Source organism: Halobaculum sp. EA56 (assembly GCF_051195075.1).
Classification (GTDB): domain Archaea; phylum Halobacteriota; class Halobacteria; order Halobacteriales; family Haloferacaceae; genus Halobaculum.
The window spans coordinates 55,341-110,583 of the sequence record NZ_JBNTJX010000010.1; the positions used below are offsets into that span (position 1 = coordinate 55,341).

The window sequence follows — 55,243 nt, forward strand, 5'->3', positions numbered from 1 at the left end:
GGGGTCTACCCGAACCAGGACGACGAGCTCGACATCGTCGACATCTACGACCAGTACGAGGCGTTCTCCGAGTACCTCAAGGAGGTCCCCGGCGACATGGAGATCGTCATGATCCCGGGGAACCACGACGCCGTTCGCCTCGCCGAGCCCCAGCCGGGCTTCGACGAGGAGCTCCGGGGGATCATGAGCGCGCACGACCCCCAGATCGTGTCCAACCCGGCGGTGGTCGACGTGGCGGGCGTCTCCGTGCTCATGTACCACGGCGTCTCGCTCGACGAGGTGATCGCCGAGCTCCCCGAGGAGAAGGCCAGCTACGACGAGCCCCACAGGGCGATGTACCAGCTCCTGAAGAAGCGCCACGTCGCCCCACAGTTCGGGGGGAAGACCCGCGTGGCCCCCGAGGAGCGCGACTTCCTCGTCATCGACGAGGTGCCCGACGTGTTCCACACCGGCCACGTCCACAAGCTCGGGTGGGGCAAGTACCACAACGTCCTCGCGGTCAACTCCGGCTGCTGGCAGGCCCAGACCGACTTCCAGAAGTCCGTCAACATCGACCCCGACGCCGGCTACGCCCCGATCCTCGACCTCGACACGCTCGACATGACGGTCCGGAAGTTCGTCTGAGCGCCGGCGGTTCCGGCGCCGGACTCGTTCGCACGACGACGGGTCCCTCATCGCTCCGTCCCCGACGGACGGTAGCACACGTGCCTCGACGGACGGTAGCACACGTGCCTCGACGGACGGTAGCACACGTGCCTCGACGGACGGTAGCACACGTGTTGTGTACGGGAGCGCGCACTCCCGCCGTCACCTTATCGGTCGGACCGCGGTACACCACGACGATGCGCGACGACCCGCTCTTCGAGTCCTTCGAGTTGAACGGCCTGCCGCTCGACAACCGCGTCGGCCTCGCCCCCATGACCCGCACGAGCGCCACCGACGAGGGCCACGCGACCGAGCGGATGGCCCGCTACTACGCCTCCTTCGCCCGCGGCGGCTTCTCGTTCCTCCTCACCGAGGGTGTCCACCCGGACGCGACCCACAGCCAGGGCTACCCCAACCAGCCCGGCCTCGCGACCGACGACCAGGCCGACTCTTGGGCGCAGGTCGTCGACGCCGTCCACGCGGAGGGCAGCCCGATCTTCGCACAGCTCATGCACGCCGGCGCGCAGGCCCAGGGCAACCGGTACGGCCGCGGCCCGGTCTCGCCGTCAGCGTACCGCCCGCCGGGGGAGATGTCGGAGCTGTACGGCGGCTCAGGCGAGTTCCCCGAGGCCGAGGCGCTCGACGCCGACGGCCTCGCCGAGGTGAAGGCGGGCTTCGTCGCGGCCGCCGAGCGGGCCGTCGACGCCGGCTTCGACGGCGTCGAGGTCCACGCCGCCAACGGCTACCTCCTCCACGAGTTCGTCGACCCGCTGGTCAACGACCGCGACGACGAGTACGGCGGCTCGCCCGAGAACCGCGCGCGGTTCCCGGCGGAGGTCACGGCGGCCATCGACGAGGCGACGCCCGACGGCTTCGTCGTCGGCGTCCGCGCCTCCCAGGGGGCCGTCACCGACGAGGAGCGCGTGTGGCCCGACGGCGAGGCGACCGCCGCCGCGCTGTTCGGCGCGCTCTCGGACGCCGGCGCCGACTACGTCCACGTCACCGGCGGCGACGCGACCGTCCCGGAGGTACCCGACACCGACCGCACGCTCGCGGAACTGGCCCTAGAACACGCCGTCGAGGACGTCGCCGTGATCGCCAACGGAAGCCTCGGCGACCCCGAGAACGCGCGCGCGGCGCTGGCGGACGGCGCGGACCTGATCACCCTCGGAACGGGCGCGCTCGCCAACCACGACTGGCCCGACCGCGTCCGCGCGGACGAGCCCCTCGACGACCTCGACCCGAGCGTCGTCTTCGAGCCCGACGCCTCGCTCAGCGACGCCGAGGTGCCCGCCCCGGGCGACGACTGAGCGCGGGCGCGACCCGTCGCCGGCTCACGCCTCCTCGACCCGGTAGCGGGTCGTCGCCTTCCCCTCGAAGCGCGGGCCCGGCCCGGACTCGACGAAGCCGGCGGACTCGGCGGCCTCCCGCAGTTCCGTCTCGTCCTCGACGACGAGCAGTTCGACGCCCATGCCCTCGCCCGCGGCGAACCGGAGCGGCTCCTCCAGCAGGCGCTCGGCGGCGCCGCGCGTCCCGCCGAACTGCGTGACGTGGACGGTGTCGCCGCGGACGTCGAAACTGACGAACCCCAGCAGGTCCGCGGGGTCGGCGTCGACGTCCTCGTTGGGGTCGGTCGCCGCCTCCGCCTCGACGGCGACGCGGACGGTCCGGTCGTGGACCAGCCCCCGCATCGCGTCCGACGGGGCGTCGGCGATGGCCGCCAGCGCCTCGGCGTCCGCCTCCACCGCGTCCCGGACGTGCATACCCCCGCTATGCCCGCGTCCATCCTAAAGCCCCGCCCCGCCCCGTCCCCGTCGCCGCCGCGGCGGTCGCGGGGGTAGCGGTCGAGGATCGACGGCCGTCACCGCCGGTCGAGGACGGCCGTCCGTCCGACACCGGCGGAACCTTAGGTCGTCGCCGACGACCGCACCGACATGAGCGTTCGCGAGGAGTTCGACGCGTGGGCCGCCGACGGCCGCGACCGGGGGATGGAGGAGCGACACTGGCACACCGCCAAGCACGTGCTCGCCCGGATGCCCGTCGAGGACGGCGACCGCGTGCTCGACCTGGGGACGGGCAGCGGCTACGCGCTGCGCGCGCTCGCAGACTCCACCGGCATGACGCGCGGCTACGGTCTCGACGGCGCGCCCGAGATGGCCCGCAACGCCCGCGAGTACACGCTGGAGGCCGACCCGGACGCGGACCTGGGGTTCGTCGTCGGCGACTTCGGCCACCTCCCGTTCGCCGACGACTCGCTGGACCACGCCTTCACGATGGAGGCGTTCTACTACAGCGACGATCCGCACGAGACCCTGCGGGAGGTGCGCCGGGTCCTCCGCCCCGGCGGCACCTTCTACTGCGCGGTGAACTACTACGAGGAGAACGTCCACAGCCACGGCTGGCAGGAGAACATCTCCGTCGACATGACCCGCTGGGACGCCGCCGAGTACCGCGACGCCTTCCGCGGGGCCGGCCTCCACGTCGCCGAGCAGGACAACGTCCCGGACCTGGAGGTGGACATCCCGCCGGCCGAGGCGTTCCCCACGGACGACTGGGAGACGCGCGAGGACATGGTCGAGCGCTACCGCGAACTCGGGACGCTGCTCACGGTCGGCGTCGCGCCGTGACCGCGGACGGGAAGCCGGCCGTGGCCGACTCGGGGAACACCGTTTTGACGGTCGCGACAGTGTCATCCGATGACCGGACGGCACGCGCCCGCCGGGGTCCCCGAACATGACCGGAGAGGAAACGCGACGGTTCCGAGGAGCCGAGGCGGAGGACACGCGGACCGCCGCCGACCTCCGTCGGGAGTTCGACCGCCGGGACCTCGTTCGGCACCTCGCGTTCTTTTACCGGTCGCCCGAAACGCAGTTGACCGTCGCGGCGGCGTTCCTGGCGAGCGGCCTCTCGGACGGTCGTCGGTGCCTGTACCTCGCCGACGTGAACGAGCCGACCGAGATCCGGTCCGCGCTGCGGGCGGCCGGCGTGGACGCCGCCGCCCGGGTCGAGGCCGGCGACCTCGCGATCCGCGACGCCTCGGAGGTGTACCTCGACGCGGGATTCGACCCGGACCGGATGATCCGGACGTTGGAGGAGACGGCCGCCGAAAGCGTCGAGGACGGCTACGAAGGCGTCTTCGTCGCCGGGGAGAACTCGTGGTGTTTCCACACCGAGGCGTCGTTCGACCACGTGCTCGACTTCGAGGCCGACTTCGACGCCGTCTGCCCGGACCTCCCGGTCACGGCCCTGTGTCAGTACGACCTCTCGCGGTTCTCCGAGGAGTCGATCGCGAAGGCGCTGTGGACCCACAAGCAGGTCGTCTACCGGAACGCGGTGTGTGAGAACCCCTTCTACGTCCCGCCGGAGCGATACCGCGCGACGGACGATCCCGCGACGAACGCCCGGCTCATGCTGGAACAGACGTACTCGCTGTCGGCGGCCCGACAGCAGGTCCGCCGGCGCGAGCAGCGCCTGAGCGTCGTCAACCGGATCCTCCGGCACAACATCCGCAACGACCTCAACGTCGTCGCAGGGCTGCTCGACGCGCTCGCGGAGACCGACGCGCTCGACGCCGCCGAGCGCGACCACGTCGACACCGCCGCCCGCCACGTCGACGCGGTGCTCGACATGGCCGAGAAGGCCCGCTTCGCCCAGCGGACGATCGGCGAGTCGGGCTCGGAGCGCGTTCCGCTGGCCGTCGTACTCGACCGCGCGCTCGACCGGCTCGCCGACGGCGGGGAACGCGGACCGGCCGACAGGTCCACGCTCGAGTCGGCGGTCGCGGTCTCCGGCGATTACGACCGGGAGGTGATCGCCAGCGAGTACCTGGACCGCGCGTTCGCGGAACTGTTCCGGGACGCGCTCGCCCGCACCGCCGAGACGGACGCCGGCGATCCGACGGTCGCCGTCGAGGCGACGACGGCCTCGCTCGACGCCGTCGCGGTCGAGGTCCGCAGTCCGGCCCCGCCGCTGTCCCCGACGGAGCGGCGCGTGTTCCGCCGGGGTCACGAGACCGACCTGGAGCACGCGAACGACCTCTCGCTGTGGCTCGCCACGTGGATCTTCGAGAGCGGCCACGGGCGGATCGCCTTCCCCGAGGGCGACAGCTACCGCGTGCGGGTGGAACTCGGACTCGCCGGCGACTAGCCAGCTCCGCCCGGCCGTTCACGCCCGCTCGACCACGCGTACGTCCGCCGGGTCGACCCCGAGCTGAACGGCCTCGCCCGTCTCGAACGACCGCCGGCCGTCGGTTCTGGCGGTCACGCCGACGCCGTTCCACGCGCAGTGCAGGCGGGTGGCGTCGCCGAGGAACTCCGTGCTCTCGACGGTCGCCGACAGCCACGCGTCGACCGCGGGGGTCTCGCCGGGCGACCGTGCGGCGCCGCCGGCGCGGTCGCCGCCGGCGGTGTCGTCGCGGTCGCCGCCGTCACCGCCGTCGCCCCCGGCGTCGCGCCGAACCCGGATCCGTTCGGGACGCACGCAGACGACGAGGCGGTCGCCCGGGCGGGCGTCGACCGTCTCCTCCGTCGGGAGCGGGAGCGTCTCCGCCCCGCCGCCCTCGACCCGGAGCGAGGGGGGGTCGACGGCGGTTCCCCCGTCGGCGTCGAGCCGACCGCGGTCGGCGACCGCGCCCGCGAACACGTTGTTGTCCCCGAGGAACTCCGCGACGAACCGCGTCGCCGGCGCGTCGTACAGCTCCCGCGGCGCGCCGACCTGCTCGATGCGGCCGTCGTCGATCACGGCGACGCGGTCCGAGACCGCGAGCGCCTCCTCCTGGTCGTGCGTGACGTACACCGTCGTCAGGCCCAACTCGCGCTGGATGTCGCGCACCTGCACCCGGAGGCGCTCGCGGAGTCGGGCGTCCAGCGCGGACATCGGCTCGTCGAGCAGGAGCAGTCGCGGCTCCGGCGCGAGCGCCCGCGCCAGCGCCACCCGCTGCTGTTGCCCGCCCGAGAGCGTGTCCGGGTCGCGGTCCTCGAACCCCGAGAGGTCCACGAGTTCGAGCAGGTCCGCCACGCGCTCCGACTTCGTCGTCCCCTCGGGCGGGCCCGAGAACCGGAGGCCGTAGGCGACGTTCTCGCCGACGGTCATGTGCGGGAACAGCGCGTAGCTCTGGAACACGACGCCGACCCCCCTCGCTTCGGGTGGAACTCCGGCCATCGGCTCGCCGCCGATCGCGACCGAGCCCCCGGTCGGCTCCTCGAACCCGGCGAGACACCGAAGCGTGGTGGTCTTCCCGCATCCCGATGGTCCCACGAGCGTGAAGAACTCACCCTCCTCGACGGTCAGATCGACCCCGTCGAGCGCCGTCGTGGCGCCGTACTCGACGCGGAGGTTCTCCACCCGAACCGCGGGTTCCTCACCCACGGAACTCACCCCCGACGCGCTCGATGACGACGAACGAGGCGGCCGTCACCGCCAGCAGCACGGTGCCCATCGCGGTGGCGGGGCCGAGCCTGCGGCCGATGAACCGCTCGACGGCGACCGGCATGGTGTAGCTCCCGCCGCCCTCCGCGAGGATGACCGTCGCGTCGAACTCGCCGATGGAGATGGCGAAGGCGAACGCCGCGCCCGCGACGACGCCGGGCCACACCAGCGGCAGTTCCACGTCGACGAGCGCCCGGGCGCGGGAGGCGCCGAGCGCACGCGCGGACTCCACGAGCGCCCGGTCGAGGCGGTCCAGCGGCGGCGCGACCGTCCGCACGACGAACGGGTAGGCGGCGACGGCGTGGGCGGCGACGATGGCGACCGCGCCGGCGACGGTGAAGCGGTAGCCGAACGCCTCGACCCCGAAGACCAGTCCCCTGAGCAGGCCGAGGCCGACGACGATGCCCGACACCACCAGCGGCGCCATCGACAGCGCGTCCACCAGCCAGCGCCCGCGGAACCGGCGGGTGGTTAGCACGCCCATCGCGGTCCCGAGCGGGAGCGCGACCGCCAGCGTCGCCGCGCCGAACAGCAGGGAGTTGACGATTGCGGGGAACGGTTTCACCTGGAACGCCGCCCCGGCGGTCTGCCGTTCGAGGAGGAACCGGTAGGCGTCGAGCGTGAACCGTCCCTCGACGGTGACGCTGGCGTAGAGCATGCTCGCGAGCGGCGCGAGGAACACGAGCGCGACGACGGCGGCGTACCCCGCGACGGCGAGCCTGCTCGCGACCCGCTCGCGCGTCCACGAGTCGGGCACCAGCGGCCGCCGCGGGAGCGTCCGCGCCCCCCGCCGCTCGGTCGCCCGCGCGCGCTCGTAGCGGAGGTACAGCGCCATCAGCGACAGCGACACGCCCGTCTCCAGCACGGCAAGCGAGGCGGCCCGGCCGTACTCCAGTTGCCGCCGGGCCGAGTAGATGAACACCTCGATGGTGGCGTACTGCGAGCCGCCCAGCGCCAGCGGGATGGCGAAGGAGGCGAACGTGAACACGAACGTCAGCGCCGCGCCCATGAGCACCGCCGGCATGAGCTGCGGGAGCACCACGTCGCGGACGGCCCGCCGGGGCGACGCGCCCAGCGAGCGGGCCGTCTCGACGGCGCCGGCGTCGACGGACTCCCACGCCGCGGCGACGACGCGGGTCACGAGCGGGGCGTTGTAGAAGGCGTGCGCGACGAGGATCGCCGAAAGCGACGGCAGGAGGTCGACCGTCGGGAGGCCGGCGGCCGACAGCGCCGCGTTGAGCGTCCCGCTCGCGCCGAAGGTGGCGTAGAACGCCGCGGCGACGAGCACGGAGGGGACGACGAACGGCACCATCGTCACCGACCGGAGCGTGGCGCGCCCGCGGAACTCGAAGCGCGCGAGCACCCACGCCCCCGGGAGGCCGAGGACGACGCTGAGCAGCGTCGACAGCACGGCCTGATACGCGGTGAACCCGAGGACGCGCCCGACGTAGAAGTCGTCGGTGAGGACCTCCAGCAGCGGGCCGAACGTGAGCCGGCCGTCCACGACCACCGCGTCGACGAACACGGTGGCGACCGGGTAGTAGAACAGCACCCCCAGCAGGAGCGCCGCGACGGCCGCAAGCAGGGGGAGGGCGTACCCCCGCCCGTTCACCCGCTCGCGTACATCCGCTGCCACTCGTCCTTCCATGTGCCGAGGTTCCCTTTCAGCTCCTCGTACGTGAAGCTCACCGGTTCCGGGGGCACCTTGGCGTACTGCTCGTAGTCGTCCGGGAGGGGGGCGTCGTCGATCGCGGGGAGCGCCACGTTGCGCTTGGCGATGCCGGCCTGGATCTCCGGGCGGAGCACGAACTCCATGAACCGCTCCGCGAGCCGGGGGGCGTTCGACGCCCGGAAGCGTGCCATCCCGCCGGGACGGGCGTACCCCTGGTCGTCGAGGAACCGGATCTGGTGCTTCGAGAGGTCCTGTCCGGACCGGTGGGCGTACACCTGGTCGGTCGAGTACGAGACGACCATCGGTGCCTCGCCGCTCTGGTACGCCGAGTAGGCGTCCGACCAGGTGCCCAGCACAGTCACGTCGTTCGCCTTGAGCGACCGCCAGTAGTCGAGGTAGCCGTCCTCGCCCTTCGCGGCGATCGTGTGCAGGAGGAACTGGGTCCCGGTCGTCGAGGAGGTCGGGTTCTGCGTGATGAGGTCGCCCCGGTACGCCTCCTTCACCAGCCCGTCGAACGTCTCGGGGGCGACGAACTCGCCGCCCTCCATCGTGGCGTTCCAGACGACGGCGACGTAGCTGGTGTTGAACGGGATCGCCCGGTCCCGCGGGTCGAACAGCAGCGACTCCTTCACCCGGTCGATCCCCTCGACGTTCGAGGCGTCCGCGAACATCGGCTCGGTGAACTGTCCGGACCCCCGCTCGGAGTCGAGCCGGATGAGCCCGTTCACGTCGAGCCCGAGGTACACGTCCGCCTCGAAGTCGACGCCCTGCACGGCGCGCTCGATGTAGTAGTTCAGCTCGCTGTCGGGCGTCTGGTACACGAGCGTCGCGTCGTACTCGGACTCGAACTCCTCCTTCAGCCACGCGCCGGGGCTGGTGGAGGGGGCGTCCACGAACGGCGGGTACGTCGCCACGACGAGCGTGTCCGCCATCGACTCGGTCGGCTCCCCGGTCGTCGTCCCCGAGGTGGTGACGACGTCGTCGTCGGTCCCGACCGTGGGTTCGGTCGTCCCCTCGCCCGTCGGCTCGGCGGAACAGCCGGCCAGGCCCGCGGCACCCGCGGCGCCGACGGCCCGCAGGAATCGCCGCCTCGAACGCGCGTTCTCGTCGGTCATTACCGGGTGGTCACACTCGGAGGTACATAACCCCGGTGGTCCGCCGTCGGGGAACGGTTTTGTACCGGCGGGTTCCGGGTTCCCCCATGCATCCGACCCGCCGGACCGCGCTGGCGGCCCTTCTCGCGGGACTGCTCGTGCTCACGGCGGTCGTCCTGCGCAGCGTCCTCGCGACGGTCGTGTTCGCCGTGACGGTGGCGTACGTGCTGTACCCGCTGCGCGAGTTCGTCCGCGGTCACGGCTACTCCAACCGCATCGCCGCCGGGGCGGCAACCGCGGCCGGATTCCTCGGCGTCGTCGCGCTCGCGGTCCCGCTGGCGTACGTGCTCTACCGCCGGCGGCGCGACCTCCTCGGGTTCTTCGAGACGCTCCCGACCAGACTCGTCGTCGACCTGGGCGTGTTCACGTACGTCGTGGAGTTCGCCGACTGGTTCGCGCTCGCGCGGTCGTCGCTGCGGGGGCTCGCGTTCGCGCTGGCGGGCGCGGCGCCCGTCATCGTGCTGAAACTGGTCGTGTTCGTCATCCTCGTGTACGGGCTGTTGCTCAAGCCGCAGGCGGCCCGGGTGGCGACGCTCCGGCTGTGTCCGGGCGAGTACCACGACGTGCTGTTCGCGCTCCACCGCCGGACGGCCTCGACGCTGCGGGCCATCTACGTCCTCCAGGGGGCGACCGCCGTGGCGACGTTCGCCCTCGCGCTGGTCACCTTCGCGGCGCTGGGGTACGACTCGCCGTTCGCGCTGGCGGTCGTCGCGGGCGTGCTACAGTTCGTCCCGGTGCTCGGGCCGAGCATCGTCGTCGTCGCCCTCGCGGTCGTCGACCTCGTCGCGGGCAACGCGTTCCGGGCGCTGATCGTCCTCGTCGTCGGGCTGATCCTCGTCGGGTTCGTTCCGGACGCGGTGATCCGCCCGCGGCTGGCCGGCGGCGCGACGGACCTCCCCGTCTCGGTGTACTTCGTCGGCTTCGTCGGCGGCCTGCTCACCCTCGGGGCCATCGGGTTCGTGGTCGGGCCGCTCGTCGTCGCGCTGCTGGCGGAGACGGTCGCGCTCCTCTCGGAGAACGGCGGCGGCGTCACGAGCCAGCAACAGCTCCCCGGTCCCGAACGGCCCGCCGCCGGCGACACGGAGGACCCTGACGCCGGCTCGGGGTGAGGGCGACCGGGCCGTCTCCGCCTCCTCTCCGGCGACCCGCCCGGTCAACGGCCCGTCCGGCTCGCCACCACCCCGGCCCGCGAGCTACCCCTCCACCGTCTCGCCGCCGCGCTCCTCCCACTCGGTGAGGCTCCCCTCGTAGAACAGCACGTCCTCGTAGCCGAGGTGGCGCAGGACGAGGTACGTGTGGCTGATCCGGCGGGCCGTGTTGCAGTACAGCAGCACCTCGCGGTCGCGGGTGATCCCGTGGTCGGTCAGGATCGATTCCAGCTCCTCGCGGGGCTTCAGCCCGCGCGTGTCGGGGTCGACCAGCTCCAGCCAGTCGAGCTGTACCGCGCCGGGGAGGCGTCCCTCCTCGTGCTCCCACGCCTCGCGGGTGTCGACGATCACGGTGTCGCCGCCGAGCCGGGCCTCGACCTCCTCGAAGCCCACGAGCGGCGACCGAACGGGCTCGCCCGGCTCGTAGTCGGTCGGATCGGGGTCGGGCGCCTCCCCCGTCGTCTCGTGCTCCCGGCTCCAGGCGCTGTAGTCGCCGTCGAGGAGGTGCAGCCGCTCCGGGTCGTGGCCGTACAGCTCGGCAGTCACGAGGAAGCGCGCGGCGAAGACGCCGTGCTCGTCGTCGTAGGCGACGACGTCGTCGCCCTCGGCGATCCCGGCCCCCGAGAGCAGGTCCGCCCAGCGGTCGGCGCCGGGGAGCATCCCCTCGTCGCCGGCGCTGCTGCGGAACTCGTCGAACGGGACCGAGACGGCGCCCGGCAGGTGGCCGATACCGTCGTACTCCCAGGCGTCGCGCACGTCGACGACGCGCACGTCGGGGTCGTCGAGCCGGTCCGCGAGCCACGCCGCGGACACGAAGGTGTCGCTCATACCCGCCGTTCGCGAGGGGGAGGGAAAAGCCCCGCCGAGGCGGCGACGACGGCGCCCCGTCCGAGGAAGCGGCAACATTTTCTCGGACCCCCGGTCCCGTCGTGTCGCCGGCGACAGAGCGGGTCGCGGGCGAGCGGGGGCCCCGGAGAGCGTCCCGAAACACCGGCAACAAGTTCCGGTTGGCCGGACGGATGGCCGCCTCTGCCGGGGATGCGGGTATTAAACCCCGGGGAGCCGTAGGATCGGCCGCAATGTCAGATTACGCGAACGACGTGCTCGTCGACGCCGACTGGGTGGAGGAGCGGCTCGACGAGTTCCAGTCCGACGACTCGGCGCACCGGCTCGTGGAGGTGGACGTCGACACCGAGGCGTACGACGCCGAACACGCCCCCGGCGCCATCGGCTTCAACTGGGAGACGGACCTCCAGGACCAGACCCAGCGCGACATCCTCTCGAAGGAGGACTTCGAGGCGCTGAACGCCGAACACGGCATCAGCGACGACTCCACGGTCGTCCTCTACGGCGACAACTCGAACTGGTTCGCCGCCTACACCTACTGGCAGTACAAGTACTACGGCCACGACGACGTGAAGCTGCTCGACGGCGGCCGCGAGTACTGGCTGGAGCACGACTACCCGACCACCGACGAGGTGCCGTCGTTCCCCGAGACGACCTACACCGCCGACGAGCCCGACGAGTCCATCCGCGCGTACCGTGACGACGTCGAGGACGCCATCGGCGCGGGCGTTCCCCTCGTCGACGTGCGCTCGCCCGAGGAGTACAGCGGCGAGATCCTCGCCCCGCCGGGCCTGCAGGAGACCGCCCAGCGCGGCGGCCACATCCCCGGCGCGCGCAACATCTCGTGGGCCTCCGTCACCAACGACGACGGGACGTTCAAGACGCGCGAGGAACTCGAGGAACTGTACGAGGACGTGCTTGACGAGGGCGACGACGAGATCGTGGCGTACTGCCGCATCGGCGAGCGCTCGTCGGTCGCGTGGTTCGCGCTCCACGAGCTCGTGGGCGCCGACCAGACCGTCAACTACGACGGCTCCTGGACCGAGTGGGGCAACCTCGTGCGCGCCCCGATCGTGAAGGGCAGCGAGCCCGGCGGCGACTGAGGCGAGGCCGACCGCGGGGAGGTTCGGCGGACGCGAACCGCCCGCACCCGACTCCCGGTTTTATCGAGCCGTCACCCGCCCAGCACCGCCGCCGCGACGCGCGGGGTGAGGAACGCCTCGATCGCCGCCGCGACCACGAGCAGGATCGCGACCCCGACGAGCACGTACGCCGCCCGCTCCAGTTCGCCGGCGACCTCGGCGGCGTCCGTCCGACCGCGGAGCCACCGCCAGCCGACGCCCCCGAGGTGGAGGCCGAGCGCCCCGGCGACGGCGATGACCGGCAGTTCGAGCACGCCGTGGGGGCCGACGAGCGCGAGGAACGCCGTCCGGTCGAACACGCCCGCGAGCGCGCCGACGAGGGCGCCGTTGAACGCCAGCCCGGTGACCGCGGGGAGGCCGAACGCGACGCCGCCGAAGGCGAGGCCGGCGCTCACGAGCCAGTTGTTCGCGGCGATCGTGAGGAACGGGCCGACCGCGACCGCCCCGAACACGCCGGACACGTCCGCCGGCGGCGGCACCCGGACGCCGTAGGGCGCGGTGACGGCGTACCCGCCGGCGGCGGCGCCCGCGAGCGTCGCGACGGCCGCGAACACCGCCAGCGGGTGGCCGACGACGAAGCCGACCAGTTCGCGCCACCCCGACGCGAGGCCGGCCCGGAGTCGCGCGCGGGCGGACGGCCGTTCCGCCCGGGCCGCCGCGGGCCCGTCGACGCCGGCGTACAGCGCGGTCGCGCCCGCCTCCAGCACCGGGACGACCACCAGCGGGAGGACGATCCCTCCGAGGCGGCCCGCGCCGGCGGCGTTCGCGGCGGCGACGCCGACGGCGGCGCCGACGTAGCCGCCGACGGCGACGAGGGCGAACCCGAGCGCCCGCGCCGGGTGCGCGCGGACGAACCCGAGGCTGGCGCGGACGGCGCGGACGGCGCCCCGGCGGTCGACGACCGCCGCCGGCTCCGCGAACGCGAGCAGGAACCACGTGATGGCGACGCCGACGGCGCCGAGGCCGGCGACCGCGACCGCGAGAAGCACCCCGAGCGCGCCGATGCCGGACGGGCTCACGACTACCCCGGGCCGGGTCGCGAGCCCCGCGGCGACGGCGAGCGGGACGCCGATGGCGACGGCGACGACGGCGATCCGGACGAGCGAGATGCCGAGGAAGGTGCGCCACCGGCCCGCGGTCCGGACCCCGTCGACGAGGGGCGGCCGGCCGTCGAGGCCCGCCCAGACGGTCCCGTACGTCACCGCGGACGCGACCGCCCGCGCGAGGACCCCGACCACGACCGCTCCCGCGACGCCGAGCGCGAGCGCCGCGACCACCGTCGGCGTGACGGCGTCGGTGACCGCGGTCTCGACGCCCGGCGGGATCGTCCCCGGGACGCCGCCGGTGCCCGGGCCGCCCCCGCCGCCGGACCCGCCCTCGCGGGCGGCCTCCTGCAGGTCGGCGGCGGCGCGGACGAGCGGCTCCAGCCGACCGGTGAGCGCGAGCGACGCGGCGGCGGCGACGAGCGCGAGCGTCAGCGGGACGCGCGCGGCGGCGGTGAGGCCGATCGCGAGGAGGTACGCCGGGAGGACCGCGGCCGGGCGGTCGCGGAGCAGTCGCCCGGCGGCGCCGAGGGCGCCCGCGATCGACCGCGACCCGTCGGGGGGACGTGACATGGTCGCGACTCCCTCGCGTGCGGTGTAAGCGTGTCGCCGGGAACCGGCCGGGCGGTCCCGCGCCGCCCCCCGCCCGGCCTTTGTTGCGGGAGTTTCAAGCGTCCGAACGCCGTACTCCGTCGCATGGACGCAGACGCCTTCTCCGACGGGTTCCGCGACGACAACGAGACGGCCCTCTCGCGGCTCGGCTCCTCGAAGTCGCTGTACGCGCTCACCGGGGGCGAGATGGACGCGGACGCCGTCCGCGCCGCCGTCGCCGCGGAGTTCGCGCTGGCGGGGCGCACCTTCGAGTCGTGGAGCGCCGGCGAGGCCAACGGCGACGCCGCGGCGCTGTTCGGCGACGTCGCCGAGGACGCCCGGGGCCACCGCGACGTCGCCGACGCCGACGTCGACCCCGACGCCGACGACGTCCACGACTACCCCGAGTACGACGTGCTCGCGGACCTGGACGACACCGTCGCCCGCGCGGGCGGGCTCTACGGCCGGCTCGTGCTCGCGCACACCCGGACCGAACAGACGGTCGGCTTCTTCGTCGGCGACGCCGACCCCGCCTCCTCGAACGAGTTCCGGGGGATCCGCGACGACCTCGACGGCCGGCTGGCCGACGCGCTCGACCTCCTCTCGACGGTGTGCGACGGCGACGACGACTGGGCGGCCGCCCGCGACGCCGCGGACGCGGTCGTCGAGGCGGCCTACGACGACTACGTCGCGACGCTGGAGGGGATGGGCGTGAAACCGAAAAACGTCTGCTGAGGCGGGTCGGGACGGACGCTCCGCTTCGCCCCGGTCCCCTCAGAACAGCGGGTCCAGCCCCTCCGCGTCCCAGATACCGGCTGAGAGGTCCGAGCGCTCGGCGATGGCGGCGACGTTGCGCTGGGCCTCGACGGCGCCCGCGCGCAGCTCCGCCAGCCGCGGCGCCTCGGCGACCCCGCCCAGCAGCACCGCGGCCGCGAGGTGGTCGGTGTCGCGGAGGGGGTAGTCGCCGCCGCGGACCTCCGGCGTGCCGGTCGCCTCCTCCAGCCACCGGCGCGCGTCCTCGACGCCCTCGCGCGAGAGCGTCTCCGGCGGGCCGCTGACGACGACCAGCGCCCGCTCCACGTCGCGGAGTTCACACGGGAGCGTCAGCCCGCCCAGCGCCGCCCGGCGCACCGTCGCGGTCACGCGCGTCGTCGCCGCCAGCGAGTCCTCCTCGATCGGCTTGCGGCCGCCGAACAGCCCCCGCTTGCGTTCCAGCGGCGCGGACGCGTAGCCCAGCGAGGCCACCCCGCCCGAGCGCCCGAGGGTGTTGATGATCTCGCTGGCGTCGACGACCTTCTCGGGGGTCGGGTCGCGCGCCTCGCCGGCCGAGAGCAGGACGCCGAGCCGGCGGGCCACCTCCTCGTTCACCCGGCCGTAGCCGCCCGCGAGGCTCTCGCCCGCCTCGCGGTGGGCGTCGTTGTCGAACAGCAGCGTCGCGTCCGCGTGCTCCACGACGGTCTTGAGCGACCGCGCGGCGTTGAGCGTGTAGATGCCGCCCTCGTCGCGGGCCGGCAACACCCCGAGGGCGTAGACGGGCTCCTCGTAGATCCGGCGGAGCTCCCGGCAGATCACCGGCGCGCCGCCGGAGCCGGTGCCCCCGCCGAGCGCGGCGACCACGAGGAAGGCGTCCACGTCGCTGGTGGGGATCGCGTCGACGGCGTCGCGCACCTCGCCGATGTCCTCGCGGGCCAACTCGGCGCCGAGTTCGTTGTCCGCGCCGGCGCCGTGGCCCTTCACCCGGTCGCCGCCGATGAGCACGCGCCCGCCCGGCTCGACCTCCCGCAGGCCGAGCAGGTCCGCGCGGGCGGTGTTGACCGCGACCGCGTCGGCGACGATCTCGACGCCGCTCTCGCGTTCGTACCGGAGCAGGGCGTCAGCGATCTTGCCGCCCGCCTGTCCGACGGCGACGAGTCCGACCTTCATACCCGGTCGTCGGCCTCGCCGGTGATAAATCGCGGTCCCGTCGGCGGTCGGTTCGCGTCGGTCGTTCCCCCGGCGCCGCTCCCGCCCCCCGCCCGCGCCGGCTCAGACGCCGGGCACGTCCTCGCGGTACTCGTTGATGCACTCGACGGCCGCATCGGCGTGGCCCTGCGCCTCCTCGCCGGCGTCGGCGGCGGCGTCGCGCACGATGTGCGTTCGCCTGTCGAGCCAGCCGTGGTCCGGCCCCTTGTCGCGGTCGGCCGCCGCCGCGAGGTCGTCCGCGACGCCGTCGAGCCGCTCCGCGGCCTCGCCGTCGGCGGCCTCGGCCGCGCGACGGACGTGATCGCTCGCGTCCGAGAGCAGTTTGCGCGTCATGTCCCGACGGTTCTCGGCGGCGGGTGGTAGTCGTTTCGCCGGCCGCAAGAACGTCGCCGCCGGGGTCTGGTCTCGCCGGCCGCGCTCTTCCCGGGCGGCTCGGACCGCGCGGCCTCGTTGCACTCGGCCGCGAGCACCTCGCCGCCGTTGGCCGCGGTCTCGTTCGTTCGCTCCCTTCGCTCGCTCGACCGCGCTCGTTTCGTGGGCGGAGCGGCACAGGACCGCTCCGCCGTCGGCCGCGGTCGCCGCTCCCTCCGGTCGCGGCGACCGCGCTCGTCAAGTGCGTCCCGCCCCACACCCACGCCAATGAGCGAATCCGAGGGACCCCTCTCGCCGGACCGTCCCGAGGCGGAGAAGCCGTTCCGGGTCGACGCCCCGTTCGACCCCGCGGGCGACCAGCCCGACGCGATCCGGCAGCTGGTCGACGGCTTCGAGTCCGGGATGACCGAGCAGACGCTCCTCGGCGTCACCGGCTCCGGGAAGACGAACACGGTCTCGTGGGTCGTCGAGGAGCTGAACACCCCGACGCTCGTCATCGCGCACAACAAGACGCTCGCGGCGCAGCTGTACGAGGAGTTCCGGAACCTTTTCCCCGACAACGCCGTCGAGTACTTCGTCTCCTACTACAACTACTACCAGCCCGAGGCGTACGTCGAGCAGACGGACACCTACATCGACAAGGAGATGTCGATCAACGACGAGATCGACCGCCTCAGGCACTCCGCCACCCGGTCGCTCCTGACGCGGGACGACGTGATCGTCGTCGCCTCCGTCTCGGCCATCTACGGGCTCGGCGACCCCGCGAACTACCGCGGGATGGCGCTGGAGCTGGAGGTCGGACAGGAGATCGGCCGCGACGACCTCCTCGCGGAGCTGGTCGACCTCAACTACGAGCGCAACGACGTGGACTTCCAGCAGGGCACCTTCCGCGTACGCGGCGACACGATCGAGGTGTTCCCGATGTACGACCGCCACGCCGTCCGCATCGAGCTGTGGGGCGACGAGATCGATCGCATGCGCAAGGTCGACGTGGTCGACGGCGAGGTGGTGAGCGAGGAGCCGGCCGTCCTGATCCACCCGGCCGAGCACTACTCGCTCCCCGAGGAGCAGATCGACCGGGCGGTCTCGGAGATCCGGGAGCTGATGGAGGAGCGCGTCTCCTACTTCGAGCGCCAGGGCGACCTCGTGGCCGCCCAGCGCATCGAGGAGCGCACCACCTTCGACATCGAGATGCTCCAGGAGACGGGCTACTGCTCGGGCATCGAGAACTACTCCGTCCACCTCTCGGACCGCGAGTCCGGGGACGCGCCGTACACCCTGCTGGACTACTTCCCCGACGACTTCCTCACGGTGATCGACGAGTCCCACCAGACGCTCCCGCAGATCAAGGGCCAGTTCGAGGGCGACAAGTCGCGCAAGGACTCGCTGGTGGGCAACGGCTTCCGCCTCCCCACCGCCTACGACAACCGCCCGCTCACCTTCGAGGAGTTCATCGAGAAGACGGACCGCCGGCTGTACGTCTCCGCCACCCCGGGCGACTACGAGCGCGAGCACTCCGAGCAGGTCGTCGAACAGATCGTCCGTCCGACCCACCTCGTCGACCCCGAGGTGCGGACCGCCCCCGCGACCGGGCAGGTGGACGACCTGATGGACCGCATCGACGAGCGGATCGAACGCGACGAGCGCGTCCTCGTCACCACCCTGACGAAGCGGATGGCCGAGGACCTCACCGAGTACCTGGAGGAGGCCGGCGTCGACGTGGCGTACATGCACGACGAGACCGACACCCTGGAGCGCCACGAGCTGGTCCGCTCGCTCCGGCTCGGCGAGATCGACGTGCTCGTGGGCATCAACCTCCTGCGGGAGGGGCTCGACATCCCCGAGGTGAGCCTCGTGGCCATCCTCGACGCCGACCAGGAGGGGTTCCTCCGCTCGGAGACCACCCTCGTGCAGACGATGGGCCGGGCCGCCCGCAACGTCGAGGGCGAGGTGGTGCTGTACGCCGACGAGGTCACCGACTCGATGGAGGCGGCCATCGAGGAGACGAACCGCCGCCGCGAGATCCAGCGCGAGTTCAACGAGGAGCACGGCTACGAGCCCCAGACCATCGAGAAGGAGGTCGGCGAGACGAACCTCCCCGGGTCGAAGACGGACACCTCCGACGTCGCCGGCGCGGACGTGGCCGACGAGGAGGAGGCCCAGGCCCGCATCCGGGCGCTGGAGGAGCGCATGGAGGAGGCCGCGGGCAACCTGGAGTTCGAACTCGCGGCCGACATCCGCGACCGGATCCACGACCTGCGCCGGGAGTTCGACGTCGACCCCGAGGAGGTGGGGATCGAGCCGCCCGCCGAGGACCCGGAGGGGATCGCCCCCGGCGACGACGACGCGTTCTGAGGGGCGCGGTCGAGCGGACGAGCGAACGACGTGAGCGAGGGAGCGAGACCGCGGCCGACGGCGGAGCGGTCCCCGTGCCGCTCCGCCCACGAAGGGAGCGAGGGCGACCGCAGGGAGGCCTCGGAGGAACGGCGTTCGCGAGACGCTGCGCGATCTGTGAACGTCGTCCCTCGGGACGCTCGGCTCCGCCTCGCGTCCCGCGTCAGTCGTCCGCGGCGGCGCCCTCGACCGCGTCGCCGCCGGCGTCCTCGGCGGCCCGCTCGTGGAGTCCGCCGGCGGTCGAGTACCGGAAGTAGCCCACGAGGCCGACGGCGGCGACGACGTTCGAGACGGTCACCGCCCAGAACGGCCCGAGCGCGCCCCACCCGAGGACGAACGCCGCCACGGCGGCGAACGGCACCCGGACGGCCCAGTACTGCAGCATCGTCGAGTACATGCTCACGTCGGTGCGGCCGGCGCCGTTGAACCCGGCCTCGACCGTCCAGATGGTGCCGAGCGCCCAGTAGCCGAACGCGAGGATCTGGAGGTACGCGACCGACAGGACGAGCGCCTCGCCCCCGATCCCGGGGACGAACAGCGCCGCGATCAGCTCCGGGACGAGGTACTGGACGATCCCGATCGCGCCGAGGCCGACGGCGCCGACGCCGACGCCGAGCCACGTCGCCCGCGTCGCCCGCGCGGGGCGGTCGGCGCCGAGGTTCTGGCCCACGAGCGTCGTGCCCGCGGAGCCGATCGCGGCGGCGGGGACGAACACGACCGTCGCGATGCGCGCGCCGATCGTGTAGGCGGTGAGCGCCGCCGCGCCGCCGGTCAGCGAGACGATGGCGACGACCGCCAGCCGCGCGACCTGCCGGGCGGTCTCCTGGCCCGCCTTCGGCGCGCCGACCTCGACGAGATCGCGGAACTCCCCGCCGTCGAGCGCGATCGCCTCCGGGTGGAAGGTGAACCCCCGCCGGGCCGACAGCGCCGCGGCGATCATGACGACGGCGCCGACGCCGAACCCGATCGCCGTCGCGTAGGCGGCCCCCGCGATCCCGTAGGCCGGGACCGGTCCCATCCCGAAGATGAGCACCGGGTCGAGCCCGACGCTGATGCCGATGGACAGGAGGTTCACCAGCAGTGGCGTCCGAGAGTCGCCGGCGCCGATGAAGCCGTACTCGAAGACGTCGCTGACGGTGGAGACGGTGTAGGCGACCGCCATCGTGGCGAGGTAGATCGCCCCGAGCCGCGCCACCTCCGGGCCGGGGTCGAACAGCGCCGTGAGCTGTCGGCCGAAGACGGCCGTGACCGCGACCATCGCGAGCATCACGCCCACGCCCGCCACGAGCGCGTGGAACACCGCACGGCTCGCGCCGCGCTCGTCGTCGTCGCCGACGCGCTGTGAGACGAGGACGTGCTCGCCGGTGAAGACGCCCGTCGTGACCGCCATCATCAGCCCGATCAGCGGGGCGACCAGCCCCACGGCCGCGACCGCCTCGCCGCCGAGTCGACCGAGCCAGAACACGTCGATGATGCTCTGGGCGACCACCGCGAGCTGTTGGGCGATGATGGGGATCGAGAGGAGCGCCAGCGCTCGTCCCAGCGGCCCCTCGGTGATCTCCTCCGGCGAGACGTCCAGCATCTCTGGTTCTGTTTCTACCTCCCCACCGCACAATAAATTACTGTCGATCGACTGTATATTCATCCCGACTTTCACGCGAGGCTGACGGCCGTCGGTCGGTGCAGCGACGGGGACCGGGGCGGAACGGCGCCGACGGCGGTCGTCCCACACCGCACGCTTTTGCCCCCGGCGACGAAGGAACGGGCATGAGCAGTCGGCGGCGGAAGCCGGACTGGCTGAAGATGCGCCCCCCGTCCGGCAGACGCTTCACTGAGATCAAGTCCACCCTCCGCGACCACGACCTCCACACGGTGTGTGAGGAGGCGAACTGCCCGAACCTCGGGGAGTGCTGGTCCGGGCGGGACGGCCCCGGCACGGCGACGTTCATGCTGATGGGCGACCGCTGCTCGCGCGGGTGCAACTTCTGCGACGTGGAGACCGGCGGCATGGAGCCGCTGGACCCCGAGGAACCGTCGAACGTCGCCGACGCGGTCGCGGAGATCGGCCTCGACTACGTCGTCCTCACGTCCGTCGACCGCGACGACCTCGCGGACGGCGGCTCCCGCCACTTCGCCGAGACGATCCGCGAGATCAAACGCCGCGACCCCGGGATCCTGGTCGAGGTGCTGATCCCCGACTTCGGCGGCGATCCCGACGCGGTCGACCGGATCGTCGACGCCGGCCCGGACGTGATCGCCCACAACGTCGAGACCGTCGAGCGCCTCCAGTGGCCCGTCCGGGACCGCCGCGCCGGCTACGAGCAGACGCTCGACGTGTTGGAGCGGGTGGACCGCGCGTCCGACATCCACACGAAGACGAGCGTCATGCTCGGCCTCGGCGAGTACGACAACGAGGTGTACCGCACCCTGCGGGACCTCCGGAACGTCGGCGTCGACATCGTGACCCTCGGGCAGTACCTCCAGCCCTCGCGCTCGCACCTCGACGTGTTCGAGTACGTCCACCCGGACGCCTTCGACACGTGGAAGCGGGTCGCCGAGGAGGAACTCGGCTTCCTCTACTGCGCCTCCGGGCCGATGGTCCGGTCGTCGTACAAGGCCGGGGAGTTCTTCGTCGAGGCGCTGGTGCGCGAGGGGGCGAGCGTCGAGGAGGCCCGCGAGGCCGCCCGCGCCGCCGACTGAGGCGGGGTGGGGCGGGGCGGCGACTCGCCGCCCCGGGAGGCCCGGACCCCCCCACGGCCGCCCCCGCCTGCATCATCGATTGTCAAGATCCCCCGCCGCTTTCCACTCCTTCCTGAACTCGCCGACGGCTTCACCCCACCGAACTGGATGTACGTTCTATTTCGACGCGACTTCCCTGACGGCTTGGGAATACGTGGCAGTATTTCTGTCCACAGTAAACTATTTACGAAAACACTATCACGCGGGGACGACAGCGTTACGCGTATGCGAAGGTGGGTACCGTGAGCACGCTCGAGCGCGACCCCCGCGACGGGATGGTACAGGTCCTCGACGAGGAGGGCGGCGTCGTCGGCGACGTGCCGGACCTCTCGGAGGAGGAGTTCGTCGCGATGTACCGCCACATGAAACTCGCCCGCCACTTCGACGAACGGGCGGTGTCGCTCCAGCGGCAGGGGCGGATGGGGACGTACCCGCCGCTGTCGGGTCAGGAGGGAACACAGGTCGGCTCCGCGCTGGCGCTGGCCGAGGACGACTGGATGGTCCCCTCCTACCGCGAACACGGGGCAGCGCTGGTCCACGGCCTCCCGCTGAAGCAGACGCTGCTGTACTGGATGGGCGACGAGCGCGGGAGCCTCGTCCCCGAGGACGCGAACGTCTTCACCCCGGCGGTCCCCATCGCCAGCCAGATCCCCCACGCGACGGGGATGGCGTGGGCGGACAAGCTCAAGAACGACGGCGAGACCGACCGGGCGTTCATCTGCTACTTCGGCGACGGCGCGACCTCGGAGGGCGACTTCCACGAGGGGCTGAACTTCGCGGGCGTCTTCGACACCCCGACCGTCTTCTTCTGTAACAACAACCAGTGGGCCATCTCGGTCCCGCGCGAGCGCCAGACGAAGAGCGAGACGCTGGCACAGAAGGCCCTCGCCTACGGCTTCGAGGGCGTCCAGATCGACGGGATGGACCCGCTGGCGGTGTACAAGGCGACGACCGAGGCGCTGGAGAAGGCGCGGAACCCCGGCGAGGGCGAGCGTCGCCCGACGCTCATCGAGGCGGTCCAGTACCGCTTCGGCGCCCACACGACCGCCGACGACCCGAGCGTCTACCGCGAGGACGAGGAGGTGGAGAAGTGGAAGGCGAAGGACCCGATCCCCCGGCTGGAGCGGTTCCTGCGGAACCAGGGGGTCCTCGACGACGACCGCGTCGCCGAGGTCGAGGAGTCCGTCCGCGAGGAGGTCGCGGACGCCATCGACGCCGCCGAGTCCACGGTGCGGCCCGACCCCGAATCGATGTTCGAACACGTCTTCGCCGAGCAGCCGCCGGCGCTCCGGCGGCAGGCCGAGGAGTTCGCGCGCCTGCGCGAGGAGCACGGCGACGAGGCGTTCCTGGAGGAGTGACATGAGCACGCAAGAGCCAGACCAAGCCACGCAGAACCTGACGCTCGTACAGTCGGTGCGCGACGCGCTCGCCACCGAGATGGACCGCGACGACGACGTCCTCGTGATGGGGGAGGACGTCGGCAAGAACGGCGGCGTCTTCCGCGCCACCGAGGGGCTCTACGACGAGTTCGGCGAGGACCGCGTCATCGACACGCCGCTGGCGGAGTCCGGCATCATCGGCACCGCCGTCGGCATGGCCGCGATGGGGCTGAAGCCGGTCCCGGAGATCCAGTTCTCCGGGTTCATGTACCCCGGCTTCGACCAGATCGTGAGCCACATGGCCCGGCTGCGCACCCGCTCGCGGAGCCGCTACACGCTCCCGATGGTGCTGCGGGCGCCGTACGGCGGCGGCATCCGCGCGCCCGAGCACCACTCGGAGTCGAAGGAGGCGTTCTACGCCCACGAGGCCGGCCTGAAGGTGGTCATCCCGTCGACCCCCTACGACACGAAGGGGCTGCTCATCTCGGCGATCCGCGACCCGGACCCGGTTATCTTCCTGGAGCCGAAGCTCATCTACCGCGCCTTCCGCGGCGACGTGCCGGAGGGCGACTACGAGGTGCCGATCGGCGAGGCGACCGTCCGCCGCGAGGGCTCGGACGTCTCCGTGTTCACCTACGGCGCGATGACCCGGCCCTCGCTGGAGGCGGCCGAGGAGCTCGCCGACGAGGGCATCGACGCGGAGGTCGTCGACCTGCGCACCGTCTCGCCGATGGACCGGGAGGCCATCGTGGAGTCGTTCAAGAAGACCGGGCGCGCGTGCGTCGTCCACGAGGCGCCCCGGACGGGCGGCCTCGCCGGCGAGATCACCGCGACCCTGCAGGAGGAGGCGCTGCTGTACCAGGAAGCGCCGGTCAAACGCGTGACGGGGTACGACGTGCCGTACCCGCTGTACGCGCTGGAGGACTACTACATGCCGAACGCGGCCCGAGTCGCGGACGGTATCAAGGAGGCCGTGGAGTTCTGACCATGGCCCAGAAGGAGTTCAAACTGCCCGACGTGGGCGAGGGCGTCGCCGAGGGCGAACTGGTCAACTGGCTCGTCGCCCCCGGCGACACGGTCACCGAGGACCAGCCCGTCGCCGAGGTCGAGACGGACAAGGCGCTCGTGGAGGTCCCCTCCCCGTACAACGGGACGGTGACGGAACTGCACGCCGAGGAGGGCCAGATGGTCCCCGTCGGCGACGTGATCATCACCTACGAGGTCGCGGACGAGTCGGACGGGCCCGCGGGCGACGAGGCGGAAGCGTCCGCCGGGGCGGAGGACGAGGGCGCCACCGCCGACGCCACGGCCGACGAGCCGACGGAGGCCGACGAGGCACCCGAGCCGTCCTCCGGGCGCGTGTTCGCGCCCCCGTCCGCGCGCCGGCTCGCGCGCGAACTCGGCGTCGACCTCGGCGCGGTTGAGGGGAGCGGCCCCGGCGGCCGGGTCACCGAGGGCGACGTGCGCGCCCACGCCGACTCGGGCGGCGAGGCCGAGCGCAGCGAGGCCTCGGATCGAACGGCGAGCGACGCGAGCCGTGAGACGGGCGGCGCGGCGGCGGACGCCGGCGGCGACGGGGAGTCGTCCGGCCCGAAGCAGGTCGACATCGGCAGCAAGCAGTCCGCGGTCTCCCGGAAGACCGAGAGCGAGGACGAGCGCGAGACCTCCGCCGGCCCGGCCGGCGGCTCCGCGCCCACGTCCGTCGAGGCGGCGGGCCGCGACCGGACGCTGGCGGTGCCGGCGACCCGGAAGGCCGCCGAGGAGGCCGGCGTGGACATCGACGACGTGCCGACCGACGAGACGCGCGACGGCGAGGCGTTCGTGACGACCGAGCAGGTGCGACGGTACGCCGAGGCGGTGACGGAGGCGAAGGCCGCCGAGGCCGGGGCCGCCGCGGGCGACGCGGACGGGACGGGCGCGCCCGCCCCCGCCGAGGCGGCGGGCAACGGCGCGGCCGCCTCCCGCGAGCCGGAGTCGGTGCCCTACCGCGGGGTGCGCCGGACCATCGGCGAGCAGATGGAGACCTCGAAGTACACGGCGCCGCACGTCACCCACCACGACACGGCGGTCGTCGACGACCTCGTGGACGTGCGCGCGGACCTGAAGGAGCGCGCGGCCGAGCGCGACGTGAAGCTCACGTACATGCCGTTCGTGATGAAGGCGCTCGTGGCCGGGCTGAAGGAGTTCCCGTACCTCAACTCCGAGCTCCGCGAGGAGGACGAGGAGATACTCCTCAAGAAGGAGTACAACATCGGCATCGCGGTGGCGACCGACGCCGGGCTGATGGTTCCGGTCGTGAAGGACGTCGACGGGAAGTCGATGCTCGACCTCGCCGCGGAGGTGAACGACCTGGCCGCCCGCGCCCGCGAGCGGAAGGTCACCCGCGAGGAGATGCAGGGCGGCACCTTCACGATCACGAACTTCGGCGCCGTCGGCGGCGAGTACGCCACGCCGATCATCAACTACCCCGAGACGGCGATCATGGGGCTGGGCGCCATCGAGGACCGCCCCGTGGCGGAGGACGGCGAGGTCCGCGCCGCGAAGACGCTCCCGCTGTCGCTGTCGATCGACCACCGCGTCATCGACGGCGCGGAGGCGGGGCAGTTCACGAACTTCGTGATGGAGCGGCTGGAGAACCCCGAGCTGTTGCTGCTGGACTGAGTTCGGGTCCGGCGGACGGGTCCCGCTCTCCCGTCGTCGAACGCGGCGGCTACCGATCCCCGCAACTTTTGCGCCCCCACGGAGACGCCCCGTCCACCGACCATGCCCGACCCCGTCACAGTCACCGACATCAGGCGGGCGCGCGAGCGGTTCGACCCCGACATCGTCCGCGAGACGCCCGTCGAGCGCTCCCGGTCGCTCTCGGAGATGAGCGGCGCGGACGTCCGCCTCAAGATGGAGCACCTCCAGCGCACGGGATCGTTCAAGACCCGCGGCGCCTCGAACAAGCTCGCGGAGATCGACGCCGCCGGCGACGCGGAGCGCGTCGTCGCCGCCAGCGCCGGCAACCACGCCCAGGGCGTCGCGCTCGCGGCGACCAACGCGGGCATCCCCGCGACGGTCGTCATGCCCGAGGACGCCCCGCAGGCGAAGGTCGACGCCACCCGCGGCTACGGCGCCGAGGTGGTCCTCCGCGGCCGGGAGTTCCAGGAGGCGGTCGCCCACGCCCGCGATCTCGCGGATGAGCCCGGATCGGTCTTCGTCCACGCCTACGACGACCCCGCCATCGTCGCCGGCCAGGGCACCCTCGGGCTGGAGGTCGCCGAGCAGGTCCCCGACCTCGACACCGTGATCGTTCCCATCGGCGGCGGCGGGCTCATCGCGGGCGTCGCGACCGCCCTCGCCGCGGTCGCTCCGGAGGTACGCGTCGTCGGCGTGCAGGCCGAGGAGGCCGCGACGGTGCCCGAGAGCCTCGACAAGGGCGAGCCGGTCGACCGCGAGGAGACCCGCACCATCGCCGACGGCATCGCCACCGGGGGCGTCGCCGACCTCACCTTCGAGCTGATCGAGCGCCACGTCGACGAGGTGGTCACCGTCAGCGACGACGAGATAACACACGCCGTCCTCACGCTCCTCCAGCGCGCCAAGCAGCTTGTCGAGGGCGCCGGCGCCGCCTCCGTCGCCGGCCTGCTGTCCGGTCGGGTCGACGTGACCGACGAGACGGTCGTCCCGCTGCTGTGCGGCGGCAACATCGACATGTCGCTGCTCGACACCGTGCTCGAACACGCGATGACCGACCGCGACCAACTCCTCCGCCTGCGCGTCCGCATCGAGGACGAGCCCGGGGAGCTCTCGACGCTGTCGACCGTCCTCGCCGACCGCGGCGCGAACGTCCGTCACGTCCGCCACGACCGCGCGGTCGGGGACCTCCGGGTCGGCGAGGCGTACCTCACCTTCGAGGTGGCCGCCGCGGGCCGGGAACACGCCACCCAGCTCATCGACGCGATCCGCGAGCGCGACTACGAGGTCAGTCGGATCAACTGACATCTCTGTCGCGCCCCGTTCAACGCTTCAACGCTCGGATCGTGGGAGCGATCCACACTCCAGTCGAAACGAAGGGGTCGTTCCGGCCGAGTCGGTCGGTTCCACGAACCACACAACGAGCTACCTGTTTCCGGTTGTCTGACGCACGACGGCTCTAGAACGGACGCTCGGCACCCGCGGAGCCGACTCTCATACTTTCGCTGTTACTTTCTCACACCCGAACGAACGGGCGAGGTCCGTTTCGACTCCGGGTCGATCGGCGGCATCCCTCACCGACCGTGCGGTGAGTGGACTCGCCGGACACGGGGACTCCGCTCGCTGATCGCTCGGCCTCGCCGCTTGTTCACGGTTCGCTCTGCTCACGGCTCATCTCGTTCGCTCGGCCTCGCCCGCTTCCCGGGCGGCGCGCCCGCGAGCGCGCCGCCGTCTCCCGGTGCCTCGTTCGTTCGCTTCGCTCACTCACTCGGCACCGCCGCTCGCGGGTCGGTTCCCTCCCCGCTCGCTTCGAGGCCTCGCTCACTACGTTCGCTCGGCCTCGCCCGCCCGATGCTCGGAGATGATCTCGTCCACCATCGCCTCGGTCTGCTCCAGTTCGCGCTCCTCGGCGCGCCGCTCCCAGTCCTCGATCACCGCCTCCACGTCGCTCTCGCGGGCGACGGCGAGCTCGTCCACCTCCTGGATCGCCACGTCGTCGGCGGGGCCGACCGGGATCTCGTGCTCGAACAGCACCTCCTCGGCGACGTCCGAGAGCCCGCCGGTGCGCAGGATCGCCCGCGGCTCCGTCTCGACGAGTCGCTCGGCGGTCGCGCGGCCGGCGCCGGAGGCGTCCCGGAGGTACACCACGTCGCCGGCGGCGAGCCCGTACTCCTCGTCGGCGCGCCGGATCGCCGCCTTCGTGAACTGCTCGACCGGCTTCACCGGGACGAGGTCGCGCCCCTCCGAGACGTCCGCGAAGTCGTCGTGGTCGAGCTTCCACAGCGTCTTCATCCGCGCGAGCTTCTCCTCGAGCTCCTCGACCGTCTCGCGCGCCTCGTCGCGCTCGCGCTCCAGCCGGTCGTTCTCGCGGCGGATCCGGGTCACCTCGCGGTCCCTGCGGGCCTCCAGGCGCTCCTCGCGGCGGGCGTCCGACAGCTCCGCCTCCAGCTCCTCGATCTCGTCGTCCTTCTCCGCTAACTGCTCCTTCAGGTCGTCGACGTGGCCCGAGAGGCGCTCGACCTGCGCCTCCAGGTCGCGGATGCGCTTCTCCTCGTCGGTGAGCTCGCGCGGCTCGGGCCCGGACTCCTCCTCCTCGTCGCCGTCGTCGTCCCGGAGGTCCGCCAGCGCGCCCTCGACGGACTGCTCGTCGGCGACGACGCGGGCGATCACCTCCGCGCGGTCGATCCCGGCGGGCGTCCGCCGGCCGACGCGCTCGAACTGGTCGGCGTGGTCGTCGACGGCGAACAGCGCGGCCGCGAGCGCGTCGCGCTCGTGGTCGTTGTCGTACGCCTCCTCGCGCGTGCGGTGGAGCTTCTCGTCGACCGGGAGGTCGCTGTCGGGCGTCCAGCCGGCGGCGTCGAAGCTCCGCCGGAACGTCTCGACCGTCTCGGGCATCGGCGTCACGTCGGCGGCGACGATGACGGGCCGCCCGCGCTCGACGAGCCACTCGATCACCTCGGCGGTGTCGGCGGTCCGTGTCGAGTACACGTCGAAGACGGTGCCGTCGAGGCCGACCACCGCGGCCGCGGTCGTCGTCCCCGGGTCGATCCCGACGACCACCCGGTCCCGGCGCTTGACGAGCGGCTCGAACTCGATGCCGTCGCGCCGCTCGCGTTCGATCTCCACCCGGGTGTCGCCCGAGCGGCCGGCGCTCACGGGGATGTCCTGCGGACGCGCCTCGACCGAGAAGACGGCGTTGGCGTAGCCGCCGTACTTCTCGGTGATGTCGACCTCGTAGTCGAGGCCGGCCTCCTCCAGTTCGGACTCGACCTCGCGGGCGCGGCGCTTCACGTTGCCGTGGATCCGGCGGGTGTAGCGGTCCTGGCTCCACCCGCCCTTCCCCGTCGAGCGCCCCCTGGACACCTTCACCGTCGTCGTGTCGGTGAAGGCGGTCACCTCGTAGCCGACGTTGGCGGCCGCCAGCCGGGCGCTCGCCTCCGCCTCCTTCATCGGCTTCTTGCCGTACGGCACCCCGTGACGGGAGGCGACCCGCGAGAGGGGCTCGGGGCGCTCGTCGCCGGTCACCTGCACGAGCGACGTGCCGTGCGGGAGCGCCCGCAGGAAGCGGACCAGGTCGTCCTTGTCCGCGGCGAGCTCGTAGGCGTTGTCGGTGGCGACGACGGCCGGCTCCTCGCTCTCGATGCGTCGCCGGAGCTTCCTGTGCGAGACGACGTCCCGCTCGATCGACTCGCCGTCGAAGACGACGAGGGCGTAGGAGGGGGCGTCACCCCGGATGTCGCCGCTCTGGATGTCGACCCCGAACACGAGGGAGTCGAGCGCGCTCGTCCGGGCGTTCACGCACCCGCCTTGGCGGCAGACGGTGAAAAACTCCGCGCCGGGATCGCGGTGTCACGGACCCGCACGCGTCGCCCGCCGGGTGTCGTCGGGGTCGCCGCCGGCGGCCCGGATCGCCGTCGCGAGCCGACGGAACGTCCCGGCGCGGCCCTTCTCGACGTACGCGTCGGCGACGGTCCACGCCGCGTCGGGGAGCGCCCACGGCGGCGCGCCCGTCGCGAGCACGACCGGGGAACGCAGGCCGAGCCACGCCGCACGACGGATCGCCGCGTCCCCGCCGACGCCGGGGTCGACGACGACGCAGTCGGGCGAGCGAGCGGCCGCGTCCGTCGACACGTCGCCGGCGTCGGCCGCCGCCTCGACGACCATCCCCTCCCGACGCAACAGCGTCGCCGCGGCCGACCGGAAGTCACCGTCGGGATCGACCAACAGGACCCCGATCCGGTCGCCGCAGCGGGTCGATTCCCTCCGCGGGGACCTCACCCGCGTCGCCGCCTCCTCGGACGTGGTTGCGGCCATCGTCCGGGAGTTCGGCCTCGCCCCCTTAACGGGTGCTATGACCCCGGTGTACGGGTGGATACGGCTACGTACCGCTCCGGGTTCCCGCGCTGACAGGTCGGCGGGCGCGGAGGAGTCCGTCGCCGCGGGCCCCGCCGGCTCCTCCGGGCTTCACCTCACTCCCCGTCCGCGTCGGGGTACGGCACCTCGATCCGGGTGCCATCGTCCGGGTACAGCACCTCCCCGTCGAACGCCTCCCCGGCCTCGCGCTCCAGTTCGTGCGCCCGCCCGGCGTACCGCGAGGAGAGGTGCGTGAGCGCGAGCCGCGAGGCGCCCGCCCGCGCGGCGATCTGGCCGGCCTCCCGCGCCGTCGAGTGGGCCGTCTCGCGGGCGCGGTCGCTCGCCTCGTGGAGGAACGTGGCGTCGTGGACGAGCAGATCCGCGTCCTCGGCGGCCTCCACCGTGGCCTCGACCGGCCGGGTGTCGCCCGTGTAGACGACGCGGCGGCCGGGGCGGGGCGGACCGACGACCTGATCGGGGTCGACGACGCGACCGTCGTCCAGTTCCACGGACTCCCCCTCGTGGAGTTTCCCGTACGCCGGTCCGGGCGGGATCTCCAGTTCCTCCTCGGCCTTCTCGCGGTCGAACCGGCCCTTCCGGTCGTCCTCGACCAGCGCGTAGCCGACCGAGGAGGTGCGGTGGGCCGTCTCGAACGTCCGGATCTCGTACTCCGCGCGGTCGAGCGCGACGCCGCCGGGGCGGACCTCGCGGACGGTGACCGGGAAGCCCGGGTCGTGCCCGGCGGCGTGGACCAGGTCCGTGAGGTGGCGCTTCGACCCGGGCGGGCCGTGGATCGCGAGGGGCTCCTCCCGGTCGTTGAAATCGAGGCTCTGGACGAGCCCGGGGATGCCGAGCACGTGGTCGCCGTGGAGGTGCGTGACGAACAGGTGCGAGACCCCGAAGCCGGTGCCGAAGCGCATCATCTGGCGCTGGGTGCCCTCCCCGCAGTCGAACAGGAACTCGTCGCCCTCGCGGTTGACGTGGAGCGCGCTGGGGGCGCGCTCCACCGTCGGCACCGCGCCGCTCGTCCCGAGGAAGGTGACCCGAAGCATACGCGGGAGTGGTGGTGCCGACGGTGAAACGCTGTCGAACCGGAGTCGCCCCCGCCTGCCGGGATCCGGCGGCGCTCCCACGGCTCCGTGTCGGCCGACGCTCCCCGGTCGGATCGGGGGTCGCCGACGCTCCCCGTCGTCTCCCCCCCGCGCCCACGCCGCCGAACGCGACTGAATCCGGTGCCCTCCCGGGATTAATTCGGATGAATTCAGGTTCGTAACCGGCCGAGTATATCCCGTCGCCGCCGGTACGGACGGGTGCAATGGCACGACACACGACCGGCTGGGCCGCCGTCGCCGCGGCCCTGATGCTGGTCCTCGCGGGCTGTGCCGGCGGCGTCTCCTCCGGGCCTTCCGGGGGCGACGCCGGCACGGCCGGCGGGGACGACGGGGGGACCGTCAACTTCTACATCAGCGACCAGCGGAACGCGATCGACCAGTTCGAACACCTGAACGTCACGATCACGGAGGTAACGCTCGTTCGGGCCGACGACGCGGACGACAGCGACGACGCGGACGACGGGAACGAGACGGAGACGACGGAGCCGACCGAGTCCGACGACGCGGACGACGGCGAGCAGGTCACCTACGAGGTCGACAACGTCACCGTCGACCTGACGGAGCTTCAGGGGGCCAACGCCTCACGGCTGGGGTCGATCCCGGTCCCGAACGGCACGTACACGAAGGTGTTCGTCGAGATCGAGTCCGTCGACGGCACCCTCTCGGACGGCTCCTCGGCGGACGTGAAGTTGCCGTCGAACAAGCTCCAGTTGAACGAGGAGTTCACCGTCGGTAACGGCGAGGAGGTGGACTTCGTGTTCGACGTGACCGTGTTCGAGCGCGGCACCCAGGGCTACATCCTCAAGCCCGTCGCCGGCGAGTCCGGCACGGGGGACGAGGTCGAGATCCGCGAGGTCGGCGATAAGCGCGACGAGCGCGGCGAGTCCGGCGACGGCGGAGCCGACGACGCCGAGGACGGCGACGACGCGGACGACCCGGACGACGAGTCCGACCGCGGCGGCAACGCCTCCGACGGCGCGTCGGGCCAGTCCTCGATGGACTTCTACCTCAGCGACGAGCAGAACGCCATGGGCGACTTCGCCCACCTCAACGTCACCGTGACGAAGGTCGGGTTCCAGCGCGGCGGGGAGTCCGGCGACTGGATCGAGAAGGACGTCGACGACCGCACCGTCGACCTGACGACGCTGCAGGGCGCGAACGCCACGAGGCTCGGGACCTTCGGCGTCGAGAACGGCACGTACACGAAGGTGTTCGTCTACGTCGACGGCATCGACGCGACGCTGAAGAACGGCGAGTCGACGAACGTGAAGCTGCCCTCCAGCAAGCTCCAGCTCAACAAGGAGTTCACGATCGGCGACGGCGAGGAGGTCGACTTCGTCTACGACATGTCGGTGTTCAAGGCCGGCAACTCGGGCAAGTACATCCTCAAGCCGGTCGTGAGCGAGTCCGGCACCGGCGACGAGGTCGAGATCCGCGACGTCGACGAGTCCGACGGCGAGGCGGAGGGCGACGCCGACGACGCCGGCGACGACGCGAACGAGAGCGACGCCGACCTCTCGGCCGCCTTCGTCGGCGACGTCGCCCCCGGCGCGAACGCCACCGTCGAGGTGACGCGCGACGGCTCGGCCGTCGAGAACGCGACCGTCACCGTCACCGAGCGGGCCGACGGCGAGCTCTCGGTCACGACGTACGCGACCGACGCGGACGGCAGGGTCACGTTCGCGGTCGACGCGAACGCGACGGAGCTGTCGGTCGAGGTGACCGCCGGCGACGGCGAGGCCGAGCTCGAACGCGAGTTCGAGTCCGAGGAGGGGGGCGACGACGAAGCCGAGGACGGAACCTCCACGACCGCCGCCGGCGACGGGGCCGGCGATGCGGCGCTGCGGTTCGCCCCGCTCTGAGCGGCGCGTCCTTCCCGCTTCCGGACCGGTGCGGTCCGCGATCCGGAGATACGCCGTATCGAGCCGAGTACGCCGACTTTCGCCGGCTTTCACTGACTGGGAACCACCTCCCGTTTATACCCGAATAGGCGTCCAACCCGCACATGTGAGGTGAGACCCATGGCATACGCGGACACAAACCCGTTGGCCGAGGACTTCGGCTTCGACATCGGCGGACCGCTCGCCGCCTACTGGATCGCCCTGCTCCGGGTCGTCACGGGGTGGTGGTTCTTCCACGCCGGCGTGACGAAGCTCATCGAGGACGGCCTGAACTTCACGTACGGGCCGACGTACCTGAAGGGGATGACCGGCACCGCGCTCGGGCCGATCCCGGTGTGGATGGGCGAGAACCTCGCGTGGCTCATCGAGCCGGGCGTCCCGCTGTTCGAGACGCTCATCGGCCTGGCGCTGATGGCCGGCGTGCTCGTCCGGCTGGCGGCCTTCGGCGGGGTCGTGTTCATGACCCTGTTCTGGGTCGGCAACGCGGGCTTCGCCCACGGGCTCGTCAACGGCGACCTGATGGGCCTGCTGCTGTTCGCCACGATGATCGTGTTCGGGGCGGGGCGGTACTACGGCCTCGACGCGGTCATCGAGACGCTCGACGCGGTGCAGGCGCACCCGAAACTCCGGTACCTGCTCGGCTGAGGAGGTGACAACCAATGCAAAACTTCGACATCGTCGACAAGATCGCGACGGCCTTCGGCGCCGGCCTGATGCTTTTGGGCATCGTCGGCCTCGGCGTCGTAGAGATACTCGCGGGCGAGCCGTACGGGGCGGCACCCATCACCAACGAGGCGGGGGAGGTGGTCGCGACCCCCGCCGTCGACCCGGCGCTGCGGACCGGGCTGGTGATCCTCGGCCTGGTCGTGCTGTTCGCGTGGGGGCTCTACCGGGCGGCCACGCCGAACGGCGAGGCCGACCGGACGGCGACGGGAGCGACCGCGGACTGACCGCGTGACGGCCGCGGCGTCCCCGCGGCCGGCCGCCCGTCTGCGCCGCCCGGGCGAACGGCAGGGTTCAAGCCCGGCGGGCCGCTACCCGACGGTGATGGACGGCCCGCTGTGGACTGACACGCACGCCCCCGCGCTCTCGGACCTCCCCCAGGAGGACGTCCGCGAGCGGCTCTCCCGGGCGGTCGACGAGCCGATGAACCTCGTGCTCCAGGGTCCGCCGGGGTCGGGCAAGACCGCCGCCGTGCGCGCGCTCGCGGCGGCGGCCCACGACGACCCCGACAACGACCTCATCGAGATCAACGTCGCGGACTTCTTCGGGCGGACGAAGAAGGAGATCCGCGAGGACCCCCGCTTCGCCTCGTTCCTGGAGGGGCGCAGCCGGATGGCCAAACGCGACATGATCAACCGCGTGCTGAAGGAGTCGGCGGCGAACGCGCCGATGTCGGGGGAGTACAAGACGGTCCTCCTGGACAACGCGGAGGCGATCCGCGAGGACTTCCAGCAGGCGCTGCGCCGCGTGATGGAGCAGTACCACCGCACGACGCAGTTCGTCATCGCGACCCGCCAGCCCGCGAAGCTCATCCCGCCGATCCGCTCGCGGTGCTTCCCCGTCCCGGTTCGCGCGCCGGCGACCGACGAGATCATCGCGGTGCTCCGCGAGATCTGCGAGGGCGAGGGCGTCGACCACGACGACGACGGCCTGGAGTTCGTCGCCAGCGCGGCCGCGGGCGACCTCCGGAGGGCGGTGCTGTCGGCGCAGACGACCGCCGTCGAGCACGGCGAGGTGACGATGTCGGCCGCCTACGAGACGCTCGGCGAGGTCGGCACCGACGACACGGTGCTTTCGGCGCTGGAGGCGGCGCGGGCCGGGGAGTTGAAGGACGCCCGCTCGGCCATCGACGACCTCCTCCACGACGACGGCTACGAGGGCGAGGACCTCCTCCGCGAGGTGCTGCGCGTGGCGCGCTCGAAGTCGGACGCCCCGCCGGAATCGATCGCCCGCCTGCACGCGCTCGCCGGCGAGGTCGATCTGGACCTGGTCGACGGGAGCGACGACCGGATCCACCTCACCCACCTGCTCGCCGCGTGGGGGGCGGGCCGGACCACCGTGGAGACGGGGATCCGCGACGCGGAGGCGTGACGGGCGCGTGAGCTCTCCCTCCACCCCCGGACCCTCGTCCGCTTCGTCCCCATCGTCGGCTCCCTCCGTCTCGCCCCGCGGTCCCGCTCCCTCGCCGGCGTCGCTGCCGGGGCCGCTCCCGGACCTCGCGCCGGGGAGCGAGCGTCGCGTGCTCGCCCCGTTCGCGCTCGCGCTCCCGTTCCTGGTCCTCGTGCCGGCGCTGGGACTGCTCCTGCTGGCGGTCGGGGCCTTCTCGGCGTACTTCTACCGCGACCCCGAGCGCGACCCGGCCGGCGAGGGGGTGCTCGCCCCCGCGGACGGGCACGTCTCTGTGATCCGCGAGGACGGCGACCGCGTCCGCGTCGGCGTGTTCATGAGCCCGTTCGACGTGCACGTCTGCCGCGCGCCCGCCGCCGGCGCGGTGACGCGGCTGGACCACCGCGGCGCCGCCCACCGGCCGGCGTTCGCGAAGGAGTCCGAGCGCAACGAGCGGTTCGAGTACACCCTCCGCGCCGGCGACGAGGGCGACGACGGCGGCGCCCCGGACCACGCGGCCGACGCCCCGGACGACGGACACGAAGCAAGGGAGGACGCTCACGCGGAACGTATCGACGGCGCGCTGATCGCGGGCTGGTTCGCCCGCCGGATCACCCCCTACGTTTCGCCTGGAGACGAGCTCGCCCGCGGCGACCGCCTGGGCTACATCGCGTTCGGCTCGCGCGCCGACGTGGTGCTCCCGCCGGGGTACGACGCCGCGGACGTGCGCGTGCGGCCCGGGGAGCGGGTCCGGGCCGGCGAGTCGGTGATCGCCCGGCGAGAGTAGACGTCGCCGGCGCGGCCGCGGCCGGCCTCCCCGTCACCTCTCCCCGTTCACTTTCACTCCGCACTCCCGGGCGACCGTCCCGCTTATCCGAGCGAGCGGCCCACTCACGTGCATGCCGGGCAACCCGAAGGGCGACCGCCGGGAGCGGGAGCTCGTCAACAGGCTCGACGACGCCGGCTTCGCGGTGATGCGCGCGCCCGCCAGCGGCTCCTCGACGGACCGGGAGCTGCCGGACGTGCTCGCGGGCGACGGCCGCGTCTTCTACGCCGTCGAGGCGAAGTCCTCCTCGGGGGACCCGATCTACCTCCGCGGCGAGGAGGTGGAGGCGCTCGTCTACTTCGCGCGCAACTTCGGTGCCTCCCCGAAGATCGGGGTACGCTTCGACCGCGAGGACTGGTACTTCTTCCACCCCGGCGACCTCCACGTCACCGACGGCGGGAACTACCGGGTGAAGAAGGAGACGGCCCTGGCGGACGGCGAGACCATCGACGACCTGCTGGCCGCCAGCGAGGACACCGAGTCCGACCGCAGCGTGAGCGAGGTGCTCAACGCCGTCGAGCAGGGCGTCCTCTCGGCGGAGGAGGCCGAGGAGATGTTGTAGCGGTCGTCCCACGACCGCGCGGGCGACTACGCGAGGCCGCTCGTCACCTCGACCGTCCGCTCGTACGCGAACGGCCCGCCCAGCTCCGCGAGTCGCGTCCGTAGGTCGGCCTCGAACGCCGGCAGGTCGTCGCCCAGCATCTCCGGCGAACAGAACGACAGCGACAGCACGTAGCCCACGACCCCGTCGGCGTCGAGTTCGTGCCGCTCGATCACCGTCTCCACGCGAACGTCGTCGAAGCCGGCCTCTCGGAGGTGGTCGGCCCACGTCCGGTCGTACTCCACCGGTCCGGTGCGCTCGGGTAAATCGTCGATGTACTCGCCGGCGACCGCGTACACCTCCTCCTGCCACTCCTCGGTCCCCTTCGTCAGCCACTCCCCGTCGGTGACCAGCGCGACGCCCCCGCTCGGCCCCGTCTCCCCGCGGACCCGCTCCAGCGTCGCGGCGCCGTCCATCCGATGGAACGATCGCCCCATCGTCGTCAGCCGGAAGGGGCCGCGAACGGCGTCGACGCTCCCCACGTCGGTGTCGTCGCCCTCGACGGTTCGGACGTTCCCGGCTCGGGCGTCGACGGCGCGCTCGCGGGCGGCCGCGAGCATCGCCGGACTGGGGTCGACCGCGACCACCTCGTCGGCGTGGGCCGCGAGCGGGACGGCGAGTTCGCCGGTGCCGCAGCCCAGATCGAGGACGCGGGCGCCGGAGTCGGCGCCCGTGTCTCCCCCGGCGGCGCCGTCGAGTCCGAACCGGTCGCGGAGGTGCTCGATCACGGCGTCGCCGTAGCCGGGGCGGTGGCGGGTGTAGTGCTCGGCGGTGCTGTCGAAGCGGGACCCGTCGCTCATGAGTTCGCCCGTGCCGCGACCGACGAAAAGCCTGCGGCCTGCTCGCCCGCTCAGATACCGATCACGGGCGTCCCCGGCCGCTCTCCGGGGTCGAGCCGCCGGAGCCGCGAGGCCGGGAAGCCGTAGCGTTTGCGACCGGACACGTCCAGCGGGCCGGGGCTTTCGGGGGCGTTGCCGGCGTACACAGCCTCGATCACCGGCTCGTGGTCGCCGTACTCGGCGTTGGTCTCGTAGTCGGCGATCCGCCTCCCCTCCTCGGTCTCGTAGTCGTCGGCCCGTTCGGTCGTGACGCCGGTGACGACGAGCAGTTTGCCCGTCTCGCGGTCGCGGACGAACGAGCCGACGGCGGGACGGTGGTCGCCACAGAGGAACGCGCCCGTCTCGCAGGTGGGCACGAACACGCCGGCGCCGCAGACGGCGCAGGCGGCGACGCGCTCGCCGGGGGCGGGCACGCGGCCGATCCCGACCTCCAGGTCGACCCGGCGCAGGTGCTTGCACCGGCTCCCGCGGATCTCGTGGTCCGGGCACTCGCAGGTCCCGCTCCCGAGGTCGACGACGTAGCTGCCGCCCTCGGTGTCGACGAGGTACGCGTCGTCGTCGCGCAGGGCGTACACGGTCATCGGCTCGGTCCGGGCGCGGACCGCACGCGGATCCGTGTCCGTGTTCGCGTCCGTATCGCCGTCCGCGTTCGGGTCCGTGTCCGCGTCCGCTCCGTGGTCGACGGCGGCGACGGCGTCGCCACCGTCGGGGCTCGCGGGGTCGTCGCCGACGCCGGCGACGGCGCGCTCGACCTGCCGGCGGGCGGTGCGTGGAGCGTTCATCTGATCGACGGAGCTACGCGCCGAGGGGAGGTAAGCCCTCGGCCGGGGGCGGCGTCCGCGGCCGCGAACGCGCGGGAACGGCCGCGTCGGCGGCGCTTCGAAGCCCTTTTGCCGGGTCCACGGGAACGCCGGAGCATGGAACTCGACGCCGAGATGCGCCGCAAGATCGCCGTCTCCGTCGGCGCGGTCGTCGTCTTCATCGCGCTCCTGGTCGCGATCGGGACGCGCTTCTCGACGAACCACAACCTCTCGGAGATCGGGGCGTACTACGTCGTCGGGATCATCGCGCTGTTCGTCGTGCTGATGGCCGCCGCCGGGATCTTTCTCGACGACAGGTCGTAGGACGGTCGCCGTTCGCGTCCGACCTCGCCCTTCCGCTCGCGCCAGCGGCGGTCAGGCCTCGGCCCCGCCCGCGTCCGACCCCTCGCCCTCCCGCTCGCGCCAGTCGACCACCTCGTCGGCCTCGCGGAGCTGTCTGCTGTAGTACTCTAGCGGGTGCGGAGCGACGCTGCGGTGGTTCTCCTCGTTGTCGCACAGCCCGTACTCGCCGAGCGTCCGGCACGACGGCGGGGGGTACTGCGCGCCGGACTCGTCGCGGAGGTACGCGAAGCGGTCGACGACGAGGTCCGGGTCCAGCCCCGACAGCGCGACGGCCTCCTCGGCGTCGAGGTTGAGGCCCGCGAGGAACGACAGCAGCGCGAAGCGGGCGTGCGGTCCGAGGTCGTCGCCGTCGCGGGCGCGCTCCAGCAGGCGGGCGACGCACGGCGGGAAGTGCTCGGGCGCGACCACGTCGAGGTCCGTGTGGACGCTCCGGTCGGCCAGCAGGTCCCGCAGGTCCGCGATCTCCGCTTCGAGTTCGTCGGCGAGGTCGTCGCTCACGCCCTCGAAGGGGAGGCCCTCCTCGACGCGGTCGCGGACGGCCTCGCGGAGCAGGCGGTACAGCTCCTCGCGCTCGGCGCGCACCTCGCCGTCGGCCAGCTCCCGGTTGACCAGCCGCCAGTCGTCGCCCCAGTCGGGGTCGACGTACGAGAGGTACGCGCTGACGCCGAGCCAGAGCCACTTGCCCTCTGGCTGGCCGGGCTTGGGCTCCTCGACGCGGACGGCGCCGTCGAGGTCGAACTCCCGGAGCAGGGCGTCGCGGTCGACGCGGGCGGGGTCGCGCCGGGCGCCGTCGTCGCGGGCGCGCCCGAGGTCCTCGGTGAACCGCCGGTAGGCGGTGCGCGCCTCCGCGTCGGCGTACTTCTCGACGGCCGCCGGGGAGTCCAGCAGCGAGACGAGGATGCGCGCGACCGGGTACGAGAGCAGCTCGTCGCGGATGTCCCACTCGGCGGGGTCGTCCGCCTCGACGGTGCCCTCGGTGAGCGCGCGCTCGACCCGCTCGCGGCCGCGGTCGACGGCGGGGTCGCCGTCGGCGACGAGCGCCGCCAGGTCGACGCCCGAGGCGCGGACGGCCTCGCGGGCGGCCGCGAAGAACGGGTAGCGGGCGTGGCGCGCCTCCATGATCGCGTGTCCGTGGTGGTGGACGGGGGTTAAGCGCGACGGTCTGGTGCGTGTGCTCGCGATCGTCTCCCGGCGTCGGTTCGGTCGGTGTCGATCCGAACCGCGGCGAGACCGGCCGGACCCGTTTTGATCGGGGCGTGACGGGGACCGCGAAAGCCCCAGTGCCTCCCGACTCGCGCGGCTCGCCGCGCTCCTCGCTCACTTCGTTCGCTCCGGTGCTTACGTCGTCATCAGAACGCGAAGCGTTCTGATTGGCTCACGAGAGCTCCGCTCTCGTGAACGCCGGGATTCGTCGGGAGGCACTGCCCCTTTCAGTCCCACCCACCGCGATCGCACCGCCGGCCTCCCCCTCCCCAGCCGACTGCGTTCCTCGCGCTCACTCCGTTCGCGCTCCGGTACTCGCCCCTCGCGCGTGGCGACCGCGCACGAGGCGCGGCCTGCCGCGCGCCAACCGCCGTGGGGTCGCATGCGCCGTGCGAACGGGGGCGTTCGAACCACCCGTGTCGGTCGCGTCGAGAGAACCGGCGACAAACGACGCCACCCCGACCCGACCTACGCCGCCTCGAAGCCGTCCTCCCACCGGAAGGTCCCGTTCCGCTGCACCACCTCGCCGTCGACCAGCATGCGCGAGTCCTCGGACACGTCCGTGATCATGTCGACGTGGACTGCCGAGTCGTTGCCCGACTCTCCCTCAGGGAGGCAGGCGTCGTAGGCGCGACCCAGCGCGAGGTGGACCGTGTCGCCCATCTTCTCGTCGAACAGGATCGAGTCGGTGAAGCGGTCGATGCCGCGGTTCATCCCGATCCCGAGTTCGCCGAGGCGGCGGGCGCCCTCGTCCGTGTCGAGCACGTCCGCGATCGCGTCCTCGCCCTGTTCGGCGGCGAAGTCGACGACCTCGCCGTCCTCGAAGGTGAGCGAGACGTTCTCGACGCGCGTCGCGTCGATGGTCATCGGCACGTCGAAGAACACCTCGCCCTCCGTGGCGTACGGCGCGGTGAACACCTCGCCGGAGGGGAGGTTGTGGGAGTCGTAGGCGACGCTGGCGGCGGAGTTGACCGCGGTGCGCCCCTCGATGGACATCGCGAGGTCGGTTCGCTCCGTCTCGATCCTGACCTCGCTCCCCTCGTCGAGGACCTCCTTCACCTTCGCCATCTCGCCGGCGAGCGACTCCCAGTCGCGCAGGACCGCGTCGTACACGAAGTCCTGATACTCCTCGTAGGCCATCCCGGCCTGCTGGGCCAGCGAGCGCGTCGGGTGGACCGTCGACACCCAGTCGGTGTCCATCCGGGCCTCGCGGGTCGCCTTGCCGGCCCTCCGCGCGGCCGTCCGCCGGTCGCCGTCCACGTCCGCGAGCGCCGTGGTGTTGCGCCCGCCGCCGATGCGGAGGTACACGTCGGCCGCCTCCAGCATCGCCAGCTTCGGCTCGCTGTGGGCGAACTCGCGGTCGTCGTCGCCGGCGCGGAGGAACGCGCGGCCGACCTCGCTCGACCCGTACGTCGTCACCAGCGTCGCGTCGCGCTTCCCCACCTCCGCGGCCGTCGCGACCGCGAGGTCGTGGGCGCCCTCGGCCACGTCCATCACGACCTGGTCGCCCGCCTCCACGCGGGCGCTCCAGTCGACGAGTACCTCGGCGTGCTCGCGCACTCGGTCGTCCATGGGGGGTGGCTCGGCCGGTTCGCGCGTAAGTGCGGCGCTTCCGGGCGATCCGGCCGCGGTCCCGGCACCCACGACGTCGCACGTCGCGCCGCAGCTCCCGCACACCGCAACGCCTACGCCCCGCCTCGCCGACGCGCCGGTATGAGCATGCAACTCGGCGTGATCGGACTCGGTCGCATGGGGCGGATCGTCGTCGACCGCGTCCTCGACGCCGGCCACGACGTGGTCGCGTTCGACCTCGACGCGGAGGCGACCGCCGCGGCCGCCGAAGCCGGCGCGGAGCCCGCGGACTCGGTGGCGGACCTGTACGACCGACTCGTCTCCGGGTCCACGGAGGCCGCTCGGATCTGGCTGATGGTTCCCGCCGGCGACGCCGTCGACGCCACCCTCGACGAGCTGGAGCCGCACCTCGGTCCCGACGACGTCGTCGTCGACGGCGGGAACTCCTACTTCGAGGACTCCGTCCGCCGCGCGGAGGCGACCGACGCGGCGTACCTCGACTGCGGCACCTCCGGCGGCCCCGCCGGCGCCGACCTCGGCTTCTCGCTGATGGTCGGCGGCCGGGAGTGGGCCTACGAGGAGCTGACGCCGGTGTTCGACGCGGTCGCCACCGGCCCCGACGGCCACGACCGGATGGGGCCCGCGGGGTCGGGCCACTACGTGAAGATGGTCCACAACGGCGTCGAGTACGCGCTGATGCAGGCGTACGGCGAGGGGTTCGAGCTGCTCCACCGCGGCCGCTACGACCTCGACCTGGAGGCCGTCGCGCGCACCTGGAACAACGGCGCGGTCATCCGGTCGTGGCTGCTGGAGCTGTGCGAGGAGGCGTTCCGCGAGGAGGGGAACGACCTCGGCGACGTGGCCGACCGGGTCGAGGGCGGCTCGACGGGCACGTGGACCGTTCGGGAGGCGCTCGAACAGGAGGTCCCGGTTCCGCTCATCTACCAGGCGCTCGCCGAGCGGTTCGACTCGCGCGGGGAGCGGTTCGGCCGCCGCCTCGCCAGCAGGCTCCGGTACGGCTTCGGCCGGCACGAGGTGCCGCGACGGGAGGAGTAGGCGAGCGTCCTCGCCCGCGAACACGTTCGCCGTCGGCGGGTTCGGGCGGTCGCGGCCGCGCTGGATAATCACAACCCTTGTTACCCCCCGCTTCCAACCCGCAACCATGGTAGACCCCGTGGCAGTCGGGTTCGGCGCGGGCCTCGTGTTGGTCTTCGTCGCCCTGCACTTCGCCCGCGGCACGGGCTGGGAGCCCACCGCGGACATCTCCGACGAGGTGCTCGAACACCGCGCCTCCACCGTCGAGGAGACGGAGTTCCCCGAGCCGGGGAGCCGTGCCATCGGGGGCGGCAGCGTCCCCGCCGGCGCGGTCGCCGCCGGCGAGGAGGGCGAACTGGAGGAGGGCGAGGCGGCCGAGGAGTCGTCCGGGCCCGGCGACATCCCGGAGGACGAGATCGAGTACTTCGAGGTCGAGTTCGTCAAGGAGGGCGACACGATCGAGGTCGCGAACAACGAGACCGTCCTGGAGGCCGGCGAGGACGAAGGCTGGGACATGCCCTACGCCTGCCGGCAGGGCCAGTGCGTCTCGTGTGCCGGGCAGATCACCTCCGGCGGCAACGCCGAGGAGTACGTCGAACACGACAACCAGCAGATGCTCGACGACGCCGAACTCGACGAGGGGTACACCCTCACCTGCGTCGCCTACCCCCGCGCCGACTTCACGATCGAGACCGGCGAGGCGCCGTAGCGTCCCCTTCCCTCCCGTCGCGGACCCGACCCGTCGCCGACTCGCTTTTCGCCTTTCGGAACCGTCGTCCGTGCGCCCGCCAGCGGCGCGTCGCCGCCGGCGGGTCGCCGTCGCGTCGGTTCCGAAGGCTTATTCGCGGGGCCGCGGTACGGGGGTGTGAGGGCGGCTAGTTCAGCGGACAGAACGCTTGGTTCCGGACCAAGAGGTCGGGGGTTCAAATCCCTCGCCGCCCGCTTCTGCGCGACGCACGGCGACGACCGAAGGGAGGAGCAGCGGCGCGCGAACGGTTACGCGAGGGATTTGAACTACGGAACGAGCGAGCGGCAGCGAGCGAAGTTCAGGTGGTTCAAATCCCTCGCCGCCCGTGTTCTGCCGGACGTACTGCGACGAGCGATGCGACCGAAGGGAGCGGAGCGAGAAGCCGAGTCCGGTGGGAACCGTTCCGCAAGAGGGATTTGAAGTAGACGAGACGCAGCGCCGAGCGGAGCGAGGCGACCGTCTCGGCGTGGTCAAAATCCCTCGCCGCCCGTGTTCTGCCGGACGTACTGCGACGAAGGTCGCGACCCGAGTCCCCGACTCAGAACGTGTACGCCATCATGACCTCGTCGACGTGTTCGTCGTCGATGGTGTAGTGGTCCCTCCGGATCGCCTCGGTCTCCCAGCCGTGGTCGTCGAGGAACTCCAGCGCGGCGGCGTTGGTGACGGGGACGCTGTTGTACACCTTCCGGAAGCCGTTGGCCTCCGCCCAGTCGAGGCCGCGCCGGAGGAGCTTCCCGCCGATCCCGGACCGGCGGTGCTCGGGGACGACCCCGACGGTCTGCTTGGCTGTCTCGCGCACCCGCGACACCTGCGGGAGGTCGAGGTGGGTCCACCCGACGATGTCGTCGTCGACCGTGGCGACGAAGAACACCCGCGACTCGACCGAGTTGTGCCGCGTCACCGTCTCCTCGTACAGCAACTGCTCGGCGATGCTCTCGGCGACGACGTACGTCTCCTCGTCGGTGACCGCGCGGATCGCCGCCACCAGCCCCTCGAAGTCGTCCTGGCGGGCCGGCCGGATCGTGAACGACGTTCCCCCGCTCTCGTACTCCTCGACGGCCCCGACGTCGAGCGCGACCCGGAGGGTCCCCCCGTCGTCGTCGAGGTACCCCCGCGACTCCAGCCGGCCGAGTTCCCGCTCGAACTCCTCGGCGTCGGCCGACACGGTCTGCTGAACGACGTGGCGGTTCGCGGTCCCGTGCCGCTCGACGTACTCGTAGATGCGCTTGCTCACCTCGGACTCGAACGTGGGCCGCTCGACGACCTCCATACGGACCCCATCGACCGCTCGGGGTTTAGCGTTTGTCACGCGGTACCACGTCACTCGGATCCTGTCGCCGTCGGTTCGTTCCCCGCTTGATGCGCCGGTATGTTTCTATTTCTCAACAGTATCGCCCGGTTAGTTATATGTCGATCTCGTCGAACGCGCAACCGATGGAGCGTTCGAACTATCTCCGCTCGACGACTGTTTCGGACCTGGTGGGGTGGTACCCGCTGGTGTTCCTCGCCCTCGCCGTCGGTCTCCCGCTGGGCTACCTCAACCAGCCCCTCCACTTCGACGAGGCGATCTACCTGGTCGTGGCCGAACAGGTCGCCGGGTCGGGGCGTCTGTACGCCGACGTCGCCGACCACAAGACGCCGTTGATCTACGTGATCGCGGCGGCGGCGTACGAGCTGACCCCCCGACCGGTTCACCTCCTCCGTCTCCTGACCTACGCCGTCACGGCCGCCTCCGCCGCGCTGGTCGTTCGGCTGGGCCGACGCGTCTTCGGTCGGGCGGTCGGGATGGCCGCCGGGCTGGTGTTCCTGACGATGTCGTACCTCCCCCACTTCGACGGGTTCTTCTACATGACGGAGCCGTGGGCGACCCTGACGATGCTGGTCGCCGCCCTCCTGCTGCTTCGGGAGGAGCCGATCGCGGACGCCGGCGCGGGGGTCGCCCTCGCGGTCGGCGTACTGTTCAACCAGACGGTGTTCCTGTTCGGCGCGGCTGTGATCCTCGTTCACGCCGTCGGGCTCCGATACCCCGAGCGGCGCACGAGACGCTACGTCGTCGACTCGCTTCGCCGGCTCCTCGTCGTCGGAGCCGGCTTCCTCGTCGCCGTGGCGCTCGCGCTGGCGGCGTTCTACGTCCGCGGCACGCTCGACGAACTGCTGTACTACGCCGTCGTCCTCCCCGCGAGCGCCTACGACACCCAGTTCGAGCTGTACGGGCACCTGCTCGCGCTCGGGACGCTCCTGCCGGTCTGGCTGCTGAGCGGGTGGACGCTCCTCCGGGTGGCCGACGCCGTCGCGCGCGGCCGGACCGTCGACGACGGGGTTCTCCTCGTCGCGGTCTGGGCGGCGGTCCTGAGCGTCCCTGGCGCGACGGGGTTCTCGGGCGATCACAAGCTGCTGTTCGCCTTCCCGGCGATCGCGCTGCTCGCGACCGTGGGGGCCGCGCGGGCGGCCGAACGCGCCCGTCGAGACCTCCGCCCCGTCGGGGGGCTGCGCGAGCGCCTTCCGGAGCGGTCGACGGCGGTGACGTTCCTGCTCGTCGCGACGCTCCTGTGCTCCGGGGTCGTCGCCGCCGGAGGGAACGTGTGGTACGCCGTCCTGTTGCAGGACGAGGACCTCGGCGACCAGCGGCGGTCGGTCGACGGGATCGCCGACCACGTCGAGGGGGACGTCTACGGCTACCCGGTGCAGGCGCAGGTGTTCTACCACGCCGACGGGATCGAGCCGGCGACGACGTGGGTCGGCCACGTCTACGCCGACGAGGTCGTCACCCCGGCGGTCGCCGCCCTGCGGTCGGGCACGGTCGACTACGTCGTCGTGCGGAAGGGACACGTGGTCGACGGACGAGTCGTGACGAAGGGGTACTGGCCGGAGCAGAAGGAGCCGATCGTCGCGCAGATCAACGCACGCTACGAGCCCGTGGCCGAGACCGACACCTACGTCGTCTTCGGGCGGGCCGACGGGACGAACCGTACGGACGCCCGGAACCGTGCGACGGGTCGACCTACGCCCAGGGCTTCACGAGCACCTTCACCGCCTCGCGCTCGTCCATCATGCGGTAGCCCTCGGGCACGCCGTCGAGGTCGACCGTCTCGGTGAAGACCGGCGACGGGTCGAGCGTCCCCTGCAGCACGTCGGCCATCAGCTCCTCGGCGTACGCCCGGACCGGGGCGACGCCGCCGCGGAGGGCGACGTTGTCGCCGAAGAACGGGAACAGGTCGAGGCCGCCGTCCATCCCGTGGGGGACGCCGACGTAGCCGACGGTGCCGCCCGGACGGGCGACCGCCACCGCGGTCTCCATCGCGGAGGCGGCGCCCACGCACTCCAGTACGTGGTTCGCGCCGCCGTTCGTGATCGCGAGTACCTCCTCGACCGCCGCCTCGCCGTGCTCGGCGACCGTGTGGGTGGCGCCGAACCCCTCGGCGAGCGCGAGGCGGTCCTCGTGGTGGCCGACGGCGACGATGCGCTCGGCACCGAGGCGCCGGGCGGCGGCGACGCCGCACAGGCCGACGGCGCCGTCGCCGACGACGACGGCGTCCTCGCCGGCCTCCACGCCCGCGGAGACGGCGGCGTGGTGGCCCGTCCCCATCACGTCGGTGAGCGGGAGCAGCGAGCGGAGCGCGTCCTCGTCGTCGGCGTAGCGGTCGGGCACCCGGACGAGCGTGCCGTCGGCGTGCGTCGAGCGGACGAACTCCCCCTGGGCGCCGCCGTTGTCGCCGCCCCACGAGTCGCGGTGCTCACACGAGGTGTGGATCCCCTTGCGACAGAACTCGCAGGACCCACAGGAGATGGCGAACGGGGCGAGCACGCGGTCGCCCGGCTCGACCGAGCGCACGTCCTCGCCGACCTCCTCGACGACCCCCATCGGCTCGTGCCCGACGCCCGTGCCGGCGTCGCGGTCGCTCTCCCCGCGGTAGAACCACAGGTCCGACCCGCAGATCGCGGTGTGGGTCACGCGGACGATGGCGTCGGTCGGGTTCTCGATCTCGGGCTTGTCGACCTCCTCGACCCGGACGTCCCCGGGGCCGTGAAACACTGCTGCGCGCATACCGGGCCCGACGGCCGCCGGCCGTTTCAAGGCACGCGTGGCGGCGACCCGGCCGCGATGCTCCCAGGGTGGCGACGACGCCGACGGCCGTACCCGCCGATGTCTAGGGAGAATTGGGTCTCTTTTGCCATATTCTTCATACCGTTCACTTGCGAGGTACCTTCCGACGGTATGACAGAGACGACGAGACGAACCGTGCTGGGGGGCGTAGCGACCGGAACCGCGCTGCTGATCGGCGGCGTCGGCGCCGCCGCGGGCGACGACGGCGACGACGGGGAGGCGGGCCTGCGCGTGGCCCACGCCTCGCCGGACGCGCCGGCCGTGGACGTGCTCGTGGACGGCGACGTCGCCGTCGAGGGGCTGGCGTTCCGGGAGGTGACGGACTACCTCGAACTACCGACCGGCGAGTACGAGGTGGCGGTGACCGTCTCGGGGACGGACACGACGGTGTTCGGCCCCGCGGACGTCGACCTCGACGGCGAGGACTACACCGCCGTCGCCCTCGGCGAGGTATCGAGCGACGACACGGCGTTCACCGTCTCGCTGTTCGAGGACACCAACGGCGCGAACGTCGGCGACGACGAGGCGCGCGTCCGGGCGATCCACGCCTCGCCGGACGCTCCGGCGGTCGACGTGACCGTCGACGACGGGGCGCTCACCCTGTTCGACGGGGTCGCCTTCGGCGGGTCGAGCGGCTACGCCGTCGTCCCGACCGGGTCCTACGACGTGGAGGTGCGCCCGGACACGGAGGACGACGACGGCGAGGTGGTGTTCGAGGCGGAGGACGTCGAACTCGAGGGTCGGTCGACGTACACCGTGTTCGCGCTCGGCTACCTGACGCCCGACGACGAGCCCGCCGACGAGGCGTTCGGGCTCGCCCCGACGCTCGACGCGGGCGCGCCGCCGCGCGGCGACGGGCCGGACGACGAAGACGCGGACGACGACGGTGGACGCGGCCCGCACGAGGACGCTCCCGGCGGCGGCCGCGGGCGCAGCCGCGGCGGCGGGGACGACTGACGGTCCGCGTCCGCGTTCGCGCCGACGCCGGCGATCACGCCGCTCCCGCTGACGCCGTCGGCGCCGACCTCCGGGCACGCCGGCGCACCGAGCGTTCGTGCAGGCCGACCGCCGGTGTCGGTGCGCTTACCCGCGAGGAGTCCCTGTCGGTCTCCGATGGAGGCGGTCCTGTGGCAGGTGCTCGCCGGGACCCGGGGGGGACCGAACCGGGCGCGGATACTGCGGGCGCTCGCGGAGCGTCCGCGGAACGCCAACCGGCTGGCGTCGGATCTGGATCTCGCGTACAAGACGGTCAGACACCACCTCGACGTGCTCTCGCGCAACGACGTCGTCCGCGCGAGCGGGTCCGACTACGGCGCCGTCTACCTCCCGACTGATCGCGCCCGCGAACACTGGGACACCGTCGAGGAGATCGTCGACCACGTCGACGCGTGAGAGCGCCGGGACCCGGGCGTCGCCGGCGGCTCAGGCCGGCACCGCGCCGGGCGTCCGCCGGACGACGACGAGCGCGCCGCAGTCGGGGCAGGTCAGCGCCTCGCCGCCGTCGCGGTCGTGCGCGATCCAGTCACCGTCCGCCGGTGCCGCGTGCTCGCAGGCGGGACAGAACAGCGTGTTCTTGGGGGGCGGTCGTCGGGTCCGCGTGGAGGGGTCGTCCATACCTACGGTAGGTTCTCCGGACGGATAACCTCGTTCCCTGGATATCGGATGGTAGAGGCCGCCAAACGAATGATCGAGCGTGAACGATCCGTCGGCCGTGCGACGGACGTTCCCAGTCGCCGACGGCTCACAGGCGTCCGCTCGGGGCGAACACGCCGTCGGGGTCCCACGATTCCTTCACCTCCCGGAGCCAGCCGTAGTTGTCGGCGTACACGTCCCGGGCGGCGTCGGGGCCGCGCTCGGTCCCCGAGAAGTTCGGGAGTTCGCCGGCGGCCTCGCCGACCGCGCGGACCCGGTCGACGGACTCGCGCGCCCACGACAGGTGCGCGCAGTCGTCGGCCGGGTCGGCCCACTGCGCCTCGAAGTTGAGCACGACTTCGGCGTCGCGCTCGGGCACCGCCGTCTCCGCCGGGCCGAGGTCCGCGACCGCGCCGCCCAGCGGCCAGACGACGACGGTGTCGCGGGGGCCGGGGAGCGCGGCCATCCGCCCGGCGACGAGGTCGACCAGGTCGTCCGTGAACGTCTCGACGGCGACGGACGTCCAGTAGTAGCGGTCGCCGGCGGGCGACCCGCCGCCGAGGTACGCCTGGAGGTCGACGTACGGCACCCGCTCGGCGTGGTCGAACAGCGGGTCCGCGTCGCTCGCGCCGAGCGAGCGGAACGGCGCGAGCGCGCGCTCGCCCTCGGCGGGCGGGCCGGCGTGGGCGCCGAGGACGCACAGCGCGAGGTCGCCCGCGCGGTCGTCCGGGAACGACGGGTCGTCGGGGACGCGCGTCACGTACGGCGACACGTTCGTCTCCCGCGGGGCCTCGCGCTGGTGCCGGCGGTACGCGCGGAGGAGCGCGGCGACGTCCTCGGCGTCGTCGACCGGGAACCACGTGTCGCACATCGCCAGTTCCTCGGGGACCGGAACGAGGTCGAACTCCAGTTCGACGGCGACTCCGAAGTCGCCGCCGGCGCCCCGGACCGCCCGGAACAGGTCAGGGTTGGCGTCCGCGCTCGCCCCCGCGTTGTCCCCCGCGGCCGTCACGAGGTCGACGCGGGCGAGACGGTCGCACGCGAGGCCGTGCGCCCGCGAGAGGTAGCCCGTCCCGCCGCCGAGCGTCAGGCCGGCCACGCCCACCTCGGGGGCGACGCCCTGGGGCGTCGCGAGGCCGTGCTCGGTCGTCGCGGCGTCGAGCTCGCCGATGGTGACCCCCGGTTCGACGGTCGCGGTGCCGGCCGCCGGGTCCACGTCTACCCGGCGCATCGACCCCACGTCGCACACGAGGACGCCGTCGCCGACGGCGGTGCCGACCGAGGAGTGTCCGACCGACCGGGTGGCGATCCCCAGCCCCGTCGCCCGCGCGGTCCCGACGACGCGCGCGACGCCCTCTGGGGTGGCGGGGTAGGCGACGGCCGCCGGGAACGCCTCGCACAGGCCGTTCCAGACGCGCCGGGCCTCGCCGTACCGGGGATCGGCGGGCGTCACGACCGCGCCGGGGAACAGCGTCCGCCAGTCGCCGACGGCGTCGCGGTCGACGGGGTCCCCGTCGCCGTCGAGCGCGTCCCGGAGCGACGCGAGCGCGTCGGCGTGGGCGTCGGCGACCGCGCGGGCGTCGTCGCGACCGAACGCCGATCCGCCGTCGGCCGTCCCGTCGGAGCTGCCGCCCGCGGCGCCGTCCAATTCTCTGCTCATACCACCTGGTGTCGACACGGGGGGGAAAACCCATCGCGGGCGGGGTCGGCCGGCGACGGTCGCGGTCGTCGCGGCGCGCTCGCGACGCGACAGCGCAACGGCTATCGGTCCGCCGCCCGGACCGGCGCACATGGACCGACGGCGGGCGCTGGCGTACGCGCGTGTCGGGGTCGCCTACCCCGTCGGCAGCGTCGCCGCCGCGGTGGGGCTCGCGTGGCTGCTCGGCTGGGACCCGGGGCTCGCCGTCCTCGCGCTGTCGATGGGCGCGGCGGCCGCGCTGGTCGCCGTGACCGCCGCCGACACCGGCGGGATGCGCCCCCCGGAGGCCGACCGCGGGCGCGAACAGCACCGCGGCCTCCTCGGCTTCGACGGCGGCGCGTCGCCCGGCCGCGGGTCGGCCGGGGACCTCCCGGACGTGGCCCGGAGCCGTCGGGCGCGCCTGCGGGTGTTCTCGCTCGGCCTGTTCGTGCTCACCGTCGCGCTCGTGCTCGTGCTCGGCGGCGTCGTGCCCGGGATCTGAGCGGACGGTCTACCGAACCCGCTTCCGGTACAGCGTGTTCGCCGAGCGCGCGTCGAGTCGGTCGACCAGTCGCTCGGCTGTCCCCTCCGCGAACGCCGACGGCTCGACGTAGAGCCGGGACTCGCCGTCGACGCGGCGTCCTCCGAGGACCCGGTCGCCGTCGTCGACGCGCCGGCGGGCCCCGGCGGGGTCGGGATCGGCCCCCTGCACCAGCACCGCCCAGGGCTCGTAGCCGCACGCGCGGTAGAACCACTCCACTTCGCCCGCGGCGGCGACCTCGACCCGCGGGGCGTGCCCGGCCGCGTGCTCCTCGAACTCGGCGAGGAGCCGTCGGCCGACGCCCTCGTCGCGTCGGTCCGGCACAACCGCGATCCGGTCGAGCACGACCGCGTCCGGACCCTCGCCGGTCGGGTCCTCCTCGGGCCGCCGCGGTCGCCCGTGTGCCTCCCCGACGACGACGCCGTCGGCGGCGACGGCGACGACGAACAGGTCCGGGTGCGCCCGGTACCGCTCGCGGACGGCCTCGGGGGGCGCCTCGCTGCCGCCGTGCTCGCGGGCGAGCAGGACCAGCGACGGGAGGTCGGCGTCGCGGGCCGGGCGGACGGTCGCGGTCACGGTCCTCCGGCCGTACGCGACGGGGACTGAAAAGGGACCGCCGGCGCCGTCGCTACCGGGGGAAGCGTCGAAAGAATCGAGGATCGGTCGGGGGGCGGTGCGTGTCGGCGTCGGCGGGTGGCTGGGGTGGGTGGCTGTGAGCCTACTTCACATCGCGCCGCCCATGCCGCCCATACCGCCCATGCCGCCCATGCCGCCGGCGCCGCCGGGGCCGCCGGCGGGCTCGTCGTCGTCGTCGGAGCCGCCGCCCTTCAGGTCGCCGGCGGCGATGACGTCGTCGATGCGGAGGATCATCGTCGCCGCCTCGGTGGCGGACTCGATGGCCTGCGTCTTGACGCGGAGCGGCTCGACGACGCCCTCGGCGTCCATGTCGATCACGTCGCCGGTGTAGGCGTCGAGGCCGGCGCCGAACTCGCCGCCGTCGTGGCGGGCGCGCAGGTCGACCAGCGAGTCGATCGGGTCGAGGCCCGCGTTCTCGGCGAGGGTGCGCGGGATGACCTCCAGCGCGTCGGCGAACGCCTCGACGGCCAGCTGCTCGCGGCCGCCGACGGAGTCGGCGAAGTCACGCAGCCGCAGCGCCAGCTCCGTCTCGGGGGCGCCGCCGCCGGGGAGCACCTGCCCGTCCTGCAGCGTCGTGCGGACGACGCCCAGCGAGTCCTCGATGGCGCGCTCGACCTCGTCGACGACGTGCTCGGTGCCGCCGCGGAGGACGAGCGTGACGCTCTTGGCGTCCTCGACGTCCTCGACGAAGATGCGCTCGTCGCCGCCGATGTCCTTCTGGGCGACCGAGCCCGCGAAGCCGAGGTCGTCCTCGGTGATGTCGTCGAGGTTGGCGACGACGCGGCCGCCCGTCGAGCGGGCCAGCCGCTGCAGGTCGGAGTCCTTCGCGCGGCGGACGGCGAGGATGCCCTCCTGCGCGAGGTAGTGCTGGGCCATGTCGTCGATGCCGTCGCCGACGAAGACGACGTCCGTGCCGACGTCGACCAGCTTGTCGACCATCTCCTTGAGCTGCTGCTCCTCCTGGTCGAGGAACTGCTGGAGCTGGTCGGGGTCGGTGACGTTGACCTCGGCGTCGATCTCGGTCTCCTTGACCTCGATGGCGCCGTCGAAGAGGGCGACGTTGGCGTCCTCGACGGCGTAGGGCATGTTCTCGTCGACGCGCTCCTTGTCGACGATGACGCCCTCGATGAGCTCGGAGTTACCGATGGCGCCCCCGACGACCGTCTCGACGGAGACGTTGTCGGTGTCGACGGTGCCGTCGTCGTCGCGGACGGCGAGGACGGCGTCGACGACGAGCTCCGCGAGCGTGTCGCGGGCGGACTCGGCGCCCTTGCCGGTCATCGCCGTCGAGGCGATCTTCTCGAGCGTCTCGCGGTCGTCGGCGGTGACCTCGATGGCGTCCTCGGTGAGGACCTCCTTGGCCTTCTCGGCGGCCTGACGGTAGCCCTGGGCGATGGTCGTCGGGTGGACCTCCGAGTCGATGAGCTCCTCGGCCTGGTCGAGGAGCTCGCCGGCGATGACGACGGCCGTCGTCGTGCCGTCTCCGACCTCGTCCTCCTGGGTCTCGGAGACCTCGACGATCATGTTGGCCGCCGGGTGGTCGATGTCCATCTCCTTCAGGATGGTCACGCCGTCGTTCGTGACGACGACGCCGCCCGAGGAGTCGACGAGCATCTTGTCCATCCCTTTCGGACCGAGGGTGGTCCGAACGGACTCGGCGACGGCCTTGCCGGCCGTGATGTTCATCGACTGGGCGTCCTTGCCCGACGTTCGCTGGCTGTCCTCCGAGAGTACGATCATGGGCTGGTTGCCCATCCGCTGGCGCTGAGACATGAGTCACTCCCTGATTGTTTTCGATTCTATAAGTATGTTTCGGCAGCGGTTCGTCAACGCGTCGCACGACCCGGATTTGGCCGTGTGTGATGGCTTGTCACGAATTCTTTATATACGATCCCGGCGGCCCCGCGGCGTCAGAAGTCCGTGACCCGCGACTGGATCCGGCCGTCGCCGACGCCGGCATCGTCGACGACCCCGTCGTCGTGGCCGTCGCGGACGTATTCGGCGAACTCGTCGCCGGATATCTCGGTCCGGGTGTCCGCGAACGCCAGTTCCGTCAGCGACAGCGGCTCCCCCTCGTGCATCTTCCGGCGCACCTCGGCGACGCTCAGCGCCCGGAACGTCACGTCGAGGTCGACGGTCGCCGCGCGCCCCTCGCCCGCCTCCGCGAGGTTGATCCCCTCCGAGAGCACGGTCTCGAAGTCGAGGTCGGTGTCGTCGACGCCGCGGTAGAGGAACGCCACCGCCGAGACCAGCGCGTCGAAGGCGGCGGTCCCCTCGCGGTCGAGGCGGTCCTCGAACACCAGCCGTCGGTCCCGCTCGGCGAGGCGCTCCACCAGCAGTTCGAAGTCGTACAGCCCCGCGTGTACCCTGTCGCGGATGCGCGCCCGCGCGTTCCGCTCGGACTGCACGCTCGCGAACTCCGTCTCCCCGCGGAGGTACGCCCGGTCCGCCGGGCTGAGTATCCCCCGTTCGCGCTCGCCGCTCATAATCTAAAACGGGGTATGAAATAGAACCATATATAACTTCATAACTCGATACGAAGTATCTATCCGTTCGATCGCAAAAATACTTATGCCCCGACAGGACGCCGATCCGCCGATGTCGGACACGACGGACACGACGGACACGACCGAGACGACGGAGGCGTCGGACGGACAGACTCCGGCCGTCCCGGACGGGGCGCCGGTCAGGGTACGGGTGCGGGCGGGGACGCTCGATCCCCCTGCTCGCGGCGGTCGGGTCGCTCGTGGACGAGTGTCGGCTGACGTTCGGTCCCGACGGGATCCGGGCGGCCGCGATGGACCCCGCGACGGTCGCGGCCGTGGAGGTGGAGCTGTCGGCGTCGGCGGCGGCGGCCTACGAGGCCGACGGCACGACCGTCGGCGTCGACGTGAACCGGCTCCGGGAGGTCCTCGGGACGGCCGACGGCGACGACCCGGTGACGCTCGCGTTCGATCCGGAGCGGTTCCGGCTCCACGTCGTCGCCGGCGAACTGGAGTACGCGATGGGGCTGTTCGACCCCGAGAGCGTCCGTGGTCCGCCCGAGGTCGAGGAACTGGGCTTCGAGCACACCGCGGCGCTGACGCTCCCCGGCGAGACCGTGGGGCGGGTCGTGACGGCCGCGGGGATGGTCGCCGACCACCTCTCGCTCGGCGTCGACCCCGGCGAGGGCGCGTTCGTCGCGTCGGCCGACGGCGACACCGACGACGTGCGGTTCGTCGTGCCCGCCGAGGAGGCGGCGGCGTTCGAGGCGGGCGAGGCCGAGTCGCTGTTCTCGCTGTCGTATCTGGAGTGCATCGAGCGCGCGGTCCCGTCGGGGACGGACGTGCGCGTCACCCTCGGTCGGGAGGCACCACTCGGCGTCGAGTACGAGGTCGCGGACGGCCGCGGGCGCGTGGAGGCGTTCGTGGCGCCGCGGCTGCGGGCGACGTGAGAACGGGACCTGCGGGAACGGGACCGAACGGGACCGGAGCGGGTCGGGTCGGATCGGACCCGCGGACCCGGGCGGCTGGGGGCGGCGCTCCCGCGGCTACCGGCTCACCGCGGCTCCTCGGCGCTTCCCGAGGGAGTCGAGAGGTCGGGCGCGCCGTGGATCTCGTTGTGCTTGCGCTCGAGGAACGAGTAGACGGCGCCGTGGGGGGCGCCGTCGAGGATCATCCCCGTCGCGCGGCGGACGGCCTCGACCTCCTCGGGCTGGCCGATGACGCCAAGGGTGGTGCCCTTGATGACGACCTCGGCGCCCGAGAGGTCCTCCATCAGCTCGCGCGTGCGGCCGTTCTCGCCGATGAGGCGGCCCTTCTGGCGCTGGAGGTCGTTCTTGTTTCGCGTCTCGGCGGCCAGGTCGACCAACTCGAACCGTCGCAGGTCGTGCTCCAACAGCGACAGGGCGGACTCGGGGGTGAACCCGCGCCCGATGGCGCGGACGATGTCGGGCGCGACGAGCCCGGAGACCGGGTCGCCGACGGCGTCGATGGCGACCGAGCCCGACTCGGAGTC

The 55,243-nt window shown here is 72.5% G+C and carries 51 protein-coding genes and 1 tRNA gene (2 of these 52 only partly in view); 28 read left to right on the plus strand and 24 right to left on the minus strand.

What is annotated here, in order from left to right:
- Together ACQUQ1_RS15670 and ACQUQ1_RS15675 are read left to right on the plus strand one after the other, a co-directional pair.
- Window positions 1–624, plus strand: partial view of a DNA-directed DNA polymerase II small subunit gene (locus tag ACQUQ1_RS15670; RefSeq protein ID WP_435065254.1) — the 3' portion only. The gene continues 1,035 nt to the left of window position 1, outside the view; the window shows 624 of its 1,659 coding nt (coding positions 1,036–1,659); the start codon falls outside the window, past its left edge; the stop codon is at window positions 622–624.
- Window positions 625–842: 218 nt separating this feature from the next.
- Complete coding sequence (locus tag ACQUQ1_RS15675) at window positions 843–1,955, plus strand: NADH:flavin oxidoreductase (RefSeq protein WP_435065255.1); 1,113 nt, start codon at window positions 843–845, stop codon at window positions 1,953–1,955.
- A 24-nt stretch (window positions 1,956–1,979) separates the two neighbouring features.
- Here the strand turns inward: ACQUQ1_RS15675 and ACQUQ1_RS15680 are convergent, their stop codons facing one another.
- The gene (locus ACQUQ1_RS15680; protein WP_435065256.1) at window positions 1,980–2,408 is read right to left on the minus strand and encodes a hypothetical protein; all 429 of its coding nucleotides are present in this window, start codon (window positions 2,406–2,408) and stop codon (window positions 1,980–1,982) included.
- A gap of 171 nt (window positions 2,409–2,579) precedes the next feature.
- Here ACQUQ1_RS15680 and ACQUQ1_RS15685 point away from each other — a divergent pair, with 171 nt between their 5' ends.
- Together ACQUQ1_RS15685 and ACQUQ1_RS15690 are read left to right on the plus strand one after the other, a co-directional pair.
- Window positions 2,580–3,272: a class I SAM-dependent methyltransferase gene (locus tag ACQUQ1_RS15685; protein ID WP_435065257.1), complete on the plus strand. Its 693-nt coding sequence runs from the start codon at window positions 2,580–2,582 to the stop codon at window positions 3,270–3,272.
- 106 nt (window positions 3,273–3,378) lie between these two features.
- A complete protein-coding gene (locus tag ACQUQ1_RS15690; RefSeq protein WP_435065258.1) occupies window positions 3,379–4,791 on the plus strand; it encodes an MEDS domain-containing protein in 1,413 nt (470 codons plus the stop codon).
- Window positions 4,792–4,809: 18 nt separating this feature from the next.
- On the opposite strand, the gene ACQUQ1_RS15695 is transcribed toward ACQUQ1_RS15690, so the two are convergent.
- Genes ACQUQ1_RS15695 through ACQUQ1_RS15705 form a run of 3 tightly spaced genes read right to left on the minus strand, consistent with a single transcriptional unit; the run spans window position 4,810 to window position 8,859 of the window.
- Window positions 4,810–6,012, minus strand: coding sequence for an ABC transporter ATP-binding protein (locus ACQUQ1_RS15695; RefSeq protein WP_435065259.1), 1,203 nt, complete (start codon window positions 6,010–6,012; stop codon window positions 4,810–4,812).
- Window positions 6,005–7,720: an ABC transporter permease gene (locus ACQUQ1_RS15700; RefSeq protein WP_435065260.1), complete on the minus strand. Its 1,716-nt coding sequence runs from the start codon at window positions 7,718–7,720 to the stop codon at window positions 6,005–6,007. The genes ACQUQ1_RS15695 and ACQUQ1_RS15700 overlap by 8 nt, the downstream gene beginning before the upstream one ends.
- Window positions 7,681–8,859, minus strand: a complete 1,179-nt coding sequence (locus tag ACQUQ1_RS15705; protein WP_435065261.1) for a thiamine ABC transporter substrate-binding protein — start codon at window positions 8,857–8,859, stop codon at window positions 7,681–7,683. The genes ACQUQ1_RS15700 and ACQUQ1_RS15705 overlap by 40 nt, the downstream gene beginning before the upstream one ends.
- A gap of 86 nt (window positions 8,860–8,945) precedes the next feature.
- Between ACQUQ1_RS15705 and ACQUQ1_RS15710 the strand changes: the two genes are divergently transcribed.
- Window positions 8,946–10,007 carry an AI-2E family transporter gene (locus tag ACQUQ1_RS15710; RefSeq protein WP_435065262.1) on the plus strand — a complete coding sequence of 354 codons (1,062 nt, stop codon included), beginning with the start codon at window positions 8,946–8,948 and terminating at the stop codon, window positions 10,005–10,007.
- Window positions 10,008–10,091: 84 nt separating this feature from the next.
- On the opposite strand, the gene ACQUQ1_RS15715 is transcribed toward ACQUQ1_RS15710, so the two are convergent.
- Window positions 10,092–10,874, minus strand: coding sequence for a sulfurtransferase (locus ACQUQ1_RS15715; RefSeq protein ID WP_435065263.1), 783 nt, complete (start codon window positions 10,872–10,874; stop codon window positions 10,092–10,094).
- A 251-nt stretch (window positions 10,875–11,125) separates the two neighbouring features.
- Between ACQUQ1_RS15715 and ACQUQ1_RS15720 the strand changes: the two genes are divergently transcribed.
- On the plus strand, window positions 11,126–11,995 hold the full coding sequence (locus ACQUQ1_RS15720) for a sulfurtransferase (RefSeq protein ID WP_435065264.1): 870 nt from the start codon (window positions 11,126–11,128) through the stop codon (window positions 11,993–11,995).
- 71 nt (window positions 11,996–12,066) lie between these two features.
- On the opposite strand, the gene ACQUQ1_RS15725 is transcribed toward ACQUQ1_RS15720, so the two are convergent.
- A complete protein-coding gene (locus tag ACQUQ1_RS15725; protein WP_435065265.1) occupies window positions 12,067–13,650 on the minus strand; it encodes a stage II sporulation protein M in 1,584 nt (527 codons plus the stop codon).
- A 123-nt stretch (window positions 13,651–13,773) separates the two neighbouring features.
- Here ACQUQ1_RS15725 and ACQUQ1_RS15730 point away from each other — a divergent pair, with 123 nt between their 5' ends.
- The gene (locus tag ACQUQ1_RS15730; RefSeq protein ID WP_435065266.1) at window positions 13,774–14,403 is read left to right on the plus strand and encodes a transcription antitermination protein; all 630 of its coding nucleotides are present in this window, start codon (window positions 13,774–13,776) and stop codon (window positions 14,401–14,403) included.
- A gap of 39 nt (window positions 14,404–14,442) precedes the next feature.
- Here the strand turns inward: ACQUQ1_RS15730 and ACQUQ1_RS15735 are convergent, their stop codons facing one another.
- Both ACQUQ1_RS15735 and ACQUQ1_RS15740 read right to left on the minus strand, forming a co-directional pair.
- Entirely contained in the window at window positions 14,443–15,591 is a 1,149-nt protein-coding gene (locus ACQUQ1_RS15735; protein WP_435065267.1) for a tubulin/FtsZ family protein, read from the minus strand.
- Between the two features lie 102 nt (window positions 15,592–15,693).
- Window positions 15,694–15,963, minus strand: a complete 270-nt coding sequence (locus tag ACQUQ1_RS15740) for a DUF7553 family protein (RefSeq protein ID WP_435065268.1) — start codon at window positions 15,961–15,963, stop codon at window positions 15,694–15,696.
- Between the two features lie 306 nt (window positions 15,964–16,269).
- Here ACQUQ1_RS15740 and uvrB point away from each other — a divergent pair, with 306 nt between their 5' ends.
- Window positions 16,270–18,357: an excinuclease ABC subunit UvrB gene (gene uvrB, locus ACQUQ1_RS15745; RefSeq protein ID WP_435065269.1), complete on the plus strand. Its 2,088-nt coding sequence runs from the start codon at window positions 16,270–16,272 to the stop codon at window positions 18,355–18,357.
- A 202-nt stretch (window positions 18,358–18,559) separates the two neighbouring features.
- Here uvrB and ACQUQ1_RS15750 read toward each other — a convergent pair whose 3' ends face one another.
- Window positions 18,560–19,978 carry an MATE family efflux transporter gene (locus ACQUQ1_RS15750; RefSeq protein WP_435065270.1) on the minus strand — a complete coding sequence of 473 codons (1,419 nt, stop codon included), beginning with the start codon at window positions 19,976–19,978 and terminating at the stop codon, window positions 18,560–18,562.
- 185 nt (window positions 19,979–20,163) lie between these two features.
- On the opposite strand from ACQUQ1_RS15750, the gene lipA reads away from it, so the two are divergent.
- From lipA to ilvA, 5 genes are all read left to right on the plus strand, one after another.
- Window positions 20,164–21,096, plus strand: coding sequence for a lipoyl synthase (gene lipA, locus ACQUQ1_RS15755; RefSeq protein WP_435065271.1), 933 nt, complete (start codon window positions 20,164–20,166; stop codon window positions 21,094–21,096).
- 281 nt (window positions 21,097–21,377) lie between these two features.
- Entirely contained in the window at window positions 21,378–22,493 is a 1,116-nt protein-coding gene (gene pdhA, locus ACQUQ1_RS15760) for a pyruvate dehydrogenase (acetyl-transferring) E1 component subunit alpha (protein WP_435065272.1), read from the plus strand.
- 1 nt (window position 22,494) lies between these two features.
- A complete protein-coding gene (locus ACQUQ1_RS15765; protein WP_435065273.1) occupies window positions 22,495–23,499 on the plus strand; it encodes an alpha-ketoacid dehydrogenase subunit beta in 1,005 nt (334 codons plus the stop codon).
- Window positions 23,500–23,501: 2 nt separating this feature from the next.
- On the plus strand, window positions 23,502–25,175 hold the full coding sequence (locus ACQUQ1_RS15770; RefSeq protein WP_435065274.1) for a dihydrolipoamide acetyltransferase family protein: 1,674 nt from the start codon (window positions 23,502–23,504) through the stop codon (window positions 25,173–25,175).
- A 102-nt stretch (window positions 25,176–25,277) separates the two neighbouring features.
- Window positions 25,278–26,498, plus strand: a complete 1,221-nt coding sequence (ilvA, locus tag ACQUQ1_RS15775) for a threonine ammonia-lyase (RefSeq protein WP_435065275.1) — start codon at window positions 25,278–25,280, stop codon at window positions 26,496–26,498.
- Window positions 26,499–27,017: 519 nt separating this feature from the next.
- Here the strand turns inward: ilvA and ACQUQ1_RS15780 are convergent.
- The 3 genes from ACQUQ1_RS15780 to rnz all read right to left on the minus strand — a co-directional run bounded on the left by ACQUQ1_RS15780 (window position 27,018) and on the right by rnz (window position 30,598).
- A complete protein-coding gene (locus ACQUQ1_RS15780; RefSeq protein ID WP_435065276.1) occupies window positions 27,018–28,991 on the minus strand; it encodes a DUF460 domain-containing protein in 1,974 nt (657 codons plus the stop codon).
- Between the two features lie 51 nt (window positions 28,992–29,042).
- The gene (locus ACQUQ1_RS15785) at window positions 29,043–29,507 is read right to left on the minus strand and encodes a hypothetical protein (RefSeq protein WP_435065277.1); all 465 of its coding nucleotides are present in this window, start codon (window positions 29,505–29,507) and stop codon (window positions 29,043–29,045) included.
- A gap of 155 nt (window positions 29,508–29,662) precedes the next feature.
- Complete coding sequence (gene rnz / locus ACQUQ1_RS15790; protein WP_435065278.1) at window positions 29,663–30,598, minus strand: ribonuclease Z; 936 nt, start codon at window positions 30,596–30,598, stop codon at window positions 29,663–29,665.
- A gap of 263 nt (window positions 30,599–30,861) precedes the next feature.
- On the opposite strand from rnz, the gene ACQUQ1_RS15795 reads away from it, so the two are divergent.
- From ACQUQ1_RS15795 to hjc, 6 genes are all read left to right on the plus strand, one after another.
- The gene (locus ACQUQ1_RS15795) at window positions 30,862–32,520 is read left to right on the plus strand and encodes a DUF4382 domain-containing protein (RefSeq protein ID WP_435065279.1); all 1,659 of its coding nucleotides are present in this window, start codon (window positions 30,862–30,864) and stop codon (window positions 32,518–32,520) included.
- Between the two features lie 159 nt (window positions 32,521–32,679).
- A complete protein-coding gene (locus ACQUQ1_RS15800; protein ID WP_435065280.1) occupies window positions 32,680–33,204 on the plus strand; it encodes a DoxX family membrane protein in 525 nt (174 codons plus the stop codon).
- Window positions 33,205–33,218: 14 nt separating this feature from the next.
- Window positions 33,219–33,509, plus strand: coding sequence for a hypothetical protein (locus ACQUQ1_RS15805; protein ID WP_435065281.1), 291 nt, complete (start codon window positions 33,219–33,221; stop codon window positions 33,507–33,509).
- A gap of 97 nt (window positions 33,510–33,606) precedes the next feature.
- A complete protein-coding gene (locus ACQUQ1_RS15810; RefSeq protein WP_435065282.1) occupies window positions 33,607–34,653 on the plus strand; it encodes an AAA family ATPase in 1,047 nt (348 codons plus the stop codon).
- Between the two features lie 103 nt (window positions 34,654–34,756).
- Window positions 34,757–35,455, plus strand: a complete 699-nt coding sequence (locus tag ACQUQ1_RS15815; protein ID WP_435065334.1) for a protein sorting system archaetidylserine decarboxylase — start codon at window positions 34,757–34,759, stop codon at window positions 35,453–35,455.
- 112 nt (window positions 35,456–35,567) lie between these two features.
- The gene (gene hjc, locus ACQUQ1_RS15820; protein WP_435065283.1) at window positions 35,568–36,056 is read left to right on the plus strand and encodes a Holliday junction resolvase Hjc; all 489 of its coding nucleotides are present in this window, start codon (window positions 35,568–35,570) and stop codon (window positions 36,054–36,056) included.
- A 26-nt stretch (window positions 36,057–36,082) separates the two neighbouring features.
- On the opposite strand, the gene ACQUQ1_RS15825 is transcribed toward hjc, so the two are convergent.
- Complete coding sequence (locus ACQUQ1_RS15825) at window positions 36,083–36,895, minus strand: class I SAM-dependent methyltransferase (RefSeq protein ID WP_435065284.1); 813 nt, start codon at window positions 36,893–36,895, stop codon at window positions 36,083–36,085.
- A gap of 50 nt (window positions 36,896–36,945) precedes the next feature.
- Window positions 36,946–37,716, minus strand: coding sequence for an SWIM zinc finger family protein (locus tag ACQUQ1_RS15830; protein ID WP_435065285.1), 771 nt, complete (start codon window positions 37,714–37,716; stop codon window positions 36,946–36,948).
- A gap of 135 nt (window positions 37,717–37,851) precedes the next feature.
- Between ACQUQ1_RS15830 and ACQUQ1_RS15835 the strand changes: the two genes are divergently transcribed.
- The gene (locus ACQUQ1_RS15835; protein WP_435065286.1) at window positions 37,852–38,058 is read left to right on the plus strand and encodes a DUF7472 family protein; all 207 of its coding nucleotides are present in this window, start codon (window positions 37,852–37,854) and stop codon (window positions 38,056–38,058) included.
- A 51-nt stretch (window positions 38,059–38,109) separates the two neighbouring features.
- Here the strand turns inward: ACQUQ1_RS15835 and ACQUQ1_RS15840 are convergent, their stop codons facing one another.
- Together ACQUQ1_RS15840 and ACQUQ1_RS15845 are read right to left on the minus strand one after the other, a co-directional pair.
- The gene (locus ACQUQ1_RS15840) at window positions 38,110–39,216 is read right to left on the minus strand and encodes a DNA primase (RefSeq protein ID WP_435065287.1); all 1,107 of its coding nucleotides are present in this window, start codon (window positions 39,214–39,216) and stop codon (window positions 38,110–38,112) included.
- 552 nt (window positions 39,217–39,768) lie between these two features.
- Entirely contained in the window at window positions 39,769–40,872 is a 1,104-nt protein-coding gene (locus ACQUQ1_RS15845) for an aminopeptidase (protein ID WP_435065288.1), read from the minus strand.
- A 147-nt stretch (window positions 40,873–41,019) separates the two neighbouring features.
- Between ACQUQ1_RS15845 and gnd the strand changes: the two genes are divergently transcribed.
- The 3 genes from gnd to ACQUQ1_RS15860 all read left to right on the plus strand — a co-directional run bounded on the left by gnd (window position 41,020) and on the right by ACQUQ1_RS15860 (window position 42,849).
- On the plus strand, window positions 41,020–41,928 hold the full coding sequence (gene gnd, locus ACQUQ1_RS15850) for a phosphogluconate dehydrogenase (NAD(+)-dependent, decarboxylating) (protein ID WP_435065335.1): 909 nt from the start codon (window positions 41,020–41,022) through the stop codon (window positions 41,926–41,928).
- Window positions 41,929–42,034: 106 nt separating this feature from the next.
- Complete coding sequence (locus ACQUQ1_RS15855; protein ID WP_435065289.1) at window positions 42,035–42,616, plus strand: 2Fe-2S iron-sulfur cluster-binding protein; 582 nt, start codon at window positions 42,035–42,037, stop codon at window positions 42,614–42,616.
- Between the two features lie 160 nt (window positions 42,617–42,776).
- Window positions 42,777–42,849, plus strand: a tRNA-Arg gene (locus tag ACQUQ1_RS15860).
- A gap of 344 nt (window positions 42,850–43,193) precedes the next feature.
- Here the strand turns inward: ACQUQ1_RS15860 and ACQUQ1_RS15865 are convergent.
- Window positions 43,194–43,925 (minus strand): GNAT family N-acetyltransferase, encoded by a 732-nt coding sequence (locus ACQUQ1_RS15865; protein WP_435065290.1) that lies wholly within the window; start codon window positions 43,923–43,925, stop codon window positions 43,194–43,196.
- 164 nt (window positions 43,926–44,089) lie between these two features.
- Between ACQUQ1_RS15865 and ACQUQ1_RS15870 the strand changes: the two genes are divergently transcribed.
- Window positions 44,090–45,751: an ArnT family glycosyltransferase gene (locus ACQUQ1_RS15870; protein ID WP_435065291.1), complete on the plus strand. Its 1,662-nt coding sequence runs from the start codon at window positions 44,090–44,092 to the stop codon at window positions 45,749–45,751.
- On the opposite strand, the gene ACQUQ1_RS15875 is transcribed toward ACQUQ1_RS15870, so the two are convergent.
- Complete coding sequence (locus tag ACQUQ1_RS15875; RefSeq protein WP_435065292.1) at window positions 45,657–46,700, minus strand: zinc-dependent alcohol dehydrogenase family protein; 1,044 nt, start codon at window positions 46,698–46,700, stop codon at window positions 45,657–45,659. The two genes, ACQUQ1_RS15870 and ACQUQ1_RS15875, sit on opposite strands and share 95 nt — an antisense overlap.
- A gap of 171 nt (window positions 46,701–46,871) precedes the next feature.
- Here ACQUQ1_RS15875 and ACQUQ1_RS15880 point away from each other — a divergent pair, with 171 nt between their 5' ends.
- Both ACQUQ1_RS15880 and ACQUQ1_RS15885 read left to right on the plus strand, forming a co-directional pair.
- A complete protein-coding gene (locus ACQUQ1_RS15880; RefSeq protein WP_435065293.1) occupies window positions 46,872–47,717 on the plus strand; it encodes a DUF4397 domain-containing protein in 846 nt (281 codons plus the stop codon).
- Window positions 47,718–47,873: 156 nt separating this feature from the next.
- Entirely contained in the window at window positions 47,874–48,152 is a 279-nt protein-coding gene (locus ACQUQ1_RS15885) for an ArsR/SmtB family transcription factor (RefSeq protein ID WP_435065294.1), read from the plus strand.
- 30 nt (window positions 48,153–48,182) lie between these two features.
- On the opposite strand, the gene ACQUQ1_RS15890 is transcribed toward ACQUQ1_RS15885, so the two are convergent.
- On the minus strand, window positions 48,183–48,374 hold the full coding sequence (locus ACQUQ1_RS15890; RefSeq protein ID WP_435065295.1) for a hypothetical protein: 192 nt from the start codon (window positions 48,372–48,374) through the stop codon (window positions 48,183–48,185).
- A 127-nt stretch (window positions 48,375–48,501) separates the two neighbouring features.
- Window positions 48,502–50,052 carry an FAD-binding oxidoreductase gene (locus ACQUQ1_RS15895; RefSeq protein WP_435065296.1) on the minus strand — a complete coding sequence of 517 codons (1,551 nt, stop codon included), beginning with the start codon at window positions 50,050–50,052 and terminating at the stop codon, window positions 48,502–48,504.
- Between the two features lie 130 nt (window positions 50,053–50,182).
- On the opposite strand from ACQUQ1_RS15895, the gene ACQUQ1_RS15900 reads away from it, so the two are divergent.
- The gene (locus ACQUQ1_RS15900; protein WP_435065297.1) at window positions 50,183–50,572 is read left to right on the plus strand and encodes a hypothetical protein; all 390 of its coding nucleotides are present in this window, start codon (window positions 50,183–50,185) and stop codon (window positions 50,570–50,572) included.
- A gap of 9 nt (window positions 50,573–50,581) precedes the next feature.
- On the opposite strand, the gene ACQUQ1_RS15905 is transcribed toward ACQUQ1_RS15900, so the two are convergent.
- From ACQUQ1_RS15905 to ACQUQ1_RS15915, 3 genes are all read right to left on the minus strand, one after another.
- A complete protein-coding gene (locus tag ACQUQ1_RS15905; protein WP_435065298.1) occupies window positions 50,582–51,187 on the minus strand; it encodes a GNAT family N-acetyltransferase in 606 nt (201 codons plus the stop codon).
- 147 nt (window positions 51,188–51,334) lie between these two features.
- Window positions 51,335–52,987 (minus strand): thermosome subunit alpha, encoded by a 1,653-nt coding sequence (thsA, locus tag ACQUQ1_RS15910; protein WP_435065336.1) that lies wholly within the window; start codon window positions 52,985–52,987, stop codon window positions 51,335–51,337.
- Window positions 52,988–53,157: 170 nt separating this feature from the next.
- Window positions 53,158–53,733, minus strand: a complete 576-nt coding sequence (locus ACQUQ1_RS15915) for a hypothetical protein (RefSeq protein ID WP_435065299.1) — start codon at window positions 53,731–53,733, stop codon at window positions 53,158–53,160.
- Window positions 53,734–53,969: 236 nt separating this feature from the next.
- On the opposite strand from ACQUQ1_RS15915, the gene ACQUQ1_RS15920 reads away from it, so the two are divergent.
- Window positions 53,970–54,680 carry a DNA polymerase sliding clamp gene (locus ACQUQ1_RS15920; RefSeq protein WP_435065337.1) on the plus strand — a complete coding sequence of 237 codons (711 nt, stop codon included), beginning with the start codon at window positions 53,970–53,972 and terminating at the stop codon, window positions 54,678–54,680.
- A gap of 104 nt (window positions 54,681–54,784) precedes the next feature.
- Here ACQUQ1_RS15920 and ACQUQ1_RS15925 read toward each other — a convergent pair whose 3' ends face one another.
- Window positions 54,785–55,243 carry the 3' portion of a KH domain-containing protein gene (locus ACQUQ1_RS15925; protein WP_435065300.1) on the minus strand. It continues 105 nt past the right edge of the window, so 459 of the gene's 564 nt are visible here — the last part of the coding sequence; the start codon falls outside the window, past its right edge; the stop codon is at window positions 54,785–54,787.

Bases quoted from the DNA above. Each gene is read 5' to 3' on its own strand.
- ACQUQ1_RS15675 (WP_435065255.1), top strand. From the start codon at position 843: ATGCGCGACGACCCGCTCTTCGAGTCCTTCGAGTTGAACGGCCTGCCG.
- ACQUQ1_RS15680 (WP_435065256.1), bottom strand. From the start codon at position 2,408: ATGCACGTCCGGGACGCGGTGGAGGCGGACGCCGAGGCGCTGGCGGCC.
- ACQUQ1_RS15685 (WP_435065257.1), top strand. From the start codon at position 2,580: ATGAGCGTTCGCGAGGAGTTCGACGCGTGGGCCGCCGACGGCCGCGAC.
- ACQUQ1_RS15690 (WP_435065258.1), top strand. From the start codon at position 3,379: ATGACCGGAGAGGAAACGCGACGGTTCCGAGGAGCCGAGGCGGAGGAC.
- ACQUQ1_RS15700 (WP_435065260.1), bottom strand. From the start codon at position 7,720: ATGGAAGGACGAGTGGCAGCGGATGTACGCGAGCGGGTGAACGGGCGG.
- ACQUQ1_RS15705 (WP_435065261.1), bottom strand. From the start codon at position 8,859: ATGACCGACGAGAACGCGCGTTCGAGGCGGCGATTCCTGCGGGCCGTC.
- ACQUQ1_RS15710 (WP_435065262.1), top strand. From the start codon at position 8,946: ATGCATCCGACCCGCCGGACCGCGCTGGCGGCCCTTCTCGCGGGACTG.
- ACQUQ1_RS15715 (WP_435065263.1), bottom strand. From the start codon at position 10,874: ATGAGCGACACCTTCGTGTCCGCGGCGTGGCTCGCGGACCGGCTCGAC.
- ACQUQ1_RS15720 (WP_435065264.1), top strand. From the start codon at position 11,126: ATGTCAGATTACGCGAACGACGTGCTCGTCGACGCCGACTGGGTGGAG.
- ACQUQ1_RS15725 (WP_435065265.1), bottom strand. From the start codon at position 13,650: ATGTCACGTCCCCCCGACGGGTCGCGGTCGATCGCGGGCGCCCTCGGC.
- ACQUQ1_RS15730 (WP_435065266.1), top strand. From the start codon at position 13,774: ATGGACGCAGACGCCTTCTCCGACGGGTTCCGCGACGACAACGAGACG.
- ACQUQ1_RS15735 (WP_435065267.1), bottom strand. From the start codon at position 15,591: ATGAAGGTCGGACTCGTCGCCGTCGGACAGGCGGGCGGCAAGATCGCT.
- ACQUQ1_RS15740 (WP_435065268.1), bottom strand. From the start codon at position 15,963: ATGACGCGCAAACTGCTCTCGGACGCGAGCGATCACGTCCGTCGCGCG.
- uvrB (WP_435065269.1), top strand. From the start codon at position 16,270: ATGAGCGAATCCGAGGGACCCCTCTCGCCGGACCGTCCCGAGGCGGAG.
- ACQUQ1_RS15750 (WP_435065270.1), bottom strand. From the start codon at position 19,978: ATGCTGGACGTCTCGCCGGAGGAGATCACCGAGGGGCCGCTGGGACGA.
- lipA (WP_435065271.1), top strand. From the start codon at position 20,164: ATGAGCAGTCGGCGGCGGAAGCCGGACTGGCTGAAGATGCGCCCCCCG.
- ACQUQ1_RS15765 (WP_435065273.1), top strand. From the start codon at position 22,495: ATGAGCACGCAAGAGCCAGACCAAGCCACGCAGAACCTGACGCTCGTA.
- ACQUQ1_RS15770 (WP_435065274.1), top strand. From the start codon at position 23,502: ATGGCCCAGAAGGAGTTCAAACTGCCCGACGTGGGCGAGGGCGTCGCC.
- ilvA (WP_435065275.1), top strand. From the start codon at position 25,278: ATGCCCGACCCCGTCACAGTCACCGACATCAGGCGGGCGCGCGAGCGG.
- ACQUQ1_RS15785 (WP_435065277.1), bottom strand. From the start codon at position 29,507: ATGGCCGCAACCACGTCCGAGGAGGCGGCGACGCGGGTGAGGTCCCCG.
- rnz (WP_435065278.1), bottom strand. From the start codon at position 30,598: ATGCTTCGGGTCACCTTCCTCGGGACGAGCGGCGCGGTGCCGACGGTG.
- ACQUQ1_RS15795 (WP_435065279.1), top strand. From the start codon at position 30,862: ATGGCACGACACACGACCGGCTGGGCCGCCGTCGCCGCGGCCCTGATG.
- ACQUQ1_RS15800 (WP_435065280.1), top strand. From the start codon at position 32,680: ATGGCATACGCGGACACAAACCCGTTGGCCGAGGACTTCGGCTTCGAC.
- ACQUQ1_RS15805 (WP_435065281.1), top strand. From the start codon at position 33,219: ATGCAAAACTTCGACATCGTCGACAAGATCGCGACGGCCTTCGGCGCC.
- ACQUQ1_RS15810 (WP_435065282.1), top strand. From the start codon at position 33,607: ATGGACGGCCCGCTGTGGACTGACACGCACGCCCCCGCGCTCTCGGAC.
- hjc (WP_435065283.1), top strand. From the start codon at position 35,568: ATGCCGGGCAACCCGAAGGGCGACCGCCGGGAGCGGGAGCTCGTCAAC.
- ACQUQ1_RS15825 (WP_435065284.1), bottom strand. From the start codon at position 36,895: ATGAGCGACGGGTCCCGCTTCGACAGCACCGCCGAGCACTACACCCGC.
- ACQUQ1_RS15830 (WP_435065285.1), bottom strand. From the start codon at position 37,716: ATGAACGCTCCACGCACCGCCCGCCGGCAGGTCGAGCGCGCCGTCGCC.
- ACQUQ1_RS15835 (WP_435065286.1), top strand. From the start codon at position 37,852: ATGGAACTCGACGCCGAGATGCGCCGCAAGATCGCCGTCTCCGTCGGC.
- ACQUQ1_RS15840 (WP_435065287.1), bottom strand. From the start codon at position 39,216: ATGGAGGCGCGCCACGCCCGCTACCCGTTCTTCGCGGCCGCCCGCGAG.
- ACQUQ1_RS15845 (WP_435065288.1), bottom strand. From the start codon at position 40,872: ATGGACGACCGAGTGCGCGAGCACGCCGAGGTACTCGTCGACTGGAGC.
- gnd (WP_435065335.1), top strand. From the start codon at position 41,020: ATGCAACTCGGCGTGATCGGACTCGGTCGCATGGGGCGGATCGTCGTC.
- ACQUQ1_RS15855 (WP_435065289.1), top strand. From the start codon at position 42,035: ATGGTAGACCCCGTGGCAGTCGGGTTCGGCGCGGGCCTCGTGTTGGTC.
- ACQUQ1_RS15865 (WP_435065290.1), bottom strand. From the start codon at position 43,925: ATGGAGGTCGTCGAGCGGCCCACGTTCGAGTCCGAGGTGAGCAAGCGC.
- ACQUQ1_RS15870 (WP_435065291.1), top strand. From the start codon at position 44,090: ATGGAGCGTTCGAACTATCTCCGCTCGACGACTGTTTCGGACCTGGTG.
- ACQUQ1_RS15875 (WP_435065292.1), bottom strand. From the start codon at position 46,700: ATGCGCGCAGCAGTGTTTCACGGCCCCGGGGACGTCCGGGTCGAGGAG.
- ACQUQ1_RS15880 (WP_435065293.1), top strand. From the start codon at position 46,872: ATGACAGAGACGACGAGACGAACCGTGCTGGGGGGCGTAGCGACCGGA.
- ACQUQ1_RS15885 (WP_435065294.1), top strand. From the start codon at position 47,874: ATGGAGGCGGTCCTGTGGCAGGTGCTCGCCGGGACCCGGGGGGGACCG.
- ACQUQ1_RS15890 (WP_435065295.1), bottom strand. From the start codon at position 48,374: ATGGACGACCCCTCCACGCGGACCCGACGACCGCCCCCCAAGAACACG.
- ACQUQ1_RS15895 (WP_435065296.1), bottom strand. From the start codon at position 50,052: ATGAGCAGAGAATTGGACGGCGCCGCGGGCGGCAGCTCCGACGGGACG.
- ACQUQ1_RS15900 (WP_435065297.1), top strand. From the start codon at position 50,183: ATGGACCGACGGCGGGCGCTGGCGTACGCGCGTGTCGGGGTCGCCTAC.
- thsA (WP_435065336.1), bottom strand. From the start codon at position 52,987: ATGATCGTACTCTCGGAGGACAGCCAGCGAACGTCGGGCAAGGACGCC.
- ACQUQ1_RS15915 (WP_435065299.1), bottom strand. From the start codon at position 53,733: ATGAGCGGCGAGCGCGAACGGGGGATACTCAGCCCGGCGGACCGGGCG.